The following is a 57,671-nucleotide window of genomic DNA, read 5'->3' on the forward strand; positions in this document are numbered from 1 at the left end:
GCCTACTTTCTTTTCGGGGAAAAGAAAGTAGGTCGCTCCGGGGGAGCGAAAGCCTTTGACTTTGACTTTGACTTTGAAGTTGACGTTAAGAAGTTGAATTTGACTTTGAAGTTGACTTTGAATTTAAGCCTTTGACTTTGAAGTCAAACCTTTGAATAAAAAAACCCAAAAATCAAAAAACCCCCCTCTCCGCCAGATTGCGGTACAGCGCCCGCACACCGAAGGCCCAAGGCGCAATCTCCGTACTCAACCTCACTGTATTGACCAACGCGCCAAGCGCGGGCGCCGAGATCGTCACCACATCACCGAGATGATGCGTGAAGCCGGCGCCCGGCGCATCGCGATCCTTGATCGGCGAGAACATGGTGCCGAGGAACAGCATGAATCCGTCCGGATACTGGTGATGCGCCCCGCAGGTCTGCGCGACCAGATCGGCCGGATCGCGGCTGATCTCTGCCATGTGGCTCACGCCTTCCAGCACGAAGCCGTCGTCGGCGCCTTCCACCCGCAGCGACACGTTGGCGTGGCGCACGCTGTCCAGCGTGAAATGCCCATCGAACAGCCGCACGAACGGGCCGATCGCGCATGAGCCGTTGTTGTCCTTGCACTTGCCGAGCAGCAGCGCGGAGCGGCCTTCGATGTCGCGCAGGTTGACGTCGTTGCCCAGCGTGGCGCCGACCGGCTGGCCGGCGGCGTTCACCGCCAGCACGATCTCCGGTTCCGGGTTGTTCCACACCGAGGCCGGATGCAGGCCGACGTCGGCGCCGAAGCCGACCGCCGACATCGGCTGCGATTTCGAGAACACTTCGGCGTCGGGGCCGATGCCGACTTCCATGTACTGCGACCACGCGCCGCGCCGCTCGAGTTCGGCCTTGAGCCGCCGCGCGGCTTCGGAGCCGGGCTTGATCTTCGACAGGTCCGCGCCGATCAGCGCGGCGATGGTCTCGCGCACGTCCCGGGCGCGCGCGGGGTCGCCGCCGGCCTGTTCCTCGATCACGCGCTCGATCAGGCTGACCGCGAAGGTCACGCCGCACGCCTTGATGGCCTGCACGTCGCACGGCGCCAGCAGCCGCGTCGCGTTGCCGGCGGCGCCGGGCGCGCTGGCGGCCAGCAGCGCCGCGGCCGGGCCGAGCGCCTCGCCGGGCGCGTGGCGCACGATGTCCGCCGCGTCGGCGCGGTCGAACAGGTCGGCCGTGGTCGGCACGGCGGCGGTGATGTCGAACGCTTCGCCGCCGCGCACGGCGACCACGCAGGGGCCTTCGTGAGCGCCGGCGCGGCGCCAGACGCGCCCGGCCAGCAGCGCCTGATCGAGGTCGTCGGGCAGGCAGCGCAGTGTGTCGGCGGGGCTCATGACAGGGCCGCGCGCGGGCGCGGTGCGAAGGTCCTGGGCAGGCCGGCGCGCGCGATGGCGCCGGTGAACGGCTCGCCGGGCAGCCACGCGGCCAGCGTCTCGCGCATTTCGCGCAGCGCGTCGAGGTCGATGCCGGTGTGCAGGCCCTCGGACTCGAGCAGGAACACGGTGTCCTCGGTATTGATGTTGCCGGTCGCGTTGGGCGCGAACGGGCAGCCGCCGAGGCCGCCGAGCGAGGCGTCGAAGCAGCGCACGCCGGCGTCGAGCGCGGCGATCACGTTGGCCAGCCCCAGCCCGCGCGTGTCGTGGAAGTGGCAGGCCAGCGGCACCTCGCCGGCCAGCGCGCGCACCTTGCGCATCAGCGCGCGCACCTGGCCCGGATGCGCGTAGCCGACCGTGTCGGCGATGGTGATTTCCTCGGCGCCGGCTTCCAGCAGCGTCTCCACCAGCGCCAGCACGGTGCCTTCGTCCACCTCGCCGGCGATGGTGCAGCCGAACGCGGTGGCCACGCCGGCGCCCAGCACCACGTGCCGGCCGCTTTCGTCGCGCGCGGCCACGATGCGGGCGAAGTCCTCGGCGGACTCGGCCGTGGTGCGCCGGACGTTCTTCAGGTTGTGCGCGTTGCTGGCCGACAGCACGTAGTGGACCTTGGGCAGGCCGGCCTCGAACGCGCGCTGCGCGCCCTTCAGGTTGGGCACCAGCGCGGCGGCGTGCAGGCCGGGGATTGCCAGCGCGCCGCGCGCCACCTCGCCGGCGTCGGCGAACTGCGGCACCACCTGCGGCGGCACGAACGAAGTCACCTCGATCTCGGTGCAGCCCGCGGCCACCATGCGCGCGCACCATGCGAGCTTCTGCGCCGGCGTGAGGATGGTGCGCACCATCTGCAACCCGTCGCGCAGGCCCACCTCGCGGACCTGCGCCGTGTCGTTTGTCGTCATGACTGTCTTCTCTGTCCCGTTACCGTGATTGCGATTGACCTGCTATACCGCGGCGCTGGCCGGCGCGGCGTCGTCCGCGGCCCGCGCGCCGCCATCGGCCGGCGCGGCCAACGGCGCGGAGGAGGTGCGCGGGGCGAACACGATCGCGGCGATGGCGCCCAGCACCATCAGCAGCGAGATCGCGCCGAGGCCGCCGGCCATGCTGTTGGTCAGGGTCTTGATCGAGCCGATGATCATCGGGCTGACGAAGCCGCCCAGCAGCCCCACGCAGTTGATGACGGCGATGCCGCCGGCCGCGCCGCTGCCGCGGATGTAGTCGGTGGAGATGGCCCAGATCAGCGGGTTCGGCGCCAGGATGCCGGCCGTGGCCACCGACAGCGCCACCAGCGACAGCACCAGGTTGCCGTTGATGAGGCCGGCCGCGAACAGCCCCGCCGCGCCGCACAGCATGGCGAGGGCGCAGTGCCAGCGCCGCTCCATGGTGTGGTCGGAGTGGCGGTTCAGCGCGATCAGCGCCACCCAGCTCACGAAGTAGGGGATCGCCGAATAGCAGCCGATCTCCAGCGGGCTGGACACGCCCGAGCTCTTGATCAGCGTGGGCAGCCAGAAGCCGATGGCGAACACGCCGGCGATCTGCGTGAACCAGACGAAGCCCATCACGTACACGCGGAAATCGGTGAGCGCGCGCCCGAAGGTGTGCTCGCTGTGGGTCTCGCTCACCGCCGAGCTGCGGTGCAGGTCGCGGGACACCAGAGCCTTCTCGCCGTCGCTGAGCCAGCGCGCCTCCTGCGGGCCGTTGTCGAGGTAGAAGATGGCGAGGATGCCCAGCACCGTGGCCGGCAGCCCCTCGACGATGAACATCCACTGCCAGCCCTGCATGCCGTGCGCGCCGTCGAAGTGCGTCATCAGCCAGCCCGACAGCGGCCCGCCCAGCAGCCCGGCGATGCCGGTCGCGCAGGTGAAGATGGCGATCACCTTGGCGCGCCGCTCCACCGGGTACCAGCGCGTCAGGTAGAAGATCACGCCCGGATAGAGCCCGGCCTCGGCCAGCCCGAGCAGGAAGCGGATGGTGTAGAGGTGCGCGGGCAGCGTGACGAAGGCCGTGGCGGCGGCGATCAGGCCCCACAGGATCATGATGCGCGAGAAGGTGCGCTTGACGCCGATGCGCGCCAGCAGCAGGTTGCTGGGCACTTCCATGAGCACGTAGCCGACGAAGAAGATGCCGGCGCCGATGCTGTAGGTCAGGTCGCTGAAGCCGACGTCCTGCTTCATGTCGAGCTGCGCGATGCCGATGTTGATGCGGTCGAGAAAGGCGAACACGTAGCACAGGAACAGGAACGGGATCAGCCTGAGCGTGATCTTCCTGTAGGTGCTCTGAGCCTGCGGGTCGCCGAGGCTGGCGCTGTTGTGGTTCATCGTTGTCTCCTCCGGTCGGTGCCGGCTGTTGCTTGATGATGCTCCGGCGGCGCCCGGTGGCGCCGCCGTGGGCCGGCCGGTCATGGCCGGCCGGTGTTTCCTGCCTTGCGCGTCAGCACCCCCTGAACGCCGGCTGGCGCTTCTCGTTGTAGGCGCTGATGCCTTCCAGGCGGTCCGCGGTCGGGATCAGGCGGTTGTACGCCTCGATCTCGACGAACAGCCCGGTGTGCAGGTCGCTCTGCATGCCGAGGTCGATCGCCTTCTTGGCCTGCGTGACCGACAGCGGCGCGCTGGTGCAGATGTCGCGCGCCGCGTCGATGGCGTCGGCCAGCACGCGGTCCGGCTCGCTGAGGTGGTTGACCACGCCCCACGCCAGCGCCTGCTCCGCGCTGAAGCGCGCGCCGCGGAAGATCAGTTCCTTGGCGCGCCGCGTGCCGATGGTACGCGGCAATTGCTGGGTGCCGCCGCCGCCCGGCATGATGCCGCGCTTGACCTCGGTGAAGCCGAACACGGCGGTCTTCGACGCGTAGGCGAAGTCGCAGGCCAGCAGCAGCTCCAGCCCGCCCGCCACCGCCGAGCCGTTGGCCGCGCAGATCAGCGGCAGCGGGCAACTGGTGATGGCGCGGTTCATGCGCTCGAACAGGTAGTGCTGCGCGCCGAACTGCGCGTCGGTCATGCCTTCGCGCTGCTTGAGGTCGGCGCCGCCGCAGAACGCGCGTTCGCCGGCGCCGGTCAGGATGGCGCAGCGGTACAGCGACGGGTCGGCCTCGAGCGCGCCGAACACGCGCAGCAGCTCGTGCCCCATCGGCGTGCTGATGGCGTTGGAAACCTGGGGCCGGTTGAGCTGGATCACGAGTATCTGTGCGTCGATCTCTTCGAGCCGCAGGGTGTCCAGCGGCGCGGGGCCGAGGTGCGATGCGATTTTCATGGTGTCTCCTGTTGCAGGTGCGCGGGCACGTGCGTGCCCGCCAGCAGATGATTGTGTTCGCCGAGCTTCGGCGTGCGTCCGGTGGCGGCCGGGCGCTGGCCGCCGAACGAGACCGGCAGGCCGACCACGGTGGCGGCGCCGTCGTCGGTGGTGCGCAGCAGGTCCAGCGCCTCGGTCTGCGCGTGCGCGACCACCTGGTCGAGGGTCTGGATCGGCCCGCACGGGATGCCGGCGGCGTCGAGCGCGGCCAGCCAGTGCGCGCTGCCGGCGCGCGCGAACGCCTCGTGCAGCAGCGCGATCAGCTCGGCGCGGTGGCTCACGCGCGCGCCGTTGGTGGCGAAGCGCGGGTCGTCGGCCAGCGCGTTGGTGCCGAGCACCTCGCACAGCCGGCGGAACAGGCGGTCGTTGCCGGCCGCCACCATGATGGTGCCGTCGGCGCAGGCGAACGCCTGGTGCGGCACGATGGCCGCGGTGCCCGAGCCCCAGCGCCCGGGCAGCACGCCCGAGGCGAGGTAGTCGGCGATCTGGATGCCGCCCCAGGCGATCGCGGTCTCGTACAGCGACACCGAGACGATCTCGCCCGCGCCGCTGGCCTGGCGCCGGAACAGCGCCGCGAGCACGCCGATGGCGGCCCACAGCCCGGTGCCCATGTCGTTGACCGACACCGGGATGCGGCTCAGCGGCTCGCCGGGGCCGCCCATGAAGCTCATCAGCCCGGCCACGGCCTGCACCAGCGGGTCGTAGCCCGGCTTGTCGCGCCACGGCCCGCTGCTGCCGAACGCGCCCAGGTTGCAGTACACCAGCGAGGGCTTGTCGCGCAGCATGGCCTCGGCGCCCAGCCCGTATTTCTCGGTGCCGCCGGCCTTGAGGTTCTGCAGCACGACGTCGGCGCGCTCGCGGATCAGCTCGCGCAGCCGCGCGGCCTGCTCCGGGTCCGACAGCGACATCGCGATGCTGGCCTTGCCGTGGTTGACGGCGTGGAACAGCGCCGCGGCGCCGTCGACGAACGGCGGGCCCCAGTCGCGCGCGTAGTCGCCACCCTGCGCGCTTTCGATCTTGATGACCTCGGCGCCGAGCGCGCCGAGGATCATGCCGGCATAGGGCGCGGCCAGGCTGTGGCCGATCTCGACCACGCACACGCCCGCCAGCGGCAGCGGCCGGTCCATGTCCGCCGCGGCGCTCATTGGTCCGCCACCGCCAGCGCGGCGTCTGCGCCGGTTTCCTCGGCGGGCGCGCCGGCGCCTGCGCCGGTGTTGACGCGGTAGAACTCGCGCGCGGCCTGCGCGCTGACGTAGCCGTCGGCCACGTCGGCCAGCACGCGCTCGCGCTCGCGCTCGAGCGGGTCGCCGTAGCCGCCGCTGCCGGCCGGCTGCACCACCACGCGGTCGCCGCGGTAGACCACGGTCTGGCCGCCCTTGGCCGGCACCTTGTGCTCGCTGCCGTCGGCGCGGCGCACGGTGCACTGGAAGCGCGTGCCGGGCAGGCCGCCGAAATGGCCCTCGGGCGCCGAGCGGCCGCGCTCGCCGGACACCGTGAAGGTGGCCTCGTCGTAGGCCACGCGGTAGACGCGCCGCGAGGTCAGCCCGCCGCGCCGGCGGCCCGCGCCGCCGCTGTCGGTCACCAGCGACCATTCCTCCACCGTCAGCGGCGAGGTGCGCTCGATCATCTCGACCGACTGGCTGCCCGCGTTGCCGACGTAGACGCGGATGCCGCTCACGCCGTCCTTGCCGGCGCGCGCGCCCATGCCGCCGGCGTGCACGTCATGCATGGTGACGAAGGGCTGGCCGGTCTGCCGCACGCGCTGCGCGTCGGTGTCGCGCCCGCTGAAGATGCCGGCGCACGACGCGCAGTTGCTCTGCCCGGTGATGCGCTCGGGTACCGCCGGCGCCAGCGCCTTGAGCAGCAGGTCGATCACGCGCGGCGAGGTCTCGGTGTTGCCCGACACCACCGAGGCCGGGTACTCGCAGTTCAGCACGCTGCCCGGCGGCGCGATGATGGTCACGGGCCGGTAGCAGCCCTGGTTGATGGGGATGCTCAGGTCGGTCAGCGCCTTGACCGTGAACCACGTGCTGTTGCAGGTGACGGACAGCGGGCAGTTGATGCCGCCGCGCACCTGCGCGCCGGTGCCGCTGTAGTCGAAGGTGATGTGGTCGTCCTCGACCGTGATCCTGACCTTGAGCAGCGGGCGCTCCTGCTTCCAGCCCGGCGCCTCGATCGGGTCGAGGTATTCCTCGGCCTCGTACACGCCGTTGGGGATGCGGGCGATCTCCGCGCGGATCAGCTTCTCCGAATGGTCCAGGCTCTGGCGCATCACGTCGCGCAGCGCCTCGGCGCCGTACTTGCCGACCAGGTCGGCGATGCGGCGGTCGCCGACGAAGGTGCCCGCGTACTGGGCCTGGATGTCGAGGATCAGCTCGTGCGCGTTGCGGCTGTTGCGCGTGAGGATCTCGAGCATGTCGCGCACCGGCTCGTCGTTGCGGTACAGCAGCACCGGCGGGATGCGGATGCCCTCGGCGAACACGTCCCAGGTGGTGACGGTGTAGCTGCCCGGGGTCTGGCCGCCGATGTCGGTCCAGTGGCCGCGCGTCATCACGAAGGCGACGATCTTGCCGTCGACGAACACCGGGCGCGTGAACTGCACGTCGGGCTGGTGGTTGCCGCCGCCGACGTAGGCGTCGTTGCTGACGATCACGTCGCCGGGGCGCAGGTTGTCGCGGCCGATGGTCTCGACCGACACGCGCGTCGAGATGACCGCCGAGCCCAGCATGGTGGGGATGTCGTTGCCCTGGGCGACGAGCTGCATGTCGGCGTCGAAGATGGCCGCCGAGGAATCGCCGCTGGCGTGCATCAGCGGGCTGCCCGCGGTGCGCATCATGGCGATCTTCATCTCCCGCGCGATGGCGAAGAGACTGCTGCGGATGATTTCGTAGGTAACAATATCCATGAGTCAGGCTGCCAGTTCGATCACAAGATTGAGGTCCGAGTCCACGCGCGCCGTGTGCGACGCCTTGAGCACCGCGCAACTGCTGTGCTCCTCGATCACGGCCGGACCCTCGATGCACGCGCCGACCGGGATCTCGTTGCGCGCGAACACCGGCAGCGTGCGCACGCCGCCGTCGAAATACACGTCGCGCGTGCGCACCGCGCGGGCCTCGCCGAGGCCGTCGGGCTGCGTCACGCCGCCGCGCCAGCCGGTCGCGGTGATCAGTTGCAGGCGCAGGTTGGCCACCACCACGGGCTTGTCCTTGCTGATGAAATTCCACTGCCGCTGGTGCGCCGCCTCGAACTCGCGCGCCAGGCTCTCGCACAGGCCCGCTTCGCCGTCCTGCACGGCCACGGTGATGACGTCGGGCTGGCCGGCGTAGCGGCAGTCGGCCAGGCGCACCGCGCGCACGTCGCGCGGATCCACGCCGTGGCGGCGCAGCTCGTCGGTGCCGATGGCGAGCAGGTCGTCGAGCTCGCCGGACAGGCGCGCGTCGTCGCACTGCGCGAGGTCGCACTCGACCGGGCTCTGGTAGTCGTACTGCTGGTCGGCCACGGTCATGCCGAAGGCGCTGAACAGGCCCGGCAGCGGCGGGATCACCACGCGGCGGATGCCCATCTCCTGCGCCAGGTCGACCGCGTGCACGGGGCCCGCGCCGCCGTAGCAGATGTAGGAGAACTCGCGGGGATCGTAGCCGCGCTCCACGGTCATGATGCGGATCGCCTGCGCCATCAGCGCGTTGGCCACCGAGCGCACCGCCTGCGCGGCCTCGGGCACGCTCATGCCGAGCGGGCGGGCGATGACCTCCTCGACCACGCGCCAGGCCGCCTTGGCGTCGAGCTGGAATTCGCCGCCGAGGAAGTTGTCGGGGTCGATGTAGCCGAGCACCAGGTTGCAGTCGGTCACGGTGGCGTGCTTGCCGCCGCGGCCGTAGCAGGCCGGGCCGGGATCGGCGCCGGCGCTGGCCGGCCCGATGCGCACGCCGCCGCCGGCGTCGATCCACACGATCGAGCCGCCGCCCGCGCCGACCGAGTCGATGTCGATGCTGGGCGAGCGCACGGTGTAGGTGTGCAGCAGGCTCTTGTTGCGGATCTCGGGGCGGAATTCGCGGATCAGCGACACGTCGAAGGTAGTGCCGCCCATGTCGCCGAGGATGGCGTTGCGCAGCTCGCTCTTCTCGCAGTTGCGGATCGCCGCGCTGACGCCGCCGGCCGGGCCGGACTCGAGCAGCACGATGGGCCGGTCGGCCACCATCGCCGGGCTGGCCAGGCCGCCGTTGGACTGCATGAAGAGGAACTTGCCGGCGAAGCCCAGCTCCGCCAGCGCATCGGTCAGGCGGCCGATGTAGCGCCCGCACACCGGGCCCAGCATGGCGTTGATCACGGTCGAACTGGCGCGCTCGTACTCCATCGCCTCCGGGTTGACCTCGTGCGAGGCGCTGATGAAGCGGCCCGGCAGCAGCCGGCGCAGCGTGTCGACCACGGCGCGCTCGTGGGCCGGGTTGACGTGCGCGTGCAGCAGGCACACCGCCACCGCCTCGACGTCCGAGGCGCGGATGCGCTCGGCGATCTCCACCAGCTCGTCGTGGTCCAGCGGCGTCTCGACCTCGCCGTCGTAGCGCAGGCGCTCGGTGACTTCGAGGCGCCAGCGGCGCTCGACCAGCGCGCGCGGGTTGTCGAACAGCAGATCGTAGAGGTCGGCGCGGTCATGGCGCGACACGCGCCGCAGCTCCAGGATGTCGCGGAAGCCGCGCGTAGTGACCAGCGCGGTTTTCGCGCCGGTGCCCTCGACCACCATGTTGGTCGCCATCGTGGTGCCATGGCCGAGGAAGGAGACGTCGGCGCTGGCCGTGCCCGAGATCTCCAGGATCTTGCGAAACCCCTCCACGGTGCCGACCACGCGGTCCTTCGGCGTGGTCGGCACCTTGGTCGACCAGATGCGGCCGGTGTCGTCGTCCACCATCACCACGTCGGTGAAGGTGCCGCCGACGTCGATTCCAATTCTTCTCACTTTGCCTATCTCCATTTGCTGGCATCTCGATGCGGAACTCGCGGCTCCCGTCGCAGTCAGTCGGGGAACCGTTCGCGCTGCGGTGCAGCATCGCCGCATGCTGTCGCGCCGTCCGGCCAGCGGCCACGTGTTGGGCTATGATCGGCCGCTGGATCGCTGCCGCGCGCCGCGCTTTCGCGCCGGCGGCTGCCGATGCTGCAATGTAGAAGGCACGGGCAGCGTGCAGATAATGAAAACTTCCGATCACGTGAGACAGTGGAGTTATATCGGTGATAACCAGTATCGATGCGATCCTGAGGAGACTGCGCGGCAATCACATCGCGCTGCTGATCGCGCTCGACGACCACGGCTCGCTGCGCAAGGCGGCCAACCAGGTGTCGCTGTCGCAGCCGGCCACCACCAAGTCGCTGCGCGAGATCGAGGCGATGTTCGGCGCCGACCTGTTCGCGCGCTCGCCGCGCGGCATCGTCGCCAATGAGATGGGCCGCTGCGTGATCCGCCACGCGCGCGTGATGCGCGCCGAGGTCGGCGCGCTGCGCGACGAGCTCGCCGCGATCATGCGCGGCGGCGGCGGCACGCTGGCCGTGGGCGCGGTGATGGGATCGGTGCCGGTGTGGCTCACGCCGATGCTCAAGACCCTGCGCGAGGTGCAGCCCGATATTTCGGTGGAAGTGTGGGAAGACAACAGCGCGCGGCTGCTGTCGATGCTCGACCAGCGCCTGCTCGACCTGGTGATCGGCCGCCCCAGCGTCAGCGTGCATCCCGACGCCTACGACTTCGTGCCGCTCGATACCGAGGAAGTGTGCTTCGTGGTGGACGGCGCTGACCCGCTCGCGCGCGATCCGTCCATCACGCTGGCCGACATCGCCGCCAATCCGTGGATCGTGCCGCAGGCCACGCTGCCGATGCGCTCGCTGCTGGAGCAGCTGTTCGAGGACGGCGGCCTGCCGTTCCCGCGCTACGCGATCGAGACCTCATCGACGTTCGCCACGCTGTCGCTGCTGCGCTCGGGCGCGGGCACGGTCGGCCTGATGCCGCTCAAGGTGGCGGAGTATTTCGCGGAGTACGGCCTGATCGCCATCCTCGCCATCCCGGTCGAGCGGCGCGGCCCGCCCTACGGCATCGCGACGCGGCGCGGTTCCACGTTGATGCAGCCGGTGCAGAAGTTCATCGACTTGTGTCTGGAGCGCGGTGCGGTGCGGTGAGGCGCGCCTTCACCACACCCCAAAAAACACCCCCGCCTGCTTATGGACGTTGGTCTTCGCCGCGACCTCCTCGCTGGTGACGGTGGTGCGCGGCTTGAGCGTGCAGAACCACGCGAGCAGATGCGTGCGCATGGCGGAGCGCACGGGCTCGAAGCCGGCGTCGGCGCCGAGGTCGAAGAACTCGTCGGGATCGTTTTCGAGGTCGAACAACTGCGGGCGGAAGCCTTGCCAGTGCACGTATTTCCAGCGCGCGTCGCGCACCATCCAGGCGCGGCATTCGCCGGGGTGCCGGCCCAGCGCCACGCGCGCGCCGCGGTAGGCGTAGTCGAGTTCGGAGACGACGAAGCCGCGCCACGCGCCGCGGCCGTCGCCTGCGCGCGCCTGCGTGAGGTCGAGCAGCGAGCGGCCTTCGACGCGGTGGTCGGCGGGCGGCAGGCCGAGCGCGTCGAGCACGGTGGGCACCACGTCGACGGCGCTGACCATGCGCGCGTCGGCGCTGCCGCGCGTGGCGTCGGCGGCGGGCGCGGGGTCGTAGACGATCAGCGGGATCTTCTGCACGGTGTCGTAGAACTGCTCTTTCTCGCCGAGCCAGTGGTCGCCGAGGAAGTCGCCGTGGTCGGCGGTGAACACGATCAGCGTGTCCTGCCAGCGGCCCAGGCGCTCGAGCTGTTCCCATAGTTCGCCGAGGCGGTCGTCGATCTGCTGCACGAGGCCCTGGTAGGTCGGGCGCACGGTGTCGGAGACTTCGCGGCGCATGAAGTTGGCGCATTCTTCCTGCGTGCGGTAGGCGTCGAGCACCGGGTGCGGGTTCTCCAGTTCGGCGTCGTGGCGCCTGAGCGGCAGGCAGTCGTCGAGCGTGTAGGCGGCGTGATAGGGCGCGGGCGCCATGTAGGGCCAGTGTGGCTTGACCAGCGACAGGTGCAGCACCCACGGGTCGTCGCCGCGCGCGGCGATGTATTGCATGGCCTGCCCGACCGTGTACGCGGTTTCCGAATGCGGCTCGGCCACGCGCGCGGGCAGCCCGGCGTTGCGCATGTGCCAGCCGGAGACGATCTCGCCGCGCGCGTTCTCGGCGCTGATGACGTAGTCGGTCCACGGGTCGGCGCTGTCGTAGCCTTGCCGGCGCAGCCACCCGGCATAGGCGCCGCGCGGCTCGGCGTGGTGGCCGTCGTGGCGGTCGACCTCGACGAAGTGGCCGCTGCGCAGCAGCGTTTCCAGCTCGCTGCCGCCGTCGAGATGCAGGCGCCTGAGGTTGGCGTTGTCTGGCATGACGTGGGTCTTGCCGGCCAGCGCGAGCGCGCGGGCGCTGTCCTTGAGGTATTCGCCGAGCGTGACTTCGCCGAGCGACAGCGGCACGCGGTTCCAGGTGGCGCCGTGGCTGCTCGGGTAGCGTCCGGTGTAGAAGCTCATGCGGCTCGGTCCGCAGACGCCGGAGGTGACGAAGGCGCTGGTGAAGCGCACGCCGCGCGCGGCGAGGGCGTCGATATTGCGCGTGCGCAGCGTGGGATGGCCGTAGCAGCCCAGGTGGTCCTGGCGCAGCTGGTCGCACATGATGAAGAGCGTGTTGCGGGCGGTCATGGCAGCTTGAGGTCGGTTGGCGTGGGCGCTATGTGTATCGATGCGACGAATAACATGGGATCGAAACGTCCTGATGTTTTTCAGTCGCCCGTATAACCGGAGCTTTTCACCACCGGGCCCCAGCGGCTGGCGTCGGCCGCCAGCACCTTGGCGAACTGCGCGGCGCTGCCGCTCTGCGGCTCCAGCCCCAGCCTGAGGAAGCGCTCGCGCAGGTCGGGCGACCGCAGCGCCTGGACGATGGCCGCGTTGAGGCGGTCGAGCGTGGCCTGCGGCGTGCCGGCCGGCGCCAGGAAGCCGTAGCGGCCCACGCCTTCGATGTCCTTGTAGCCGAGCTCGGTAAACGTCGGCACGTCGGGCAGGGCGGCCGAGCGCTGCGTGCCGGAGCTGGCCAGCACGCGGATCTTGCCGGCGCGGTGCATCTCGGCCAGGTCGGCCAGCGTGTCGACCGAGGCCGGCACCTGGGCGCCGACCAGCGCGTTCATCAGCGGCGCCGAGCCGTTGAACGGCACGTGCAGCATCTCCACGCCGACCTGCTTGCCGAACAGCAGGCCGAAGAAGTGCGGGATGCTGCCGAGCGCGGGCGAGGCGTAGGAGTTGTTCTTGGCCGGGCTGGCCTTGAGCCAGTCGATGTATTCCCTGAGCGATTTCGCCGGCGTGCCGGGCCCGGCGGCCAGCGCGAGCTGGAAGTTGGCGATCTGCGCCACCGGCGCGAAGTCGCGCCGGAGGTCGTAGTTGAGCTTGCGGTAGACCAGCGGGGCGATGGTCATGACCGCCGAGTTGGCCACCACCAGCGTGTTGCCGTCGGCGGGCAGGCCGCGCGCGTAGTCCATCACCAGCCGGCCGCCGGCGCCGGGCTTGTTCTCGACCACCACGGTCTGCCCGAGCGTCTCGCGCAGCTTGTCGCCCACGAGGCGCGCGGCGAGGTCGGCGGTGCCGCCGGCGGGATAGCCCACCAGGATGCGCAGCGGGCGCTCGCCCTGGGCGAGTGCCGGGGCGGCCGGCGCGATGGCCAGCAGGGCGGCCGCGGCGGCAAGGGCGGGAACGAGGGAGGGAACGAGGGCGCGCAGCAGTCTGGCGAGGGTCACGGAGTCTCCTGTGGGGTCGGCGGCGGGCGCGGCGGGAGCAGCCCCGGGGCCGGCCAATTGATCGGTATGGCCGCGGCGCGCCAACGAAGGATTGCGCACATCGATCCGCGCCCGGCATGCCTTGCCCCGGCGCCGCCGGACCGTACCCGGCGCCGGCGCGGATGCCCCGCGGCGTGCCGGTTTCTGTGTGCCACGGACGCTAACACCGGCCCATATAATTGACAAAATCAACCAATTTTGCGGGTGCGGCATGAAGCAGGCCACGGACGATGGCGAAACGGGCGGCGCAGGCCGGCGCGGCGCGGACCCGGCCGACGGCGCGGACAACGGCGCGGACGATTGCACGGACAGCCCGGATAGCCGAGCCGACCACCCCGCCGACCCCGCCGACCCCGCCGACCCCGGCCACATCCTGCAGCATCCGGCCCGCCTCGCCGATTTCCTCAACTACCGTCTCTACCACCTGAGCCGCGTGGCGCTCAATGCCAGCGGGCTGCACCTGCGCGCCGCCGCCGGGGTGAGCCGGCGCGAGTGGCGCATGCTGGCCTTCCTCGGCGAGCAGCCCGGCACCCGCCTGACCGAGCTGGCGCGCAGCGCCGGGCTGGACAAGGTGCTGGCCAGCCGCGCCGTGCACGCGCTGATGGCGCGCGGGCTGGTGCGGCGCGACACGCGCGCGCAGGACCGGCGCGCGGCGGCCTTCGCGCTGACGGACGAGGGCGAGGCGGTCTACCGGCGGGCCTTCGATCAGGCGCGGGCGTTCAATGCCCGCCTGGCCGGGTGCCTGTCGGCGGACGAGGCGCGCGTGCTGGCGGACTGCCTGGCGCGCCTGCACGCCGAGGCGGAAGTCCTGCTGGCGCAGGCCGGGACGCTGCCGAGCAGCGTACCCATGCCTGCGCCGGCGCCGCCGGATTGGTGGCGCCGGACGTGAGGCGCCTGGCGGCGTCCCTTGCGCCGCCGCCGTTCAGCCCAGCTTGTCCAGCAGGCTGTACCACGCCACTCCCGCCGCTATATAGAAGCGCTGCAGGCCGTGCAGCGGGATCGGCGTCACCGGCGTGACCGGATAGGGGAACGGGTCCGGCTTGCCGGCGATGCGCGCCGCCATGTGCTTGCCCAGGCTGGTGCACAGCGCCACGCCCCGGCCGTTGCAGCCCAGCGCCACGGTCACGCCGGGCGCGGGCTCGTGCACGTGCGGCATGAAGTCGCGCGTGATGGCGATGCGTCCGCCCCAGCGGTACGCGTATTCGAGCGGGCCGAGCTGCGGGAACAGCAGCGCGAGCGAGCGCTCCAGGTGGGCGAAGTCCTGCGGGCCGCGCGGGTCGGCGAAGAAGCCGCGCCCGCCCATCAGCAGGCGGCCCTGCGCGTCCCGGCGGAAATACAGCAGCAGCCGTTGCGAGGTCGAGGCGGTTTCGCCGCGTGCCAGGATGTCCTGCGCTTCGGCGCCGCGCAGCGGGCGCGTGGCGACGATGAAGCTATTGGCCGACAGCACCGTCTGCGCCAGGCTGGGCCACAGCGCGCCGGTGTAGCCATTGGTGGCGATCACCACCTGCGCGGCGCTCACCTGCGCGCCGGTGGAGGTGGTCGCCACCCACTGCGTGCCTTGCCGCTCCAGCGCCGTGACCTGGGTGCCGCCGTGCACCGCGGCGCCGGCTTCTTGGGCCGCCCTGACCAGTCCGCGCGTGTACGCCAGCGGCTGCACCGCGCCCGCCCGCCCGTCCAGCCAGCCGCCGGCGAAGGCCTGCGTGCCCACGCGCCGGGCGACCTCGGCGCGCTCGAGCATCTCCACCGGCACGCCGCGGCGCGCCCATTGCGCGGCGCGCGCATGCATGGCCGGCAGCGCCGCCGACGAATAGGACAGCTGCAGCCAGCCGCTGCGCACCGGCTGGCAGTCGATGCGGTGGCGCGCGATCAGGTCGAACACCAGGTCGGCCGAGCGCGAGACCGCGTCGATGAGCGGCTCGGCCCGCGCGGCGCCGAGCATGCGCACCAGTTCGTCGGGATCGTACTTGAGGGTGGGATTGACCTGGCCGCCATTGCGCCCGGACGCGCCCCAGCCGGGCTCGCTGGCTTCGAGCACGCACACGCGCGCGCCGTGCCCGGCGAGGTGCAGCGCGGTGGACAGGCCGGTGAAGCCGGCCCCGACCACGAGCACGTCGGTGGCGAGCGATTCGCGCAGCGGCGGGGTTGCCGGCGCGGGCGGCGCGGTCGCGGCCCACAGCGAAGGCGGCAGGGGCGCGGCAACCCCGGCGCCGCCGCCGGTCAGCGTGGCCGCGCTCATGTTGCCGCTCCCGTGGTGGCCGCCGTGGCCGCCGTGGCCGTGACGGCCGCGGCGGGCTTGTGCAGCACGCGGCGCAGGAAGTCCTGCGTGCGCGGCTGGCGCGGCGCGCCCAGCACCTGCTCGGCGGTGCCTTCTTCGACGATGGTGCCGCTGTGCAGGAAGCACACGCGGTCGGCCACCTCGCGCGCGAAGCCCATTTCATGCGTGACCACGATCATGGTCATGCCTTCGCGCGCGAGATCGCGCATGACCTCGAGCACGTCGCCGACCAGTTCCGGGTCGAGCGCCGAGGTGGGTTCGTCGAACAGCATGGCTTCGGGCTTCATCGCCAGCGCGCGGGCGATCGCCACGCGCTGCTGCTGCCCGCCCGAGAGCTGGGCCGGCCAGGCGTGCGCCTTGGCGGCCAGGCCGACCTTCTCCAGCAGCGCCAGCGCCTCGCCGCGCGCCTTGTCGCGGCTTTCGCCCTGCACGTACACGGGTCCTTCCATCACGTTCTCCAGCACGCTGCGGTGGGGAAACAGGTTGAAGCGCTGGAACACCATGCCCATGCGGCTGCGCAGGTGGTGGATGCCCTTGCCGGCACGCTCGACGCGCTCGCCGAAGGCGAGGATCTCGCCGCCGTCATAGGACTCCAGGCCGTTGATGCAGCGCAGGACGGTCGACTTGCCCGAGCCCGACGGCCCGATCAGGCAGACCACCTGGCCGCGGTCGACGTGCAGGCCGACGCCGCGCAGCACGTGGTGGTCGCCGTAGTGCTTGTGCAGATCGTGGATGTGGATCATGTCTTCTTTCTCCCCGCGCCGAGGCGCCGCTCCAGCCGGCGCAGGCAGAACACCAGCGGCAGGCTCATCAGCAGGTACAGCAGGGCGACCAGCGTGTACACGGTCATGTTCTGGAACGTCGACGAGGCGATCAGCTGCCCCGCGCGCGTCATTTCCGCCACCGTGATGGTGGACACCAGCGACGAATCCTTGAGCATCATCACCAGCGTGTTGCCATAGGGCGGCAGCGCGATGCGGAAGGCCTGCGGCAGGATCACGCGGCGCATCACCAGCGCGGGGCGCATGCCCATCGCCTGGGCGGCTTCGCGCTGGCCCGGGTCGACCGCTTCGATGCCGGCGCGGAAGTTCTCCGCCTGGTAGGCCGAGTAGGCGATGCCGAGCCCGATCACGCCGGCCTGGAACGCCGTCAGGTGGATGCCGATGTCGGGCAGCACGAAGTAGATGTAGAACAGCTGCACGATGATGGGCAGGCCGCGGATCACGTTGATCACCGTCGCCGCGCCCCATGACAGCGCGCGCACCGGCGACAGCTTCAGCAGCGCCAGGGCCAGCCCGATGGCGCTGCTGAGCAGGAAGGCCAGCACCGTCACCTGCACGGTCACGATGGCCCCCTGCAGCAGGATCGGCAGGAAATCGCGCGCCTGCTGGAAGAAGTTGGCGGCTTCCATCGCGGCTCACATGCCCCATTTCTGCACGATGCCCGCCAGCGTGCCGTCGGCCTTGATCCGGGCGATGGCCTTGTTGATGCGGGCCAGCATCTCCGCGTCGCCCTTGCGCACCACCAGGCACACGTCGCCCACGTTGACCGGCTTGTAGCCGGCGGCCAGCTTCACGCCCTGGAAGGCGTTCTGGCGCAGCTGGTACGCGATGATGGGCTGGTCGCCGAGGCCGGCCTTGATGCGGCCCAGCGCCAGGTCGCGCGTCATGTCGGCGACCGAGTCGTAGCTGCGCACCTCCTTGAAGATGCCCTTCTTGTTGAGCATGTCCAGGAACACCGTGCCGACCTGGGCGCCCACCACCTCGCCCTTGAGTTCGTCGAGCGAGGCGTAGGGCTTGTTGTCGTCGCTCTTGACGATCAGCCCTTCGCCGTAGGAGTAGACCGGGTCGCTGAAGTCCACCACCTGCTGGCGCGCCGGCGTCTTGAGCATGGCGGCCGAGATGATGTCGATCTTGCCGGTGGTCAGCGACGGCACCAGCGCGGCGAAGCCGGTCTGCTGCACGTTGACGCCGAAGCCCGCCGCCTTGCCGACCGCGGTGACGGTGTCGATCATCATGCCCTGGATGGTGTTGGTCTTGACGTCCAGGAAGGTGAACGGCACCCCGGTGGCGGTGGCGCCCACGTTGTAGGCCGGCGGCGTGCCCTGGGCGCGGGCGGCCGGGAGGACGGAGAAAATGGTGCCGGCGGCGCACAGGATCAGTGCAGTGCGGCGCGAGATCGAAAAACGGGACATACGGACACTCCTGGCAGATGGGACAAAAAGGTGCCCAGGCGGGGGCAGCTCACGGCTTCATGCAACGAACATGCCAATTTTCAATTTTCATTGATCAAAAATTAATTGGTGTTAACAAGTAATTGCGCTTTAAGAATCGATATGCGATTCTTCGGCCTGATTCGTTACTGTCACCGCCATGCCCGCCTCCCCCCTGCCGTCCCCCGAAGCCGATGCAACGCCCAGCCTCCTGTTCAACCAGTCGCTGGAAAAAGGGCTGGCCGTGCTGCGCGCGTTCAGCGCCGAGCGCCGCACCATGACCATCGCCGACGTGGCCGAGGCCGCCGGCATCAACAAGAGTTCGGCCCAGCGCATGGTCTTCACGCTCGAGCAGCTGGGCTACCTGCGCCGGCATCCGCAGACGCGGCGCTACCAGCTCGCGCCGCGCGTGATGGAGATCGGCTTCAACTACCTGGCGGCCAATCCGCTGATCGAGGTGGCCAACCCCTTCCTGTCGGAGCTGACCAAGGTCACGACCGAGACCTCGTGCCTGACCGAGCCCGACCTGCTCGACATGGTCTACATCGCGCGGTTCGTCAGCGCGCATTTCGTGCCGGTGCACATGCCGATCGGCAGCCGCATCCCGATGTACTGCACGGCCTCGGGCCGCGCCTACCTGAGCGCGCTGCCGGAGGACGACGCGCTCGCCGCGATCGGGCGCGCGCAGCGGATCGCGCATACCGTCCATACCCGCACGCAGGTGGACGACATCCTGGCCGTGCTGCGCGAGGCGCGCCAGCGCGGCTACGCGGTCAACTGCGAGGAGCTGTTCCTGGGCGACATGACCATCGCCGCGCCGGTGATCGGCGGCAACGGGCGTCCGCTGGGCGCGGTGCACGTGGTCGCGCCCACCAGCCGCTGGACGCGCGAGGAAGCCGAGCGCAAGCTCGCGCCGCCGCTGCTGCAATGCGCGCGCGCCGTGAGCAGTTCGGTGCGCGCGCTGGGCTAGCGCGCCGCCGCGCGGGGCTGGCCGCCGGTCCCGGCCGCCGCCCTGCGCCGGCCATGCGCGATGCCGGGCCGGCGTACCCATGCCTGCGCCCGCCGCCGGCATGGCGGCGGCGCGGGGGCTCCTGGCGGGATGGCGGCCGCGCCCGGGCGCCGCGCAAGGCTTACACTCGAGACGTGGAGTCAGCGTGTGTCTTGCCGGGAGCCTGCCATGCCGCTTTTTCGCCGTCTTTCCCCCTTGCTGGCATCCGCCGCGGCGGCTGCCGTTCTGGCTTTCTCGCTCAGCGTCTGCGCCGCCCCGGCGGCCCGGGCCGCGCCGCGGCCGCCGGCCCCAGCGCAGGCGCTCACGCAGCAGGCGGTGGCCGCCTACGACGCCGGCGCCTTCGACGCCGCGCTGCGCGACTTCGCCAGGGCGGCCCAGCAGGGCAACCGGCTGGCGCAGTTCAACTACGCCATGATGCTGCTGCGCGGCGAGGGCACGCCGGTGCGCCAGCAGGAGGCGCTGACGTGGCTGCGCCGCGCGGCCGACAACGACATGACCCACGCCCAGTTCACCTTCGGCGAGCTGTACGAGCACGGCGACCTGGTGCCGCGCTCGCTCGAAGCGGCCAACACGTGGTACCGCCGCGCCGCCGAGGGCGGCCACGTGCAGGCCCAGGTGGCGCTGGCCACCAACTATTTCACCGGGCGCGGCGTGGCGCGCGACTACGGCCAGGCCTTCGCGTGGTACAGCCGCGCGGCCGCCGCCGGCGACGGCGACGCGCAGTACATCGTCGCCAGCTACTACGAGCGCGGCGAGCCCGGCGTGGTGGAGAAGGACATCGAGCAGGCCAAGATCTGGTACGCGCGCTCGGCCTCGCACGGCGATCCCGGCGCGCTGGCCAAGCTGCGCTCGCTGCTCGAGGAGGGGCTCAAGGCCAGGCAGCAGGCCGGCGGCATGTAATGACGGCGTAGTCTGGCTATGCTCGCATGGCGGCATGCCACGCCGGCGGCGGCCGGCGGTGGCGTATTCCGGCCGCCGCGCCCGGTTCCCGGGCGGCGGGGCGGTACAACTCTTGCTTACGAGAAACGGCACAAATACTGCGCCAATGGGAGGCCTTTGTGGCAACGCACGTCGCACTGAATCACGTCACCCACTACCGGTATGACCGGCCGGTGAAGCTCTCGCCGCAGGTGGTCAGGCTCCGGCCCGCACCGCACTGCCGCACCCCGATCCTTTCCTATTCACTGCGCATCGAGCCCGAGCAGCATTTCATCAACTGGCAGCAGGACCCGTTCTCCAACTACCTGGCCCGGCTGGTCATCCCCGAGCCGACGCGCGAGTTCAAGATCACCGTCGACCTGGTGGTCGAGATGGCGGTCTACAACCCGTTCGACTTCTTCCTCGAGCCCTACGCCGAGGCCTTCCCGTTCCGCTACGACGCGGGCCTGGCGCACGAGCTGGCGCCCTACCTGGTCAAGGGCGAGGCGACGCCGCGCTTCGCCGCCTTCGTCGACAGCATCCCGCGCGCGCCCCAGCGCACCATCGATTTCCTGGTGGGCCTGAACCAGCGCCTGCAGCACGACATCCGCTACCTGATCCGCATGGAGCCGGGCGTGCAGACGCCGGAGCAGACGCTGGCGTCGGGCGCCGGCTCCTGCCGCGACTCGGGCTGGCTGCTGGTGCAGACGCTGCGCCACCTCGGGCTGGCGGCGCGCTTCGTGTCCGGCTACCTGCTGCAGCTCACGCCCGACGTGAAGGCGCTCGACGGCCCCAGCGGCGCCGAGGCCGACTTCACCGACCTGCACGCCTGGTGCGAGGTCTACCTGCCCGGCGCGGGCTGGATCGGGCTCGATCCCACCTCCGGCCTGCTGGCCGGCGAGGGCCACATCCCGGTGGCGTGCACGCCCGAGCCCGGCAGCGCCGCGCCGGTCAGCGGCGCGGTGGACGAGAGCGAGGTGGAGTTCCACCACGAGATGTCGATCACGCGCGTCTACGAGTCGCCGCGCGTGACCAAGCCCTATACCGAGGCACAGTGGCAGGCGGTGGCCGGCGTGGGCGCCGAGGTCGACCGCCGGCTCGAGGCGCAGGACGTGCGCCTGACGATGGGCGGCGAGCCCACCTTCGTGGCGGTCAGGGACCGCGACGGCGCCGAATGGAACACCGACGCGCTCGGGCCGACCAAGCGCGGTTATGCCACCGAACTGGTGCACAAGCTGCGCGACCGCTACGGCAAGGGCGGTTTCCTGCACTTCGGCCAGGGCAAATGGTATCCGGGCGAGCAGCTGCCGCGCTGGGCGCTGTCGATCTGCTGGCGCGCCGACGGCCAGCCGTGCTGGCAGGACCCGTCGCTGTTCGCCGACGAGCGCGAGCCGGGCAACTACAGCGACGCCGACGCGCGCCGCTTCCTCGACCGCCTCGCCGGCACGCTCGGCCTCGACTCCGCCTTCGTGCAGCCGGGTTATGAAGATGCCTGGTACTACCTGTGGCGCGAGCGGCGCCTGCCGGTCAACGTCGATCCGCTGGAGTCGCGCCTGGACGACGAGATGGAGCGCATGCGCCTGCGCCGCGTGTTCGGCGCGGGGCTGGCGCAGGTGACGGGCTACGTGCTGCCGCTGCGCCGCGCCGGCGAGGAGGATGCGCCGGCCCTGCACGGCCAGCGCTGGATCAGCGGCCCGTGGTTCTTCCGCGACGACCGCATGTACCTGTTGCCCGGCGATTCGCCGATGGGCTACCGCCTGCCGCTCGACGCGCTGCCCTGGGTCAGCGAAGCCGACTACCCGTGGCAGTTCGACCAGGACCCGTTCGCGCAGCGCGCGCCGCTGCCCACCGGCGCGCAGTTGCGCGCGCAGTGGCCCGGGCCGGGGTCGACGGGCGCGGAAGGGGCGGGCGGCGCGGTTGGCGGCGCAGCTGGCGGGACAACTGGCGGGACAACTGGCGGAGCCGCCGCCGACGGCACGCCCGGCCGGCACGCCGCCGCGATCCGCGCCGGCACCGCCGCCTTCAGCGCGCGCGGCGGCGCCGCGCCGGCCGGCACGGGCGCCTTCGCCCACGGCGCGGCGGACCTGGCGCGCGTGCCCGCGCGCGGCGAGTCCGCGGGCTGGATCACGCGCACCGCGCTGTGCGTGGAGGTGCGCCATCCCAGCCGCGCGGCCGGCCCCAAGGCCGAGCTGGCGGCCGCCGGCGACAAGCGCGGCATGCTCTACGTCTTCATGCCGCCGCTGACGGTGCTGGAGGACTACCTGGAACTGCTGGCCGCGGTCGAGTCCACCGCCGCCGCGCTGGGCGTGAAGATCGTGCTCGAAGGCTATCCGCCGCCGCGCGACGCGCGCCTGAAGCTGCTGCAGGTCACGCCCGACCCCGGCGTGATCGAGGTCAACATCCATCCCGCCGCCAACTGGGACGAGCTGGTCGACCATACCGAATACCTCTACCAGGCCGCGCACGAGACCTACCTGAGCAGCGAGAAGTTCATGGTCGACGGCCGCCACACCGGCACCGGCGGCGGCAACCACTTCGTGCTGGGCGGCGCCACGCCGGCCGACAGCCCGTTCCTGCGCCGCCCGGACGTGCTGGCCAGCCTGATCGCGTACTGGCACAACCATCCCTCGCTGTCCTACCTGTTCTCGGGCCTGTTCATCGGCCCGACCAGCCAGGCGCCGCGCGTGGACGAGGCGCGCAACGACCAGCTCTACGAGCTGGAGATCGCCTTCGCCGAGCTGCAGCACCAGCTCGACCGCCTGGGCAGCACGCAGGGCGGCATCGGCGGCGGCGCCTACATGCCGCCGTGGCTGGTGGACCGCACGCTGCGCAACATCCTGATCGACGTCACCGGCAACACGCACCGCAGCGAGTTCTGCATCGACAAGCTCTACTCGCCCGACGGCCCCACCGGGCGCCTGGGCCTGCTGGAGCTGCGCGCGTTCGAGATGCCGCCGCACGCGCGCATGAGCCTGGTGCAGCAGCTGCTGCTGCGCGCGCTGGTGGCGCGCTTCTGGCGCCAGCCGTACCGCACGCGCCTGACGCGCTGGGGCACCGAGCTGCACGACCGCTTCCTGCTCGGCACCTTCGTGCAGATGGATTTCGACGACGTGCTCAGCGAGATGCGCGAGGCCGGCTTCGCCTTCGACAACGCCTGGTTCGCCCCGCACTTCGAGTTCCGCTTCCCGCGCGTGGGCGAGCTGTCCGCCGGCGGGCTGCACCTGACGCTGCGCAGCGCGCTCGAGCCCTGGCACGTGATGGGCGAGGAAGGCAGCGCCGGCGGCACGGTGCGCTACGTGGATTCGTCGCTCGAGCGCCTCGAGGTGCGCGTGCTGGGCATGAACGAGAGCCGCCACGTGGTCACGGTCAACGGCCGCGCGGTGCCGCTGCAGCCCACCGGGCGGGCCGGCGAGTACGTGGCCGGGGTGCGCTACCGCGCCTGGGCGCCGCCGTCTGCGCTCCACCCCACCATCGGCGTGCACGCACCGTTGACATTCGACGTAGTGGACAGCTGGATGGGGCGCAGCATCGGCGGATGCCGGTATCATGTCTCGCATCCGGGCGGGCGCAACTACGAAACCTTCCCGGTCAATGCCTACGAGGCCGAGAGCCGGCGGCTGGCGCGCTTCTTCACGCTCGGCCACACGCCGGGCGCGATGCGCGTCGAGACGCCGGCGCGCAGCCTCGAGTTTCCGTTCACGCTGGACCTGCGGCAACGCTGATCCGCCTTGCCGCCGAGCTTCGCCCCGTGCCTTTGCAGCCCTCACTGCCCTTCGACGAATCCGCGCCCGCCGCCGAGGCGGCCATGCGCCGCGCGCGCGCGGTGCCGCCCGGGCACCTGGACGAGCTCGGCGCGGGCGCGGGCGGGCTGCGCGAGCCGTGGGCGGGCTTCTTCCAGGTGCTGGGCGAGGACGGCATCGGCGCGCTCGGCCAGCAGGCCGCCGCGATGGCGCGCCAGATCCGCGACAACGGCGTGACCTACAACGTCTATGCCGACAACGGCGGCGCGCGCGCCTGGGCGCTGGACCTGCTGCCGTTCATGGTGGCCGAGGAAGACTGGCTGCAGATCGAGCGCGGCGTGATCCAGCGCGCCACCCTGGCCAACGCCGTGGTGGCCGACATCTACGGCCCGCAGACGCTGCTGGCCAAGGGCCTGCTGCCGGCCGGGCTGGTCTTCGGCCATCCCGGCTACCTGCGCCCGCTCAAGGGCTACCAGCCGCCGGACGGCAATTTCCTGCACATCGTCGCGGTCGACCTCGCGCACACCGCCGAGGGCGGCTGGACCGTGATGGCGCACCGCACCGAGACGCCTTCCGGCATGGGCTACGCGCTGGAGAACCGGCTCATCATCTCCAGCCTGTTCGCCGACGCCTTCCGCGAACTGCGCGTGCGGCGCCTGCCGGCCGCCTTCGCGCAACTGGTGGCCACGCTGGCGCAACTGCCCGCGGGCCGCCTGTCCGGCCCGGCCGGCATGCCCGGTGCGCCGCCGCCGCGCGCGGCCGACGCCAGCGCCGCCGCCGCGGCCGCCGGCAAGCACATCGTGCTGCTGACCCCCGGCCCCTACAACGAGACCTATTTCGAGCACACCTTCCTGGCGCGCTACCTCGGCATCACGCTGGTCGAGGGCAAGGACCTGACGGTGCGCAACGACGTGGTCTACCTCAAGACGCTGGCCGGGCTGGAGCGCGTGGACGTGATCCTGCGCCGGCTCGACGACGCCTACTGCGACCCGGTCGAGCTGCGCCAGGACTCCACGCTGGGCGTGCCCGGGCTGCTGCAGGCGATGCGCGCGGGCAACGTGCTGGTCTCCAACGTGCCCGGCTCGGGTTTCCTGGAGACGCCCGCCATCCACGGCTTCCTGCCGGCCATCGCGCGCGAGCTGCTGGGCGAGCCGCTGCTGCTGCCCGGCGTGCCGAGCTGGTGGTGCGGCGAGGACTCGGCGCGCGCGCAGGCGCTCGACCAGCTCGGCGAGGCCTTCCTGATGCCGACCTACCCGCGCGGCATGGCGCAGCCGTGGGAAGGGCCGCGCCTGGGCATGGAGCGCGGCCTGCAGCGGCTGGCCGACTGGCGCGAGCGCATCGGGCAGGTGCCCGACCTGTTCACCATCCAGGCCGACCTGCCGCTGTCGCACGCGCCGCGCTGGGAAGGCCCGCAGATCGGCTCGCGCGCGGCCATGCTGCGCGTCTACGCGATCGCCGACGGGCGCGGCGGCTGGCAGGTCATGCCGGGCGGCTTCACGCGGCTGGCCGGCGAGGGCCAGCCGGCGGTGTCGATGCAACTGGGCGGCTCCAGCGTCGATACCTGGGTGCTGTCGAGCCAGCCGCCGCACGGGCCGGCGCTGGCGGCCTCGACCACGCTGGGCGGGGCCGGGCCGGGGCCGGTCGCCAAGCCGCTGGCGGTGTCGAGCCGCGCCGCCGAGAACCTGTTCTGGGCCGGACGCTACGCCGAGCGCGCCGAGAACAACGTGCGCCTGTGCCGGCTGGTGCTGGGCTCGATCGAAAGCAGCGACGAGCGCGACGACAGCGTGCTCGACGTGATCGGCGAGCTGACGCAGGCCTGCGGCCTGCTGCCGCCCGGCGCGCCGCAGCCGCGCGCCTCGCTGCGCGTGTTCGAGCGCAGCCTGGTGGCGGCGCTGGCCGAGAGCGCCGGCTGGACCAGCGTGGGCCAGAACCTGGCCAGCCACGTGCACGCCGCCACCGAGATCCGCAACCGCCTGTCCAACGACCACTGGCGCACCATCCTGGCCGCGCGCAACGATTTCGGCGACGCGATGGCGGCGGCCTGCACCGGTGCGTCCGGCAGCGGCGACTGCGGCTACTACGACCGCCCGCGCGTGCTGGCCGCGCTCGACCACCTCGGCATGCAGCTCGCCGCCATCAGCGGCGCCCAGGGCGACCGCATGATGCGCGACGAAGCCTGGCGCCTGCTGTTCATCGGCCGCCATATCGAGCGCGTGGGCACGCTGTCGACCTTCCTCGAAGTCTTCACGCGGCATGGCGCGCTCATGCACCGCAGCGGCTTCGACCTGCTGCTGCACCTGTTCGACAGCACGCTCACCTTCCGCGCGCTCTATCCGGGGCGCACCGACATGCCCGCACTCATCGAGCAGATCGTGATCGAACCCACCAACCCGCGCGGGCTCTACGGCCTGCTGGCGCGGCTGCGCGTCAAGCTCGGCCAGATCACGCCGCCGGCCAGCCCGGCCGGCGGCGGCCGCGCGCCGCTGCCGCAATGGCTGCCCGCGGTGGAGACGCTGCCGGGCTGGGAAGCACTATGCGAGCGCGACGGGCGCGGCCAATACGCCAATCTGGTGCAATTGTGCGACCGCCTGGGCGGCCTGATGGCGCAGCTCTCCGACGAGATCAGCGCGCGCTACTTCAGCCATGCCGGCGTGGCCGGCGTGCGGGTGCGGCCATGAGCGCGCCGGCGACGGGGCTGGCGGGCGGCGCGGCGGAGCGTCCCGTGGACGAGGCCGGGGCCGGAATCGGAGCCGGGGCCAAGATCGGGACCGAAGCCGACAACGACGCGGTGGCCGGCCCGGCGGGCGCGGCGGCCATCGCCGCGGTGCCTGCCCCGGCGCCCGCCGCGGCCTTGCTCACGGTCCACCACAAGACCACCTACGCCTACTCCGCGCCGGTGGAGAACGCCCAGCAGCGCGCCGTGGTGTGGCCGGTGGCCTGCCCGTGGCAGACCGTGCTGTCGCACAGCGCGTGGGTCGACCCCGAGCCGTCGCACCAGCATGCCGGCACCGACGCCTTCGGCAACCACGTGCTGTATTTCACCATCGACGTGCCGCACGACTTCATGCAGCTGTGCTGCGAGAGCACGGTGCGCGTGATGCCGCGCTGGGACGCGCTCGATCCCGCCGCCAGCATGCCGTGGGAAGACGCCGTGGCGGCGCTGCGCTTTCGCGCCGGCCAGCCGTTCCGGGCGCAGAGCGAGTTCTGCTTCGCCTCGCCCAACGTGGCGCTGCACCCGGACCTCAAGGCCTACGCGCTGGCCAGCTTCGGGCCCGGCGTGCCGGTGGTGGCCGGCGCCATCGACCTGATGCACCGCATCCACGCCGACTTCGAATACGAGACCGACGCCACCGAGGTGGACACCCCCGCGCTGAAGGCGTTCGCGCTGCGCAGCGGCGTGTGCCAGGACTTCGCCCAGGTCATGATCGGCTGCCTGCGCTCGCTCGGCCTGGCCGCGCGCTACGTCAGCGGCTACCTGCGCACCGAGCCGCCGCCGGGCCAGCCGCGCCTGATCGGCGCCGACGCCTCGCACGCGTGGCTGTCGGTGTACTGCCCGCTGGCCGGCTGGGTCGACCTCGACCCGACCAACGACGTGCTGGCCGACACCGGCCACGTGACGCTGGCGTTCGGGCGCGACTACAGCGACGTCTCGCTGCTGCGCGGCGTCATCGTGGGCGGCGGCGCGCATACCGTCGAGGTGGAGGTAAGCGTGCTGCCGCTGGCGTAGCCGGCGCGCGCTGCGCCGGCGGCACGGCTGGCAAGCCAATTGCTTGCGCATTGCAGGGGTTGCCGAAAAAGAAGGGGAATCAATATGCTGAGCCGCACCGCCGACCACCTGTTCTGGATGGCCCGCTACACCGAGCGCGCCGAGAACACCGCGCGCATGCTCGACGTCAACCACCAGACCGCGCTGCTGCCGCAGTCGCGCGACGCATCCCGGCAGGGCTGGCTGGCCATGCTCGACGCGACCGAGCTCACCCCGGTCTTCGCCGAGCACCACGGCACCGTGGTGCACGAGGAAGTGCTCGACTTCATGGTGCGCGACCTGAGCCATCCGGCCTCGATCATGTCCTGCCTGCGCGCCGCCCGCGAAAACGCCCGCGCCGTGCGCGGCGCGCTGACCACGCCGCTGTGGGAAACCATCAACACCACCTGGCTCGACGTGCAGCAGATGATCGCCGACGGCATCCTGCGGCACGATCCCGCGCAGTTCTTCGAGTGGGTCAAGTTCCGCTCCCACCTCACGCGCGGCGTGGAAGCCGGCACCATGCTCAAGGACGAGGCCTACTGCTTCATGCGCCTGGGCACCTTCCTGGAGCGCGCCGACAACACCGCGCGGCTGCTCGACGTCAAGTTCCAGTCCACCGACCTCGACCGCCAGCAGGACGACTTCTACCAGTGGGCCGCGGTGCTGCGCTCGGTCTCCGGGTTCGAGATGTACCGCAAGGTCTACCGCGCGGCGGTCACGCCCGAGCGCGTGGCCGAACTGCTGATCGTGCATCCCGACATGCCGCGCTCGCTCGCGGCCAGCCTGCGGGAGGTGGTGGCGCTGCTGGCGCAGGTGCGCAATGGGGCTTCAGCGGAGACTGAGCGGCGTGCGGGGAAGCTGCATGCCGAGCTCAAGTTTGCGCGGATCGAGGATATTTTTTCTGTGGGGATTCATGGGTGGCTGGGGGATTTTTTGCGGAGGGTGCATGAGGTGGGGAGTGGGGTTAGTCATAGTTTTTTGATGCGGGGGTAGTAGGGTTTTGTGCTTCGGCTTCAACGTCAACTTCTGAATGTCAACTTCTGAACGTCAAAGTCAACATCAAAGTCAAAGGCTTTCGCTCCCCCGGAGCGACCTACTTTCTTTTCCCCGAAAAGAAAGTAGGCAAAGAAAGCGGGCTGCCTGGCCGGCAGGGGCAGAGCCGAACAGGGTTGCTGGTTGTTGGTGGTTTCGTGGTGGGGGTGGTGGTTCTGCAGGGGTTCTGCCGGTACCGGTTTTGGTGGCCACGTTCTCTCGGGTGGTGTTCGATTCGTGGTGGCGCTGCATGATGGCGGAGGTCCAGGCCCTTCGGGCTGCTGCCGCGACCGGGGCAGATGGGTGCGTCATAGGGACGGGGCTGGTTTCGTGGTGGGCGTGGTGGCCCCCATTCGATCTCAGTGCCAAATGGTTTTGACTTGAGAGGCAATCCGGTTCCAGCAACCCCGCGCACCCGCGCTGGGTCCACCACGCCCACCACGAAACCAGTGCCGATGCTATGTCGTGGCCGCCCGAGTCGGTAACGGCAGATGCCCGAACCAGCAGTGCGCCCGCCATCATAGGTCTGACCCCGCAACCCATACCGCCAGCCAGATCGTGGCCAGTCGCACCGGTAACGGCAGGATGCCAGCAGAACCACCGCCCCCACCACGAAACCACCAACAACCAGCAACCCTGTTCGGCTCTGCCCCTGCCGGCCAGGCAGCCCGCTTTCTTTGCCTACTTTCTTTTCGGGGAAAAGAAAGTAGGTCGCTCCGGGGGAGCGAAAGCCTTTGACTTTGAAGTTGACTTTGAAGTTAAGGCCTTTAAAGCCGTTGACTTTGAAGTCAAGCAGTGGTGGCCTTTGAAGCCAAGCCGTAGCTTTCGACTTAGAACCCCAACCCCACCCCTCACCCCAACTTCTTCCTCAACAACTCATTGACCTGCGCCGGGTTCCCCTTCCCCTTGGTGGCCTTCATGGCCTGCCCGACCAGGGCATTGAACGCCTTCTCCTTGCCGGCCCGGAATTCCTCCACCGACTTGGCGTTGGCGGCCAGCACGTCGTCGATGATCTTTTCCAGCTCGCCGGAGTCGGACATCTGCTTGAGGCCCTTGGCGGCGATGATGGCGTCGGCGTCGCTGCCTTCTTCGCCGGCCCACATGGCGGGGAAGACGTCTTTCTTGGCGGTGTTGTTGGAGACCGTGCCGTCGGCGATGCGCACCAGCAGCCTGGCCAGTTGGGCGGGTTTGACCGGGGCGGCGTCGAGCGCGATGCCTTCGCGGTTGAGCAGCGAGGACACGTCGCCCATCAGCCAGTTGGCGGCGGGCTTGGCGTTGGCGGCGCCGGCTTCGGCGACCACGGCTTCGAAGTAGCTGGCGAGCGGCTTGGAGGCGGTCAGCACGCTGGCGTCGTAGGCGGACAGGCCGTATTGCGACACCAGGCGCGCCTGCATGGCGGCGGGCAGTTCGGGCAGGGCGGCTTTCACGCGCTCGATCCAGGCAGCGTCGATGTCCAGCGGCAGCAGGTCGGGGTCGGGGAAGTAGCGGTAGTCGTGCGCGTCTTCCTTGGTGCGCATGGCGCGCGTCTCGCCGGTGTCGGGGTCGAACAGCACGGTGGCCTGCTGGATCTCGCGGCCGTCCTCGATCTCGGCGATCTGCCACTGCACTTCATACTCGATGGCCTGCTGCAGGAAGCGGAACGAGTTGAGGTTCTTGATCTCGCGGCGCGTGCCGAGCTTGGGGCTGCCGTACGGGCGCACCGAGACGTTGGCGTCGCAGCGGAAGCTGCCTTCCTGCATGTTGCCGTCGCAGATGCCCAGCCACGTCACCAGCGCGTGCAGGGCGCGGGCATAGGCCACGGCTTCGGCGGCGCTGCGCATGTCGGGCTCGGTGACGATTTCCAGCAGCGGCGTGCCGGCGCGGTTCAGGTCGATGCCGGTCATGCCGGCGAAGTCTTCGTGCAGCGACTTGCCGGCGTCTTCCTCGAGGTGGGCGCGCGTGAGCTGCACGGTCTTCTCGTAGGTCTCGCCCTTCTTGCCTTCGACCTGGATGCTGATGCTGCCGCCCTGCACCACCGGGATCTCGTACTGGCTGATCTGGTAGCCCTTGGGCAGGTCGGGGTAGAAGTAGTTCTTGCGCGCGAAGATGCTGCGCGGCGCGATGGTGGCGCCGATGGCCAGGCCGAACTGGATGGCGCGCTCGACCGCGCCGCGGTTGAGCACCGGCAGCACGCCGGGCAGCGCCAGGTCGACCGGCGAGGCCTGCGTGTTCGGCGCCGCGCCGAAGGCGGTGGAGCTGCCGGAGAAAATCTTGGAGGCCGTCGACAGCTGCGTGTGCGTCTCGAGGCCGATCACCACTTCCCATTGCATGGCGGTATTCCTGTTCGTATTCGTCGTGTACGTCGTATTCGGTGCGTGTTGCTGCGTGCTGCTGCGTGCTGTTGCGTATTCCGTCGCGCCGCTAGCGCGTCTGCGCGCAGCCGCCGGTGCCGGGCTCGAACATCACCGGCCAGGCTTCCTCGTAGATGCCGGGCGAGCAGCGCTGCTGGCAGTTGGCGTGCGCCAGCGTGACGCGGCGCGGATCTTGCCAGACCATCAGCTTGCAGGCGCTGCCGTCGTTGGCGCGCAGCTCGATGTGCGGCTTCTTCTGCGTCTGGCGGAACTCGGCCAGGTTGAAGCTGCACGAGCCGCGCTTGCCTACCCACAGCTTCCACGACAACTGCTGCACGGTGTTGTCCGCCACGCGCAGCTGCGCGTCCTCGCGGAAGCCGTCTTCCTCGGTGCGGCGGCAGTCGCCGGCGAGGTCGATGTCGCGGCTGGCGATGGGCGTGGGCCGGCCGAAGCGCGGCAGCGGGATGCACGCCGCCAGCGCGGCGGCCAGCGCCACGCCCGCGGCGATGCGGACCAGCCAGCGCCGCGCGCTCATGCCTGCGCGGGCCGGCGCAGATGCCAGTCCGTGGCCTGCTGGAACGCGTGCGCGGTCTGCAGCAGCTCGGCTTCGCCGAAGTAGTTGCCGATCAGCTGCAGGCCGACCGGCATGCCGCCTTCGCCCAGGCCGCACGGCACGCTCATGCCGGGCAGGCCGGCCAGGCTGGTCGACAGCGTGAAGATGTCGGCCAGGTACATCTGCACCGGGTCGGCGCTCTTCTCGCCGAGCTTCCACGCCACCGTGGGCGCCACCGGGCCCATGATCACGTCGCAGCGCGCGAACGCGCGCTGGAAGTCCTCGGCGATGATGCGGCGGATCTTCTGCGCCTGCAGGTAGTAGGCGTCGTAGTAGCCGTGCGACAGCACGTAGGCGCCCACCAGGATGCGGCGCTTGACCTCGGGGCCGAAGCCTTCGGCGCGGCTCTTCTTGTACATGTCCATCAGGTCGCGGTATTCGGCCGCGCGGTGGCCGTAGCGCACGCCGTCGAAGCGCGACAGGTTGGACGAGGCCTCGGCCGGCGCGATCACGTAGTACACCGGGATCGACAGCTCGGTCTTGGGCAGCGACACCTCGACCAGCGTGGCGCCCAGCTTCTCGTACTCGGCCAGCGCGGCGCGCACGGCCTGTTCCACGTCGGCCGACAGGCCGGCGCCGAAGTATTCCTTCGGCAGGCCGATGCGCAGGCCCGACAGCGGCCGCGCGGCGCCGGCGCCGGCGCGCGGCTGGCCCAGCAGGCGGGTGAAGTCCTCGTCCACGCCGCCCTGGGCCGGCGCCAGGCTGGTGGAGTCGCGCTCGTCGAAGCCGGCCATCGCGCCGAGCAGCAGCGCGCAGTCCTCGGCGGTGTGCGCCATCGGGCCGCCCTGGTCGAGCGACGAGGCGAACGCGATCATGCCGTAGCGCGACACGCGGCCGTAGGTGGGCTTGATGCCGGTGATGCCGGAGAACGAGGCCGGCTGGCGGATCGAGCCGCCGGTGTCGGTGCCGGTGGCGGCCGGCGCCAGGCCGGCGGCCACGGCCGCGGCCGAGCCGCCCGAGGAGCCGCCCGGCACGCGCGCCGGGTCCCACGGGTTCCTGACCGGGCCGAAGTGCGAGTTCTCGTTGGACGAGCCCATCGCGAACTCGTCCATGTTGGTCTTGCCCAGCGTGACCATGCCGGCGGCGGCGAGGCGCTCGACCACGGTGGCGTCGAACGGGCTTTCGTAATCGGCCAGCATGCGCGAGCCGGCGGTGGCGCGCCAGCCGCGCGTGACGAACACGTCCTTGTGGGCGACCGGCACGCCGGTCAGCGGGCCGGCCTCGCCGCGCGCGCGGCGCGCGTCGGCCGCGCGCGCCTGCGTCAGCGTGAGTTCGGGGTTGACGTCGACGAAGGCGTTGAGCGCGGCGGCCCGCTCGATGCGGCCCAGGTAGTCGCGCGCCAGCTCCTCGGCGGAGACGGTGCGGGCCGCCAGCGCGTCGGCGAGCTGGCGCAGGGAGGTCACTGAAGTTGCGGAAAAGGACATGTCGGTCGTATGGCTTGGCAGGGTGGCTGCCGGCGCGCGGCGCAGGGGCGGCGCGACGCAGCGGCGGGTTCGGTGGCCGGGCGGCGGGCGCCCGCCCGCTTATTCGATGACCTTGGGCACCAGGTACAGGCCGCCTTCGGTGGCCGGCGCGGGGCGCTGGTAGTCGTCGCGCCGGTCGGTCTCGGTCACGGCGTCGTCGCGCAGGCGCTGCGACATCTCGCGCACCGCCGACAGCGGGTGCGCCAGCGGCTCCATGCCGGTGGTGTCGACCGCCTGCATCTGTTCGACCAGCGAGAAGAATTGATTGAGCTGCACCAGCGTGTGCCCTGCTTCGTCATCGTTGATCTCGATGCGGGCAAGGTGGGCGATGCGCTTGACGTCGGATAGGTCGAGAGCCATGGCTAGGGTTCGGTGTCGATGCGGAAAACGGCGAAATCGGCTGCGAGATCGGGGAAGCGGGTCCGGGCGCGGAGGCGGCAGCGGGAGGCAAGGCAGGCGCCGCCTGGGCGGGCGGGGCGAGTGCTGCCGGGTGCGCCCCGGAATCGTCAAAGTTACACGTTTTTTCGAGGCAGAAGCCCCCGAAACAGGGGGAATTATAAGGTATCATTGCGCGTTGCCATTCCCTGGCAGCGCCTTCGTCACATTGGTGCGGAACCGCGTTCGCCGGCGCTTTTTCGGTAACGTCCGCGGCAAGGTCCACGGCAACGCGCGTGGCAGCGTCGGCGGCAATGCCCGCGGCGGCGCCCGCGGCACGGCCCGCCGCCCACCATCGCCTTCCGCGCGGCCACCCCGGCCGCCCGGCCGCGGCACGCAGGCGGCGGACGGCGCGCGGGCAGGGAGGCAGGCGAGGGCCCTCTGATTAGGCCGCCCCGGCCGCAATTTTTTGTAATTGTGGCGCGGTTCCACCGAACTTTCGAGCGTGGCCTAATCAAAGGTTCCCGTAGAGGCTGTGCCGCCCGGGGGCGGTCCGGCCTCGGCTGGCGGTTCCGCCGTGGCCGCCGCGCATCCCCTGGATGGCGCGGCGCCGGCGTGGCGCCTGGCTCACCGCACGGTGGGGGGCCTTGAATACTACCCGTCGCAATGAATTTCGTGGCTGGCCCGATTGCGGTGCCGGCCGCTTCGCATACCTCGCGAACCACCAGAAAACAGGATTCCTGATGTTCGGATTTCTCCGCAGCTATTTCTCCAACGATCTCGCGATCGACCTCGGCACCGCCAACACCCTGATCTACATGCGCGACAAGGGCATCGTCCTGGACGAGCCCTCGGTGGTGGCGATCCGCCAGGAAGGCGGTCCCAACGCCAAGAAGACGATCCAGGCGGTGGGCAAGGAAGCCAAGCAGATGCTGGGCAAGGTGCCGGGCAACATCGAAGCGATCCGCCCGATGAAGGACGGCGTGATCGCCGACTTCACCGTGACCGAGCAGATGCTCAAGCAGTTCATCAAGATGGTCCACGACTCCAAGCTGCTGCGCCCGAGCCCGCGCATCATCATCTGCGTGCCGTGCGGCTCGACCCAGGTCGAGCGCCGCGCCATCCGCGAATCGGCGCTGGGCGCCGGCGCCAGCCAGGTGTACCTGATCGAGGAGCCGATGTCGGCGGCGATCGGCGCCGGCCTGCCGGTGTCGGAGCCGTCGGGCTCGATGGTGGTGGACATCGGCGGCGGCACCACCGAGGTGGGCATCATCTCGCTGGGCGGCATGGTCTACAAGGGTTCGGTGCGCGTGGGCGGCGACAAGTTCGACGAGGCCATCGTCAACTACATCCGCCGCAACTACGGCATGCTGATCGGCGAGCAGACCGCCGAGGCCATCAAGAAGGAAATCGGCTCGGCCTTCCCGGGCTCCGAGGTGCGCGAGATGGAAGTCAAGGGCCGCAACCTGTCCGAGGGCATCCCGCGCGCGTTCACGGTGTCGTCCAACGAAATCCTCGAGGCGCTGACCGACCCGCTCAACCAGATCGTCTCGGCGGTCAAGATCGCGCTGGAGCAGACCCCGCCGGAACTGGGCGCGGACATCGCCGAGCGCGGCATGATGCTGACCGGCGGCGGCGCGCTGCTGCGCGACCTGGACCGCCTGCTGGCCGAGGAAACCGGCCTGCCGGTGCTGGTGGCCGAGGACCCGCTGACCTGCGTGGTGCGCGGCTCGGGCATGGCGCTCGAGCGCATGGACAAGCTCGGCAGCATCTTCTCCTACGAATAACCAGTCGGCGAGAGGACATCGCTCGTGGCGCGACGCGGCCTGCCGGATCGCCTGGTCGGGGCCGCGCCGCGCCGTGGCGCCGCCTTGGCCACTGTCCCGGCCGCCGCCGCGGCCGCTCGCCTGGCCGCCTGCGCGGCCGCCTTCCCGACCCGGCCCGGCCCAGGGCACCCCGCGCCAGCGCGCCTTTCCCGCCACCCCGGCCATGCCGGCGGGCGCGGCGGGCGGGCGGCGGCGCGCGCCCGGGGCCGGCAGACCTCCACGCCAGCGCACGGGTAAATGGATTACACTCCGCCGCCGCTCTTCAAGCAGGGCACTTCCGCCGTCGCGCGCCTCGTCTTCTATGTGACGATCGCGCTGGTGCTGCTCGTCGTCGACGCGCGCTTCGACGCGCTACGCGTGGTGCGCCAGGTCGCCGCCACCGTGCTGATGCCGGTCGAGCGGACCGTGCTGGTGCCGCGCGACGCGCTGCGCGCCGTGTTCGACTACGCCCAGTCGTCGGCCGCGCTCGCCAGCGAGAACCGCGAGCTGCGCCGCCGCGCCGTGACCGAGGCCGAGGGCTCGGTGCGCCAGTCCCAGCTCGAGTCCGAGAACAACCAGCTGCGCAAGCTGCTCGGCCTGCAGCAGCAGTCGGCCACGCCGGTGACGGCGGCCGAGATCCTCTACGACGCGCGCGACCCCTACAGCCAGCGCATCGTGATCGACCGCGGCAGCCAGCACGGCCTGCGCGCCGGTTATCCGGTGATCGACGAGCGCGGCGTGATCGGCCAGGTCACGCGGGTCTCGCCGTTCCAGTCCGAAGTCACGCTGCTGACCGACAAGGAACAGGCGATTCCCGTGCAGGTGGTGCGCAACGGGCTGCGCAGCGTGGCCTTCGGCGGCGCCCGCGCCGGCCTGCTCGACCTGCGCTTCATGGCCGCCTCGGCCGACCTGCAGCAGGGCGACCTGCTGGTGACTTCGGGCCTGGACGGCACCTATCCGCCGGGCCTGCCGGTGGCGAAGATCGTGCAGATCGAGCGCAAGGCCGACACCGCCTTCTCGCGCGTGTACTGCGAGCCGGTGGCCGGGGTGCGCTCGCACCGCCAGTTGCTGGTGATCCGCTACGAGGCGCAGCTGCCGCCGCGCGACACCATCGACGGCCCGCGCGACGCCCGCGAAAGCAAGGGCGGCAGGCCCGACCGGGCCGACCGCCCGGGCGTCAGGGACGCCGAGCGGGGCGGCGACCGGCCGGCCGAGAAACCTGCCGAGAAGGCCACTGAAAAGGCCACCGACAAGGCCGCCGCGAAACCGGCCGGCAAGCCCGCGGCCAAGGAGGCCACGCAGTGACCAATCCCCAATACCTGCTGCGCCCGGTCAACCCGGCGTTCATCGCGCTGAGCTTCGTGCTGGCGTTCCTGTTCAACCTGATGCCGTGGGGCGCCACGCTGTGGATTCCCGACATGGTGGCGCTGGTGCTGGTGTTCTGGAACATCCACCAGCCGCGCAAGGTGGGCATGGGCGTGGCGTTCGCGCTGGGCCTGCTGATGGACGTGCACGACGCGCGCCTGCTCGGCGAGCACGCCATCGCGTACACGCTGCTGGCCTATTTCGCCATCACCATCCACCGCCGCGTGCTGTGGTTCACGGTCTATACCCAGGCGCTGCACGTGGTGCCGCTGCTGTTCGTGGCGCACGCGGTGCCGGTGGTGATCCGCCTGGCGATGGGCGCGCCGCTGCCGGGCTGGCAACTGCTGCTGGCGCCCGGCATCGAGGCGCTGCTGTGGCCGCTGGCCACCAGCATGCTGCTGGCGCCGCAGCGGCGCAGCGCCGACGTGGACGAGACGCGGCCCATCTAGATCGGGCGCCGCGCCGCGCGCTGGCCGATGCAATGGCTTGACCCTCAACGAGTTCCGCCGCGCCCCTCGCGGGTGCGCGGCACACCGCAAGGCTGACGCAGTACCATGACCGAAATCCGCAATGTCGAACAGGAGCTCGGCCGCTTCCGCATCCGCGTGGCGGCCGCGGGCCTGTTCGCCGTGATCTGCTTCGGCCTGCTGTTCACGCGCTTTCTCTGGCTGCAGTGGTACAAGCACGACCAGTACTCGGCCAAGGCCGAGGACAACCGCATCTCGGTGGCGCCGATCGAGCCCAACCGCGGCATCATCATGGACCGCAACGGCGTGGTGCTGGCGCGCAACTATTCGGCCTACACGCTGGAAATCACGCCGTCCAAGCTGTCCGACACGCTCGACAACACCATCGAGGCGCTCAGCCAGGTGGTCGACATCCAGCCGCGCGACCGGCGCCGCTTCAAGCGGCTGATGGAGGAGTCGCGCAGCTTCGAGAGCCTGCCGATCCGCAGCCAGCTCAGCGACGAGGAAGTGGCGCGCTTTTCCGCGCAGCGCTTCCGCTTTCCCGGCGTGGACGTGCGCGCGCGGCTGTTCCGCCAGTACCCGATGGGCGAGTCCGCCTCGCACGTGATCGGCTACATCGGCCGCATCTCGCAGCGCGACCAGGAGCGCATCGAGGCGATGGACGAGGCCAACGACGCCGAGGGCGCCAAGTACGACCCGCGCAAGGACGCCGACAACTACAAGGGCTCCAACTACATCGGCAAGATCGGCATCGAGCAGAGCTACGAGACCGAGCTGCACGGCCTGACCGGCTTCGAGGAAGTGGAGGTGAGCGCGGGCGGGCGGCCGATCCGCACGCTCTCCACCTCGCCGTCCACGCCCGGCAACAACCTGATCCTGTCGCTCGACATCCGCCTGCAGCAGCTCGCCGAGGCGCTGTTCGGCGACCGGCGCGGCGCGCTGGTGGCGATCGAGCCGGCCACCGGCGACATCCTGGCCTTCGTCTCCAAGCCGACCTTCGACCCCAACCTGTTCGTCGAGGGCATCGACAGCAACACCTGGAACGAGCTCAACGGCTCGCCCGACAAGCCGCTGCTGAACCGCCCGCTGCGCGGCACCTACCCGCCCGGCTCGACCTACAAGCCGTTCATGGCGCTGGCCGCGCTCACCACCGGCAAGCGCACCGCGGCCTGGGGCTTCCACGACCCGGGCTCGTTCACGCTGGGCAACCACACCTTCCGCGACGACAAGCCGGGCGGCCACGGCTGGGTCGACATGCAGGCCTCCATCGTGCAGTCCTGCGACACCTATTACTACATGCTGGCGCGCGACATGGGCGTCAACGCCATCCACGATTTCATGAAGCCGCTCGGCTTCGGCCAGATCACCGGCATCGACATCGAGGGCGAGAGCCGCGGCATCCTGCCGTCCACCGACTGGAAGCGCCGCGCCTACCGCAAGCCCGAGCAGCAGAAGTGGTACGACGGCGAGACCATCTCGCTGGGCATCGGCCAGGGCTACAACAGCTTCACCATCCTGCAGCTGGCCAACGCGGTGTCGATCCTGGTCAACAACGGCACCGCGATGAAGCCCCACCTGGTCAAGGCGGTGGAGGATTCGGTGACGCGCGACCGCGCGCTCACGGTGCCCAAGGAAAGCTACCGGCTCTCGTTCAAGCAGGCCGACGTCGACGTGATCAAGCGCGCGATGGTCGGCGTGACGCATTCGGGCACGGCCGCGCGCGCGTTCGCCGGCGCCGCCTACGAATCCGCCGGCAAGACCGGCACCGCGCAGACCTTCACGATCGGCAAGAACGAGAAGTACAACCACCACGCGCTCGACGAGCGCAAGCGCGACCACGCGCTGTACACCGCCTTCGCCCCGGCCGACAACCCGAAGATCGCGCTGGCGATGATCGTGGAGAACGCCGGCTTCGGCGGCGCCGTGGCCGCGCCGATCGCGCGCAAGGTGATGGACTACTACCTGGTGGGCAAGTGGCCCGAGGAACTGGCGGCCATCGCCCCGCCGGCCGCCGAGCGCGCCGGCGGCAAGCCGCCCGTGGACACGCCCAGCGTGTTCACCACGGGCCACACCGCCAGCATCGCCAGCGCCACCGTGATGGGCGCCAGCGAGGCGGCCGCCACCAGCGCCAGCGCCGTCGCGGTGGCGGCTGTCGCCGGTGCGGCCGGCGCGGCCGGCGCGGCCAGCACGCCGGTGGCGCGCGCGCCGGGCGCCTCCGCCGCCGTGGCGGCGCCGCTGATCGACCCGGCCGCGATCCCGCCCGCCTCGGCGGTGCAGACGCTGGACGAGCGCATGGCGCAGGCGCTCGGCCACAGCCGCCCGGCGCCGGCGCCGGCCCAGGCCGCGCCGGCGGCACCGGCCGCCACCGCCCCGAAACCCCGCGCCAGGCCCGTCGCCGCCCCCGGCGCGGGCGGCGCCAACGCTACCCGCTGAAGGAGACGCGCATGGACAAACGCCGCGTCCTGTCATTCATCAAGACCGCGCTGACCGGCTTCGACAAGCCGCTCGCGCTGATCGTGTTCCTGCTGTTCGCCACCGGCATCGTGGCGCTCTACTCGGCCGCCATCGACATGCCCGGCCGGGTCGAGGACCAGTTGCGCAACATCCTGCTCTCCTACGCGGTGATGTGGGTGATCGCCTACCTGCCCACGCAGACGCTGATGCGGGTGGCGGTGCCGCTCTACACGGTGGGCGTGGCGCTGCTGATCGGCGTGGCCATGTTCGGCCTGATCCGCAAGGGCGCGCGGCGCTGGCTCAACGTGGGCATGGTGATCCAGCCGTCCGAGATCATGAAGATCGCCATGCCGCTGATGCTGGCGTGGTACTTCCAGAAGCGCGAGGGCTCGGTGCGCTGGTACGACTTCGTGGTGGCGCTGCTGCTGCTCGGCGTGCCGGTGGGCCTGATCGCCAAGCAGCCCGACCTCGGCACCGGCCTGCTGGTGCTGGCCGCCGGTGTGTACGTGATCTACTTCGCCGGGCTGTCGTGGAAGATCATCCTGCCGCTGCTGGTGGCGCTGGTGGTGGCGGTCGGCCTGCTGATCACGTTCGAGAACGACATGTGCGCGCCCGGCGTGAACTGGCCGGTGCTGCACGACTACCAGCAGCACCGCATCTGCACGCTGCTGGACCCGACCACCGATCCGCTCGGCAAGGGCTTCCACACCATCCAGTCGATCATCGCCATCGGCTCGGGCGGGGTGTTCGGCAAGGGCTGGCTCAAGGGCACGCAGACTCACCTGGAGTTCATCCCGGAGAAGCACACCGACTTCATCTTCGCGGTGTTCTCGGAGGAGTTCGGCCTGGTCGGCAACGCCGTGCTGCTGGTGCTCTACCTGCTGCTGATCTTCCGCGGGCTGTACATCGCCGCCAACGCGCCGACGCTGTTCTCGCGGCTGCTGGCGGGCTCGATCACGCTGATCTTCTTCACCTACGCCTTCGTCAACATGGGCATGGTGAGCGGCATCCTGCCCGTGGTGGGCGTGCCGCTGCCGCTGATGAGCTACGGCGGCACCGCGCTGGTGACGCTGGGGATGGGCATCGGCATCCTGATGAGCATCTCGCGGCAGAAGCGCCTGATCCAGACCTGACGCGGGGGCGGGCCGCCCGGCCTCGCGCCTTCGCGCCGGCGGCGCGCCGCCTTTCGCGCCACCTCCCGCACCACCTCCCGCACCCGCCGCACGCCCGCCCGTTCCCCGCGGCAGGCGACTCCCACGGGGCGCGCCGCCATCCGCCGCGCCGCCATGTCTCCGGCGGGCCGGCAAGCCACCCGAATGCGGGGCATGCCGCAAACTCCACGCCCGGCGCGGCCCGGGCCGCCGTCCGCCGCGCGCGGATTCCGCCTCGCCGCGGCCGGATGTGACGGGATCGATATTTCTCCGTCCATGCTCTGATCTGCGTCAAAAACATCGCACTTATGAAGTGCGCCCGCACAACGATGATCCGGGTCCAGGTGGCGCATCGCATTCATGTGGTGCACCACGCTTCTGACGGAAGATCGTGCCGGGGACCCGCCGAAACCGCCGGATATGCGCCGCGGCGCGCGCGCGCGCCAATCGCCGCCGGGATTTGCGTGGCACACCACGTATTGGCACGCCTTTTGCGTTGAGATTCCTTCGACGAAGCACGGTGTCGCCATTTCCCCGCAAACAACGCTATCCGGACTTATGGACCTAACCCTGTCGATCGCCGAGTACGGCCATCATCCCGCAGCACGGCGGGTATCGACCCTGGCGGCTTCGTCGTCGGGTTTCCCGCGCTATGCCGACGTGGTGCGGCGCGCGCAGTCGTGCGCGTTCGACTGCGTGTTCTTCACGTCCGCCGCATCCGCCGAAGGCGCGCCCGCCGCGCTGGCGCCCGACACCACGCCGCTGCTCGGCTCCCTGATCGCGCAGGTGCCGCGCATCGGCCTTGGCGCCGCAGTGGCGCTCGCGCACACCGAGCCGTTCCACACCGCCCGCGCGTTCTCGGTGCTCGACGGCCTGTCGGCCGGGCGCACCGCGCTGCTGTGCGACCTGCGCTGGCGCGAGGGTGGCGACGCCGCCTTCGCCCATGCGCCGCCGCTCTCGCGCGACGCGCACTACGCGCGCGCGGGCGAATATCTGGAGGTCCTCGCCAAGCTGTGGGATAGCTGGGAGGACGGCGCGGTGCTGGCCGACAAGGAAGCCGGCCTGTTTGCCGATTCGGCCCGCATCCACCCGATCCATCACGCCGGCGCGTACTTCGGCGTGCGCGGTCCGCTGACCGCGGTGCGGCCGGTGCAGGGCCATCCCGTCATGGCGTTCGACGATGCGTCCGCGCCCGGCCTTGCGCTGGCGGCCCGGTTCGGCGACGTGTTCCTGGCCGATTGCGCTTCGCCGGAAGCGCTCGTGTCGCTGCGCGGCGACCTGCGCGCGCTGGCGCGGCGGCAGGGCCGGCCCGACGGCGCGCCGCGCGTGCTGGCCACGCTGTCCGTGGTGCTGGCCGATTCCGACGAGGCCGCGGCGCAGCGCATGGCGCATCTCGACGCGCTGGCGCAGCCGACGGCGCCGGCCATGCCCGGCTACCGCTTCGCGGGCAGCGCCGCGCGCCTGCGCGAACTGATGGATTCGTGGTACGCGGCGGGCATCTGCGACGGCTTCCACATCGCGCCGGCGGTGCTGCCCGACGATCTGGAGCGCTTCGCCAGCGAGGTCGCTCCCTGCCTCGCGGGGCGCCCGCCGGCGGATGCCGCGCAGCCGGCCGCCACGCTGCGCGACCGCCTCGCCCTCGCGCGCCCTTCCAACCGCTTTTCCGAGGTCTCCGTTCATGGCTAGGCAACTGCACCTGGGTCTGTTCATCTATCCCGGCGGCCACCACATCGCCGGCTGGCGCCATCCGTCGACGCCCGCCGCGGGCGTGACCGGGCTCGACTTCTACCGCACCGCGGCGCAGCTCGCCGAGCGCGGCAAGTTCGACCTGTTCTTCGTCGGCGACACGCTGTTTACCCGCGAGAAGGACGGCCGCTTCTTCGGCCGCCAGGCGGTGTCGAATCTCGATCCGGTCTCGCTGCTGTCCACGCTGTCGTCGGTCACGGACAAGCTGGGGCTGGTCGGCACGCTGTCGACGACGTACCACGAGCCGTTCGCCATCGCCGGCAAGTTCGCCACGCTCGACCACCTGAGCGCGGGACGCGCCGGCTGGAACGTCGTCACCACGTGGGAGGACCGCGCCTCGCTGAACTTCAGCCGGCAGCAGGCCATGCCCAAGGCCGACCGCTACGTGCGCGGCCGCGAGTTCGTCGACGTGTGCACCGCGCTGTGGGACAGCCGCGGCGATTCGCCGGCCGCGCCGGCCCGCCCGATCGACCATCGCGGCGAGAGCTTCACCGTGGCCGGCGCGCTGCCGGTGCCGCGCCCGGTGCAGGGCTGGCCGGTGCTGGTGCAGGCGGGCGGCTCGCCGCCGGGCCTGGAGTTCGCCGCGCTGGTGGCCGAGGCGGTGTTCACCGCGCAGACCGACCTGGCCCAGGCGCGCGAATTCCGCCTGTCCACGCATGCGCGCATGGCGCGCTACGGCCGGCGCCCGGACGAGGTCGTGATCATGCCCGGGCTGTCGCCGCTGATCGGCGCGACCGAGGCGGAGGCGCTGCGCCTGGAGCGCGAGCTGGCCGATCTCGTGCATCCCGAGGTGGGGGTGTGGATGCTGAGCGAAAACCTCGGCTTCCCGCTGTACGACCGCCAGCCCGACGAACTGCTGCCGGTCGAGGCGATCCGCGCGGTGAAGAAGCCGACCGCCAACGCCGACATGCTGCTCACCACCGCCGCGCGCCAGAAGCTCACCATCGCCGACAGCGCGCGGCTGATCGCCCGCTCGCGCGCCCACCACGGCTTCGTGGGCACGCCGGAGCAGCTGGCCGACCTGATGGAGCGCTGGCTGCGCGAAGGCGCCTGCGACGGCTTCAACATCATGCCGCCGTATTTCCCCGAGCAGCTCACGGTGTTCGTGGAGCAGGTCGTGCCGGAGCTGCAGCGGCGCGGCGTGTTCCGCGAGGACTACGAAGGGTCGACGCTGCGCGAGCACCTCGGCCTGGACCGTCCGTCGCCAGGGCGCTTCCAGCGCATGCTGGCGCACGTGCCCGCATAACCGTCCGTCCCCGGCGCCTGGCCGGCAATGTATCGGCCAGGTGCCGACGAGGCCGCGCCGCAGGCGGCCGGCCTCGTCCCCGCAAGTCCATGTTCTCCCAGCCCCGGAGCCACTGGCATGACGATAGTCCCCCCGCCCGCACCTGACCGGATGCCGGCATGAGCGCGAGCATCCGCATGATGAGGCCGCGCGCCGCGGCCGCGCCGCAGGGCGCGACCGACACGAACCAAGCCGCCGGAGCCGACGCGCCGCGCGCGTGGCAGGCCGCCGCGGCGCCGATCCTGAGCATCCGCGACCTGTCGGTCGCGTTCGGCGCCGGCGCCGCCGCCGTTCCCGCGCTGCGCGGCGTCAGCCTCGAGCTGCACGCGGGCCGCTGCCTCGGCATCGTGGGCGAGTCCGGCAGCGGCAAGAGCGTGACCTCGCTCGCCGTCATGGGCCTGCTGCCGCAGCCGGCCGCACGCATCACCGCCGGGCGCATCGAGTTCGAAGGGCAGGACCTGCTGGCCATGTCCGCCGCGCAGCGGCGGCTGCGGCGCGGCCGCGCGATCGCGATGATCTTCCAGGACCCGATGTCGTCGCTGAACCCGGCCTTCACCATCGGCGACCAGATCGCCGAGTCGATCACCGCCCACGAAGCGGTCGACAGGCGCGAGGCCCGCCGCCGCGCCGTCGAGCTGCTCCGGCAGGTCCACATTCCGTCCGCCGAGCGGCGCTTCGACGACTATCCGCACCGCCTGTCGGGCGGCATGCGCCAGCGCGTGATGATCGCGATGGCGCTGGCCTGCAACCCGCGGCTGCTGATCGCCGACGAGCCCACCACGGCGCTCGACGTCACCGTGCAGGCGCAGATCGTCGAGCTGCTGCACGAGATCCGGCAGGAGCGCGGCACCGCCATCGTGCTGATCTCGCACAACCTCGGGCTGGTGGCCGGGCTGGCCGACGACATCGCGGTCATGTACGCCGGGCGCGTCGTGGAGCACGGCCCGGCGCACCGCGTGATGGCGCATCCCGAGCACCCGTACACGGTCGGCCTGCTGGGCGCGGTGCCGCGCGCCGAGCCGGGCGACCAGCCGCTGGTCGCCATCGGCGGCAGCGTGCCCGACCTGCGCACGCTCGGCGCGGGCTGCGCGTTCCGCCCGCGCTGCCCGTTCGCGCTGCCCGACTGCGACACCGCGGCGCCCGCGCCGCGGCAACTGTTCCCCGGCCATCGCGCGGCCTGCCACGCGGCGCCGCTCGGAGACACGCCATGAATCCTGCCGCGCCGGATGCAATGACCACCACGGCCACCATGCCCGCCACGCCCGCCGCCGAGGCGCCCCTGCTGCGCGTGCGCGGCCTGAAGAAGCACTACAACGCGGGCGGCCTGTTCGGCCGGCGCGGCCGCGTCGCCGCGGTCGACGGCGTCTCGTTCGACATCGCCGCCGGCGAGACGCTGGGCCTGGTCGGCGAGAGCGGCTGCGGCAAGTCCACCGTCAGCCGGCTCATCCTGCGCCTCATGGATGCCAGCGCCGGCTCGGTGGCATTCCGCGGCACGGACCTGACCCGGCTCGGCCGCGCCGAGATGCACAACCACCGGCGCGACATCCAGCTGGTGTTCCAGGACCCGTTCAGCTCGCTCAATCCCAGCATGACCGTGCGCGAACTCGTGGGCGAGCCGCTGGTGGTGCACCGCGTCGACCTGCGCTCGGGCATCGAGCGGCGCGTGGCGGAGCTGCTGGCGATGGTCGGCCTGAACGCCTCGCACATGGACCGCTATCCCCACGAATTCTCGGGCGGCCAGCGCCAGCGCATCGGCATCGCCCGCGCGCTCGCGCTGGAGCCGCAGCTGATCGTGTGCGACGAGCCGGTCTCGGCGCTCGACGTGTCGGTCCAGGCGCAGGTGCTCAACCTGCTGCGCGCGCTGCAGCGGCAGACCGACGTCGGCATGCTGTTCATCTCGCACGACCTGATGGCGGTGCGCCACGTCGCCCACCGCGTGGCGGTGATGTACCTCGGCCGGCTGGTCGAGACGGCGCCCACCGGCGCGCTGTTCGGCGCGCCGCGCCACCCGTACACGCGCGCGCTGCTGGATGCCGTGCCGGCGCTGGAAGCCGGCCAGCGCCCGCGCATGGTGCTCGGCGGCGACCTGCCCAGCCCGCTCGATCCGCCGCCGGGCTGCAGCTTCCATCCCCGCTGCGCGTTCGCGACCGAGCTGTGCCGGCGCAGCGCGCCCGAGCTGGCGGCGGACGAGTCCGGCCACGGCTGCGCCTGCCATCACTGGCGCGAGCTGCCGCCGTGGCAGGGGCTGAGCCCGTCGCTGACGCAGCCGCCGGCGCCGCGGCTCGCGCGCCTGCTCGAGCGGTTCCGCCAGCCCGTCACGCCTGCCACGCCCGCCACGCCCGTGATGCCCGCCACGCCCGCCTGACCCGCCACCTCACCCGTCACCGCCCCCATCCAACCCGCCACCCCCGACATCCCATGCGCAAGCTCCCGTCTCTTCTCTTCCTCACGCTCGCCGCCTGCCTGGCGGGCCACGCCGCCGCCCAGGGCGTGCTGCGGATCGGCCTGAACGAGGACCCGGACACGCTCGACCCCACGCTCAACCGCCTCGCCACCGGCCGCCAGCCGCTGACCGCGCTGTGCGACAAGCTGTTCGACGTCAAGACCGACCTGACGCTCACGCCGCAGCTCGCCGCCGGCTACGAGATCGCCAAGGACGGCCTGTCCGTCACGCTCAAGCTGCGCCCCGGCGTGAAGTTCCACGACGGCGAGCCCCTCGACGCGCAGGCCGTGCGCTACAACATCGGCCGCCACATGCAGTTGCCGGGCTCGCTGCGCCGCACCGAGCTGAGCATGGTCGACCACGTCGACGTGGTCGACGCGGCCACCGTGCGCTTCGTGCTCAAGGCGCCGCAGGCCAACCTGCTGCTGTTCGGCCTGGCCGAGCGCGCCGGCATGATGGTCGCGCCGCAGGCCGCGCAGCGCCTGGGCGACCGCTTCGGCTCGCAGCCGGTGTGCGCCGGCGAATACCGCTTCGTCGAGCGCGTGCCGCAGGGCCGCATCGTGGTGGAGAAGTTCACCGATTACTGGGACGCCGCCCAGACCAAGGGCGATCCGGACCGCATCGAATACCTGCCCATCAGCGATTCCACCGTGCGGCTGTCGTCGCTGCGCTCGGGGCAGATCCAGATCGCCGAGCGGCTCACGCCGGCCGACCTGCCGCAGCTCGCCGGCGACGCGCGCGCGAAGATCGTGTCGGCGTCCGACCTCGGCTACCACTACATCCGCTACAACAGCGGCAACGGCGCGCGCGCCGCCACCTTCCGCGACGTGCGCGTGCGGCGCGCGGTGGACCTGGCGATCGACCGCAGGGTCCTGGTCAAGGCGCTCTTCAACGACCAGTACCTGGCCGGCAACCAGTTCGTCAATCCGAACAGCCGCTACTACGACAAGGCCCATCCGGTGCCCGCGCGCGACGTCGCCGCGGCGCGCCGGCTGCTGCAGGAGGCCGGCGTGCCGCGCCTGGCGTTCTCGCTGCTGGTGCCGCCCGAGCGCGAGCGCCAGGAGGCCGCGCAGATGATCCAGGCGATGCTGGCGGAGGCCGGCATCACCATGAAGATCGAGACCCAGGAAGACGCGGTCATGCTGCAGAACGCCCGCCGCGGCGACTTCGACGCGATCTTCAACTTCTGGAGCGGGCGCCCGCATCCGGACGGCAACATCTACGCGCACATCGCCTGCAGCGGGCCGCAGAACGACTCGAAGTTCTGCGACCCCGAGCTCGACAAGGTCATGGTGCAGGCCCGCGAGGCGACCAGCGACGGCGAGCGCGAGCGCCTCTACCGCCAGGTCAACGCGATACTGGCCACCGACTATCCGGTGTCGGTGCTGTGGCATCGCCGCACCTTCACCGGGCTGAGCACCAAGGTGTCGGGCTTCGTTCCGCACCCGGACAGCACCATCCGGGTCAAGGGCATCCGGCTCCAGCCCTAGGAACGCACGGCCATGAGATTCCTCCTGTTCATCGGCCGCCGCATCGCGCTGGCGCTGCCGACCGTGCTGATCCTGTCGACGCTGATCTTCCTGCTGCAGCGCATGCTGCCCGGCGACCCCGCGCTCGCGCTCGCCGGCGGCGAGGCGGTGGACGCGCGGATGCTCGACGAGATCCGCCACAAGTACGGCCTGGACCTGCCGGTCTACGTCCAGTACGGACGCTGGCTGGCCGGCGCGCTGCACGGCTACCTCGGCGTGTCCATGCGCAACGACATCGGCGTGAGCGAGCTGCTGGCCGGCAAGCTCGGCATCACGCTGCAGCTGGCGCTGGCGTCGATGGCGATCGCGCTGGCCATCGGCATTCCGCTGGGCATCGTCGCCGCCACGCGCAAGGGCCGGCTCGGCGACGCGGTGGCCAGCGGCCTCGCGCTGACCGGCATCTCGATCCCGCATTTCTGGCTCGGCATCCTGCTGGTGCTGGCGTTCTCGGTGCACCTGAACTGGTTTCCCGCGTCCGGCTACGTGCCGTTCCGCGAGGACCCGGTGCGCAGCGTGATGGGCTTCGTGCTGCCGTCGATCGTGCTGGGCACCGGCATCGCCGGCGTGCTGATGCGCCACATGCGCAGCGCCATGCTGGACGCGCTGCAGGCCGACTACGTCCGCACCGCGCGCGCCAAGGGGCTGAGCGAATGGCGCGTGGTGCTGCGCCACGCGCTGCGCAATGCGCTGATGCCGGTGGTGACGCTGGGCGCGATCGAGTTCGGGCAACTGCTGGCCGGCGCCGTGCTGACCGAGCAGGTGTTCTCGATCCCCGGCTTCGGCAAGCTGCTGGTGGACAGCGTGCTCAACCGCGACTACCAGGTGGTGCAGGGGCTGGTGCTGGTGTCCTCGGTCATGTTCATCGCCGCGAGCCTGCTCGCCGACGTCCTGTATTTCGTCATCAACCCGCGCCTGAGGACCTGACGATGCCGACCATCGCCCCGCAACTGCCGCGCCCGGCCGCGGCCCGCCGGAAAAGTCGCCCGCAGAGCCGCCCGCAGAGCCGCCTACGCTCGGCCGGCCGGCGCCTGCTGCGCAGGCCGTCGAGCGTGCTGGCCGGCGCCGCCATCCTGCTGTTCGTGCTGGCCGCCGTGCTGGCGCCGTTCCTGGCGCCCTACGATCCGCTGCAATCCGATTTCCTGATGATCCGCAAGGCGCCCTCCGCGCTGCACCTGCTCGGCACCGACGAGGTCGGGCGCGACGTGCTGTCGCGGCTGATCTGGGGCGCGCGCGCGTCGCTGCTGGCGGGTTTCCTGCCGGTGCTGGTGGCGTGCGCCGTGAGCGTGCCGCTGGGCGTGGCGTGCGGCTACGCGGGCGGCTGGCTCGACATGCTCGTGATGCGCGTGACCGACGCGATGCTGGCGGTGCCGTTCCTGATCGTGGCCATCGCGCTGGCCGCCTTCCTCGGGCCGGACCTGCGCAATTCGATCCTCGCCATCGGCGTGGCGGCGCTGCCCACGTTCCTGCGCCTGGCGCGCGCCGCGGCCATGACGATCCGCGCCGAGGACTACGTGGAGGCCGCGCGTGCCGTGGGCGCCTCGCCGCTGCGCATCGCGCTGCGCCACATCCTGCCCAACATGCTGCCGCCGCTGTTCGTGCAGGCCAGCATCACCGCCGCCGCGGCCGTCATCGCCGAGGCCTCGCTGTCGTTCCTCGGCCTCGGGCAGCAGCCGCCCGCGCCGTCGTGGGGCAGCACGCTCAACGCGGCCCAGCAGTACATGACCACGGCGCCGTGGATGGCGATCGCGCCGGGCGCCATGATTTTCGTGCTCGTCATCTCGCTGAACGTCTTCGGAGACGGGCTGCGCGACGCGCTGGACACCCGGCGCCGATGACTTCCAGATCCCCCTTACCAGAACGGAGAACCGAAATGCAGGCAACAGTCTGGACGCAGCCCGTCGCCACCCCGCAGGCGTGGCGCCGTGCCGACCTGATCGACAGCGAGAGCTGGCAGTGGTGGCTGAGCGGCGCGGAACAGGACGAGATCGCCGCGGCGCTGCGCCACGCGCAGGCCGGCGGCGTGCCGATGCTGCACTGGCAGCAGCGCGACTTCCCGCTCGGCGCGCTGCGCGAGCGGCTCGCCGCCCTCGCCGCCGAGGTGCGCGACGGCATGGGCATCGTGCTGCTGCGCGGCCTGGACATCGCCGGCTTCAGCGACGAAGAGGTCTGCATGATCTACTGGGGGATCGGCCTGTACCTGGGCGAGCCGCTCGGCCAGAACCCGAAGGGCGACCTGCTCGGCCACGTGTTCGACCAGGGCCGCGAATACGGCCGCATCGACGTGCGCGGCTACGAGACCAGCGCCTACCTGCCGTTCCACACCGACCGCGCCGACCTGCTCGGCCTGATGTGCCTGCGCCAGGGCCTGTCGGGCGGGCGCAGCAGCTACGTCAGCGCGCTGTCGATCTACAACATCATCCTCGCCGAGCACCCGGAATACCTGGGCCTGCTCTACAACGGCTTCTACTACATCCGCCGCGAGGAGGCCCTCACCGGCAAGGGCGTGTCGGCGCTGCCGCTGCCCGTGTTCGGCCACGAGAACGGCGTGATCCGCTGCCGCTACATCCGCAACCAGATCAACGCCGGCGCCGAGAAGCGCGGCGTGCCGCTGACGCCGCTGGAGCGCGAGGCGCTCGACTTCTTCGATGCGCTGACGCAGCGCGAGGACCTGCGCGTCGACTTCACGATGGCGCCGGGCGACATCGCCTTCTGCAACAACCTGACCATGCTGCATTCCCGCACCGGCTTCGTCAACGGACCGGAGCGGCACCAGCAGCGCCACATGCTGCGGCTGTGGCTGCGTTTCCACCAGCCGTGGCCCATCTCCAGCCTGTTCGGCGAGGACGGCAACTACGTCCTGCACGAACGCGGCGCCGTGGTCTCGACACAGACCTGAGCGCGCGGCCGTCGTCCGACGGCGCAGACCGCTTCCCCGGCGCCGCGGGCGCCCGCGCCTGACCTCGCGGGCGTTCGCGGCGGCGGGGCGGGCGGTCCCGGGCACGTACCAGAAAGCATTGCCAGCCAGCTCGTGGCGCCATCGCGCGGCCACGGCGGGGAGCGCTCGCGCCTGCGCGGCGGTTCGCCACGTGCTGTCTGCCGGCGGCGCTTTCTGTTCGTCACGGGCAATCGCCGTGTCCGTCTCCTGGCCTGCCGCCCGCGGCGGGCCGGGACGCACACGGCCGGCGCCCGGTTTCGTTTGCTTCATTTGTTGTTCGCATCACGGGCATGGCGCCGCACGGAGAGGCATGCGTGCCCGTCCTTTTCGTACCACCTTACCTTCAGGAAATGAGCCATGAAAAAAACGATACTGATTGCCGCCGCCACCACGCTGGGCGGCCTGTCCGGGGCGCATGCGCAGACCAGCTCGGTCACGCTCTACGGCATCGTCGATGCCGGCCTGACCTACAACTCCAACGCCAAGGGCTCCAAGCAGTACCTGCTGACCAGCGGCAACGCCTCGGGCTCGCGCTGGGGGCTGCGCGGCACCGAGGATCTCGGCGGCGGCACGCAGGCGTTCTTCCGCCTGGAAAGCGGCTTCAGCTCGATCAACGGCACCAGCGGGCAGGGCGGCACGCTGTTCGGGCGCGGCGCCTACGTCGGCCTGTCCTCCACCCGCGCGGGCGCGGTCTCGCTCGGCCGCCAGGCGACCACGCAGTACGACTTCATCAGCCCGTTCACGTCCGGCGGCACGTGGGCCGCGTCCGGCATCGGCTACGGCACCCACGTGGGCGACGTCGACGCGCTGGACAACTTCAACCGCATCAACAGCGCGATCAAGTACCTGAGCCCGACCTTCGGCGGCATGCGTTTCGGCGCGAACTACAGCTTCGGCGGCGCGCCCGGCAGCGTCTCGCAGAACCAGACCTGGTCGTTCGGCGCGGACTATGCCTCCGGGCCGTTCTCGCTGGCCGCGGCGTACAACCAGGTCGACCGCCCCAACTTCTCGTTCTTCGGCAACAAGGCCAGCGACAGCGCGGTGAACAACAACATCACCAACGCCGCCATCTCCGGTTACGCGTCGGCCAAGACCCAGCAGATCTTCGCCGCCGCGGCGGCCTACGAGCGCGGCCCGGCCAGGCTCGCCGTGACCTACACCAACACGCGCTTTCGCAACCTGGGCGAGGTGGCGGTCGCCAACCTGAGCGCCGCGCAGAGCCGCTTCCGCGGCACGGCCGTGTTCGACATCGTCGAAGGCAACTTCACGTACCAGCTCACGCCGGCGCTGCAACTGGGCGTGGCCTACACCTACACGCACAACAGCAATGCCGACAACCTGGACAGCGCGGTGTACCACCAGGTCAATCTCGGCGCGGACTATTTCCTGTCCAAGCGCACCGACCTGTTCGCCAACGCGTTCTACCAGCACGCCGGCGGGACCGACGCGTCGGGCGGCCGCGCGGTGGCGGCGATCACCGGCGCCACGGCGTCGACCAGCAACCACCAGCTGATCGGCCTGATCGGCATGCGCCACCGCTTCTAGCACCGGCGGCGCGCGGCGGCGCGGCAGCGGCCGCCGCGTGCCCGTTACCGTGCGCCGGCGTGCCGGCGACGTCATGTGGTGCACCTCCTATGCCTGATCGGAGTGCAGCGTGCCCTGCGACAAGGCACCGGCATCGTGCGGCGCGCGCGGTGCCGGCGCCGCGCCCGGGCGCGGCTGGCGCCTCGGCGCGCGCTCTGGCGCAAGGCAATTGCGTGGTACACCATATTTTTATCAGGAAGCGCGCGATACGGCTTTTCCGCCGGAAATTGGCATATCAATTGCTTTGATCCATCCGCCTGTCCTCATCGTTTTCATTGCGCCCGGCGCCCCCGCCGCTTGCATCGCTCGTCAGCGCTTTCCCCGCTGAAGCCACTCAACAACAACCGGACCCGCTATCTCGATGTCGAACCAAACCACGGACAACCACGGCACCCCCGCCCACGGCGCCACGCGCCGCCAGGTGCTGCGCGCCGGCGCGGCCGCCACTGCCGCGCTCGCCATGCCGGCGATCGTGCGCGCCCAGCCGAAGGTGCTCTACGTCAACTCGCAGGGCGGCTCCTGGGAAGCCGCCGCGCGCAAGAACCTCTTCGACCCGTTTACCAGGAAGACCGGGATCGAGATCAAGAGCGCGCCCGGCGCGTCGTTCGCCAAGCTCGCGCTGCAGGCCCGCACCGGCGTCTACGAGTTCGACATCCAGACCGTCGGCGCGCCCAACGTGGTGCAGGCGATGAAGCAGAACCTGCTCGAGCCGATCAACTACGGCATCTTCGGGCGCGACACGGTGCCCGCCGGCCAGATCCTCGATCACGGCGTCGGCAACCACGCCTACTCCACCAACATCTGCTTCAACACCACCCGCTACGCGCCCGGCTCGATCAAGACCTGGCAGGATTTCTGGAACGTCGGCAAGTTTCCCGGCCCGCGCTCGCTGGGCCGCGAGCTGTCGCAGACCATCGTGTTCGCGCTGCTGGCCGACGGCGTGCCGCGCGACAAGCTCTACCCGATCGACCTCGACCGCGCCTTCCGCAGCCTCGACAAGATCAAGCAGAGCACGCGCGTGTGGTGGACCACCGGCCCGCAGATCCGCGAGCTGCTCGGCGACGGCGAGGTGAACATGGCCTCGGTCTGGCATGCCCACGGCGTGGCCCTGCGCAAGACCGGCGCGCCGGTGGAGATCGTGTGGAACGAGTTCACCATGGACCGCACCTACTGGATCGTGTCGCGCGGCACGCCGCGCGCCGAATTCGCCTGGGAGTTCCTCAAGTTCGCGCTCGAGCCGAAGAACAACGCGGGCTTCTGCGTCGACGGCGCCTACGGCCCGCTCAACCCGGCCGCCTTCAAGTACGTCACGCCCGAGCAGGCCAGGAACATGCCGACCAATCCCGCCTACGCCAGCGGCGCGATCGAGTTCGACGCGCGCGGCATGGGCGACCTCATGACGCAGGCCGAGCGGCGCTTCCAGCGCTGGCTCCAGCAATAACCATGAGCGCCAACGCCCTCGAGCGTCCCAGCACGGCGAATGCCATCGTCGCGCTGGGTGTCGCCATCTTCATTCTCGCGCCCCTGCTGATCGTGGTGCCGATGTCGTTCAGCTCGGCGCATTCGTTCGAGTTCCCGCCGCCGAGCTACTGGCTCGGGCACTACCGCGCCTACTTCACCGCGGACTGGCTGCGGCCCACGCTGAACAGCTTCCTGATCGCGGTGGCGTCGAGCATCGTCACGCTGCTGGTGGCCACGCCCGCGGCGTTCGCCGTGTGCCGGCGCGAGTTCGGCGCGCGGCGCGCGCTGCAGATCATCCTGCTGCTGCCGATGCTGGTGCCCAGCATCATCATGGCGATCAGCTACTACTCGGTGTTCGGCGTGGTGGGCCTGAACCAGACCTACCTCGGGGTGATCCTCGCCCATACCTGCATCTCGATCCCGGTGGTGCTGACCGCGATGTCGGCGTCGCTGCGCAACCTGGACCGCAACCTGGAGCGCGCCGCGGCGATCTGCGGCGCGACGCAGGCGCAGACCTTCATGCTGGTGACGTTCCCGCTGCTGCGCCCGGCGTTCCTGATCGCGGCATTCTTCGCCTTCATCCATTCGTTCGACGAAGCGACGATCGCGCTGTTCATCTCCAGCCGCGAGGTCTCGACCCTGCCCAGGCGCATGTTCTCGAGCATCAACCTGGACGCCGATCCGGTGATCGCCGTCGCTTCCACCTTCATGATCGCCATCGCACTGACCGTGATGGTGGTGCTGACGTTCCTGTCACGACGCCGCCAGGCGGCGGAGGCCAGCCGATGACCACACCCAACGCCCAACAAGTCTCCGCCGTCGCCCCGGTGTCCGCGCGCGCGCGCAGCGGGGCCGCCGCGCGCGCGCGGCGCCTGCCGCGCGGCATCCCGACGTGGCTGCTGCTGCTGCCCGCGCTGGCCTACCTGCTCGCCACGTTCGGCGTGCCGCTGGCCAACACGTTCTGGACCAGCATCTCCGATCCGGAACTCAGCCTGGAGAACTACCGCCACATCTTCACCGACCCGATCTACCTGACGGTCTACCTGCGCACCGTGCTGGTGGCGCTGTCCGTCACCGTGCTGTGCCTGCTGCTCGGGTATCCGCTGGCGCACTACATGGCGCGCAAGGGCGGGCTGGTGGCGGCCTCGCTGCTGGCCGTCACCGGGCTGTGCTTCTGGATCAGCTTCCTGGTCAGGACCTTCGCGTGGACCGTGATCCTGGGCAACCGCGGGCCGTACACCGAGGTGGCCAGGTGGCTGGGCTTCGACCCGCCGCCGGTGCTGCTGTTCACCACGGCGGCGTCGCTGATCGCCATGACGCACATCCTGCTGCCCTACATGGTGCTCACGCTCTACGTGGTGATGTCCAAGCTCGACGTCAACCTGATCCGCGCCGCGCACAGCCTGGGCGCGAGCCGGCGGCAGACGTTCTGGAGCGTGGTCGCGCCGCTGTCGCTGCCGGGCGTCGTCAGCGGCTCGCTGCTGGTGTTCATCTTCTGCATCGGCTTCTACGTCACGCCGACGCTGCTGGGCTCGCCGCACGACATGATGATCGCCAGCCTGATCTCCAACGAGGTCGAGACGCTGCTCGATTTCGGCACGGCGTCGGCGCTGTCGATGGTGCTGCTCGCCGCCATCATGGCGATGCTGGCGCTCTACGACCGGCTGGTCGGCCTCGAGCGGATCACGGAATGAGGCGCACGGTGGATCATTCGGCAGACAGGGCGCAGCCCGACCTGACCCCGCTGCTGGCGCCGCGCAGCATCGCCATCGTCGGCGCGTCCGACCGGCCCGGCCCGTCGCAGCGGATCTTCGCCTCGCTGCGGGCGCTCGGCTTCGCCGGCGAGATCCACGCCGTCAACCCGGGCCGCAGCGAGGCCCTGGGCCGCGACTGCGCGCCTTCGCTGGCGGCGCTGGCCGCGCGCGGCAAGGTGCCCGACGTGGCGGTGCTGTGCGTCGCGCCCGAACGCGTGGCGGCGGCCGTGCTCGACGCCGCCGGGGCCGGCGTGAGGGGTGTGGTGTCCTACGCCAGCGGCGTCGGCCGCACCGCGCACGACGGGCGCGCTTCGCTCGACGTCATCGTGGAGGCCTGCGCGCGCGCCGGCATCGCGTTCTGCGGCCCGGACTGCATGGGCATACTCAACCCGGCCACGCGCTCGACCCTGTACCTGGGCGAGCTGCTCGACGCGGCGGCGGTCGGCGGCGACGTCGGCCTCATCACGCAGAGCGGGTCGATGGCGATCGGCCTGCTGACCGACGTGCGCCGCTTCGGCTACAGCCACGTCATCTCCACCGGCGCCGAGGCGGTGCTCACCGCCGCCGACTATCTCGCCGCGCTGGCCGACGATCCGGCCACGCGGGTCATCGCGCTGTTCCTCGAGGCCGTGCGCGACATGGACCGCTTCCTGGCGGCGCTCGACCACGCCCGCGCGCGCGGCAAGCCGGTGGTGGTGCTCAAGGTCGGCAAGACCGCGCAGAGCCGCGCCGCGGCGCTGGGGCACACCGGCGGCATCGCCGGCGACGCGCGCGTGTTCTCGGCACTGCTGGCCCGCCACGGCTGCATCGAGGCGGCCACGCTCGAGGAGCTGACCGAGACCATCGTCTGCCTGCGCGCGGCCAGGCTGCCGGCGGCGCCGGGCATCGGCATCGTCAGCCCGTCGGGCGGGCACGTGGAGTACGCGCTCGACACCGCCGCGCGCGCCGGCGTCGCGCTGCCGCCGATGCCGCCGGCGAGCCTCGCGCCACTGGCAGAGGTCATCGGGCCGGTGTCCGGGCCGGGCAATCCGGTCGATGCGTGGGGCAACGGCGATTTCGAAACCAACCTGCGCGCCGGGCTGGCGGCGTTCGCGGCGTCGCCCGACCACGGTGCCGTGGCGCTGGTCACGGACACCCTGGACGGCCAGCCGACGCGCCCGACCCGCTACGTCGACGCGCTGCTCGACATCGCCGCGACCGCCGACAAGCCGTTCTACCTGCTCAGCTCGCGCGCCGGCCTGTTCCGGCGCGAATATGCCGAGCGGCTCGCCGCGCACGGCGCGGCGCAATTGAGCGGCATCGAGCCCGCGCTGCGCGCGATCGGCCACGCGGCCGCGTGGCGCGCGGCGGTGGCGCGCCCGGCGCGCGCGCCGGCGGCCGTGCCCGGCATGTCCGGCATGTCCGGCGCGCCCGACGTGTTCGGCCAGTTGCCGCGCGGCGAAGGCTGGCTCAACGAAGCGCGCGCCAAGGCGTTCCTGCGCGCCTGCGGCCTGCCCACGCCGCGCGGCGCGCTGGCGGGCGCCGGCGACGCGCCGGCCGCCATCGCCGGCGAGATCGGCTTTCCGGTCGCGCTCAAGGTCATCGACGACCGCATCCCGCACCGCACGCCCTACGGCCTGCTGCAGCTCGACCTCGCCGATGCCGGCGCGGTTGAGCGCGCCGCCGCGCTGATGCGCGACCGGCTGGCGCGGCACTTCCCGCAATGCGTCGACGCGCCGCTGCTGGTCGAAGGCATGACCGCGGCCGGCATCGACCTGTTCGTGGCGGCCAGCACCGATCCCGAATGCGGCCCGATGCTGGTGATCGGCCTGGGCGGCTTCCTGCTGGAGGTGGTGCGCGACGTCGTCGCCGTGCCGCTGCCGCCGCGCGCAGGCGAGGTGGCCGCGCGGCTGGCCGACAGCGCCATCGGCCGCTTCCTGGCGAGCCGTTCCGGCGACCTGTTCGGCGGCGTCGCCGCGCTCGCGCGCCTGGCCGAGACCATCGGCGACCTCTACGTGGCGGCGGCCGGGCGGCTGTCGCTGATCGAACTCAACCCCGTGCGGCTGGTGGCCGGGGCTGACCAACCCGTGATTCTCGACGCGCTGATCGCAACCGGCGCGCCCCGCTCATGACCGATACCCTCCTTGCCGAAACGCGGGGGCCGCTGCTCGTCCTCACGCTTAACAAGCCCCACAAGCTCAACGCGCTCGACGCGGGCATGCTGGCCGAGATGGCGGCGCGGGTCCGCGCCGCGGACCTGGACCGGTCCGTCGCGGCCATCGTCATCCGCGGCACCGGGCGCGCGTTTTCCACCGGCTTCGACATGACCGCGGGCGGCGCCGCGGGCGAGGCCGGCGCGCGGCTGCGCGCCAACCTGGAGAGCTTCCTGGCCGTGTGGCACGCGCGCAAGCCGGTGGTGGCGGCGGTGGACGGCTACGCGCTGGGCGCCGGCTGCATCCTCGCCA

The 57,671-nt window shown here is 71.0% G+C and carries 44 protein-coding genes (1 of these 44 running past the window's edge); 27 read left to right on the plus strand and 17 right to left on the minus strand.

Annotation, left to right across the window (positions count from 1 at the left end; all coding sequences use genetic code 11):
- Nucleotides 1-172: 172 nt before the first annotated feature.
- The 7 genes from AC3WXD_RS28605 to AC3WXD_RS28635 all read right to left on the minus strand — a co-directional run bounded on the left by AC3WXD_RS28605 (nucleotide 173) and on the right by AC3WXD_RS28635 (nucleotide 9,626).
- Entirely contained in the window at nucleotides 173-1,351 is a 1,179-nt protein-coding gene (locus AC3WXD_RS28605) for a fumarylacetoacetate hydrolase family protein (protein ID WP_492325161.1), read from the minus strand.
- A complete protein-coding gene (locus AC3WXD_RS28610; RefSeq protein WP_020205653.1) occupies nucleotides 1,348-2,289 on the minus strand; it encodes a hydroxymethylglutaryl-CoA lyase in 942 nt (313 codons plus the stop codon). The genes AC3WXD_RS28605 and AC3WXD_RS28610 overlap by 4 nt, the downstream gene beginning before the upstream one ends.
- Nucleotides 2,290-2,331: 42 nt before the next feature.
- On the minus strand, nucleotides 2,332-3,705 hold the full coding sequence (locus tag AC3WXD_RS28615) for an MFS transporter (protein WP_059416121.1): 1,374 nt from the start codon (nucleotides 3,703-3,705) through the stop codon (nucleotides 2,332-2,334).
- Between the two features lie 112 nt (nucleotides 3,706-3,817).
- Complete coding sequence (locus AC3WXD_RS28620) at nucleotides 3,818-4,633, minus strand: enoyl-CoA hydratase-related protein (RefSeq protein WP_492325162.1); 816 nt, start codon at nucleotides 4,631-4,633, stop codon at nucleotides 3,818-3,820.
- Nucleotides 4,630-5,817, minus strand: a complete 1,188-nt coding sequence (locus tag AC3WXD_RS28625) for a CaiB/BaiF CoA transferase family protein (RefSeq protein ID WP_492325163.1) — start codon at nucleotides 5,815-5,817, stop codon at nucleotides 4,630-4,632. Before AC3WXD_RS28625 ends, AC3WXD_RS28620 begins: the two co-directional genes overlap by 4 nt.
- The gene (locus AC3WXD_RS28630; RefSeq protein WP_020205657.1) at nucleotides 5,814-7,577 is read right to left on the minus strand and encodes a hydantoinase B/oxoprolinase family protein; all 1,764 of its coding nucleotides are present in this window, start codon (nucleotides 7,575-7,577) and stop codon (nucleotides 5,814-5,816) included. The genes AC3WXD_RS28625 and AC3WXD_RS28630 overlap by 4 nt, the downstream gene beginning before the upstream one ends.
- 3 nt (nucleotides 7,578-7,580) lie before the next feature.
- Nucleotides 7,581-9,626, minus strand: coding sequence for a hydantoinase/oxoprolinase family protein (locus AC3WXD_RS28635; RefSeq protein WP_020205658.1), 2,046 nt, complete (start codon nucleotides 9,624-9,626; stop codon nucleotides 7,581-7,583).
- 269 nt (nucleotides 9,627-9,895) lie between these two features.
- On the opposite strand from AC3WXD_RS28635, the gene AC3WXD_RS28640 reads away from it, so the two are divergent.
- Nucleotides 9,896-10,831, plus strand: a complete 936-nt coding sequence (locus tag AC3WXD_RS28640; protein WP_020205659.1) for a LysR family transcriptional regulator — start codon at nucleotides 9,896-9,898, stop codon at nucleotides 10,829-10,831.
- Nucleotides 10,832-10,840: 9 nt separating this feature from the next.
- On the opposite strand, the gene AC3WXD_RS28645 is transcribed toward AC3WXD_RS28640, so the two are convergent.
- Nucleotides 10,841-12,409 carry a sulfatase-like hydrolase/transferase gene (locus AC3WXD_RS28645; protein WP_492325164.1) on the minus strand — a complete coding sequence of 523 codons (1,569 nt, stop codon included), beginning with the start codon at nucleotides 12,407-12,409 and terminating at the stop codon, nucleotides 10,841-10,843.
- Between the two features lie 80 nt (nucleotides 12,410-12,489).
- Complete coding sequence (locus tag AC3WXD_RS28650; protein ID WP_492325206.1) at nucleotides 12,490-13,425, minus strand: Bug family tripartite tricarboxylate transporter substrate binding protein; 936 nt, start codon at nucleotides 13,423-13,425, stop codon at nucleotides 12,490-12,492.
- A gap of 319 nt (nucleotides 13,426-13,744) precedes the next feature.
- Here AC3WXD_RS28650 and AC3WXD_RS28655 point away from each other — a divergent pair, with 319 nt between their 5' ends.
- Complete coding sequence (locus AC3WXD_RS28655) at nucleotides 13,745-14,422, plus strand: MarR family winged helix-turn-helix transcriptional regulator (protein ID WP_492325165.1); 678 nt, start codon at nucleotides 13,745-13,747, stop codon at nucleotides 14,420-14,422.
- 33 nt (nucleotides 14,423-14,455) lie between these two features.
- Here AC3WXD_RS28655 and AC3WXD_RS28660 read toward each other — a convergent pair whose 3' ends face one another.
- From AC3WXD_RS28660 to AC3WXD_RS28675, 4 genes are read right to left on the minus strand one after another with little or no spacing between them, the layout of a single operon-like run.
- Entirely contained in the window at nucleotides 14,456-15,769 is a 1,314-nt protein-coding gene (locus AC3WXD_RS28660) for an NAD(P)/FAD-dependent oxidoreductase (protein ID WP_492325166.1), read from the minus strand.
- On the minus strand, nucleotides 15,766-16,551 hold the full coding sequence (locus tag AC3WXD_RS28665; RefSeq protein ID WP_492325167.1) for an amino acid ABC transporter ATP-binding protein: 786 nt from the start codon (nucleotides 16,549-16,551) through the stop codon (nucleotides 15,766-15,768). Before AC3WXD_RS28665 ends, AC3WXD_RS28660 begins: the two co-directional genes overlap by 4 nt.
- Nucleotides 16,548-17,219, minus strand: coding sequence for an ectoine/hydroxyectoine ABC transporter permease subunit EhuD (ehuD, locus tag AC3WXD_RS28670; RefSeq protein ID WP_020205665.1), 672 nt, complete (start codon nucleotides 17,217-17,219; stop codon nucleotides 16,548-16,550). Before ehuD ends, AC3WXD_RS28665 begins: the two co-directional genes overlap by 4 nt.
- Before the next feature lie 6 nt (nucleotides 17,220-17,225).
- Nucleotides 17,226-18,002 (minus strand): ABC transporter substrate-binding protein, encoded by a 777-nt coding sequence (locus tag AC3WXD_RS28675; protein ID WP_020205666.1) that lies wholly within the window; start codon nucleotides 18,000-18,002, stop codon nucleotides 17,226-17,228.
- A gap of 178 nt (nucleotides 18,003-18,180) precedes the next feature.
- Between AC3WXD_RS28675 and AC3WXD_RS28680 the strand changes: the two genes are divergently transcribed.
- The 6 genes from AC3WXD_RS28680 to AC3WXD_RS28705 all read left to right on the plus strand — a co-directional run bounded on the left by AC3WXD_RS28680 (nucleotide 18,181) and on the right by AC3WXD_RS28705 (nucleotide 28,428).
- The gene (locus AC3WXD_RS28680) at nucleotides 18,181-18,990 is read left to right on the plus strand and encodes an IclR family transcriptional regulator (protein WP_020205667.1); all 810 of its coding nucleotides are present in this window, start codon (nucleotides 18,181-18,183) and stop codon (nucleotides 18,988-18,990) included.
- A 207-nt stretch (nucleotides 18,991-19,197) separates the two neighbouring features.
- Complete coding sequence (locus AC3WXD_RS28685; RefSeq protein ID WP_043367174.1) at nucleotides 19,198-19,929, plus strand: tetratricopeptide repeat protein; 732 nt, start codon at nucleotides 19,198-19,200, stop codon at nucleotides 19,927-19,929.
- Between the two features lie 158 nt (nucleotides 19,930-20,087).
- The gene (locus tag AC3WXD_RS28690; protein WP_492325168.1) at nucleotides 20,088-23,669 is read left to right on the plus strand and encodes a transglutaminase family protein; all 3,582 of its coding nucleotides are present in this window, start codon (nucleotides 20,088-20,090) and stop codon (nucleotides 23,667-23,669) included.
- Between the two features lie 26 nt (nucleotides 23,670-23,695).
- Nucleotides 23,696-26,365, plus strand: a complete 2,670-nt coding sequence (locus AC3WXD_RS28695) for a circularly permuted type 2 ATP-grasp protein (RefSeq protein ID WP_492325169.1) — start codon at nucleotides 23,696-23,698, stop codon at nucleotides 26,363-26,365.
- Entirely contained in the window at nucleotides 26,362-27,414 is a 1,053-nt protein-coding gene (locus tag AC3WXD_RS28700; RefSeq protein ID WP_492325170.1) for a transglutaminase family protein, read from the plus strand. The genes AC3WXD_RS28695 and AC3WXD_RS28700 overlap by 4 nt, the downstream gene beginning before the upstream one ends.
- An 84-nt stretch (nucleotides 27,415-27,498) precedes the next feature.
- A complete protein-coding gene (locus AC3WXD_RS28705; protein ID WP_020205673.1) occupies nucleotides 27,499-28,428 on the plus strand; it encodes an alpha-E domain-containing protein in 930 nt (309 codons plus the stop codon).
- 890 nt (nucleotides 28,429-29,318) lie between these two features.
- Here AC3WXD_RS28705 and gatB read toward each other — a convergent pair.
- The 4 genes from gatB to gatC form a co-directional block, all read right to left on the minus strand.
- Nucleotides 29,319-30,776, minus strand: coding sequence for an Asp-tRNA(Asn)/Glu-tRNA(Gln) amidotransferase subunit GatB (gatB, locus tag AC3WXD_RS28710; protein ID WP_492325171.1), 1,458 nt, complete (start codon nucleotides 30,774-30,776; stop codon nucleotides 29,319-29,321).
- A 91-nt stretch (nucleotides 30,777-30,867) separates the two neighbouring features.
- Nucleotides 30,868-31,332 (minus strand): hypothetical protein, encoded by a 465-nt coding sequence (locus AC3WXD_RS28715; protein WP_059414663.1) that lies wholly within the window; start codon nucleotides 31,330-31,332, stop codon nucleotides 30,868-30,870.
- On the minus strand, nucleotides 31,329-32,834 hold the full coding sequence (gene gatA / locus AC3WXD_RS28720; protein ID WP_492325172.1) for an Asp-tRNA(Asn)/Glu-tRNA(Gln) amidotransferase subunit GatA: 1,506 nt from the start codon (nucleotides 32,832-32,834) through the stop codon (nucleotides 31,329-31,331). The genes AC3WXD_RS28715 and gatA overlap by 4 nt, the downstream gene beginning before the upstream one ends.
- A gap of 99 nt (nucleotides 32,835-32,933) precedes the next feature.
- Nucleotides 32,934-33,233, minus strand: a complete 300-nt coding sequence (gene gatC / locus AC3WXD_RS28725; protein WP_059414666.1) for an Asp-tRNA(Asn)/Glu-tRNA(Gln) amidotransferase subunit GatC — start codon at nucleotides 33,231-33,233, stop codon at nucleotides 32,934-32,936.
- 758 nt (nucleotides 33,234-33,991) lie between these two features.
- Here gatC and AC3WXD_RS28730 point away from each other — a divergent pair.
- The 19 genes from AC3WXD_RS28730 to AC3WXD_RS28820 form a co-directional block, all read left to right on the plus strand.
- A complete protein-coding gene (locus AC3WXD_RS28730) occupies nucleotides 33,992-35,035 on the plus strand; it encodes a rod shape-determining protein (RefSeq protein WP_011296266.1) in 1,044 nt (347 codons plus the stop codon).
- 276 nt (nucleotides 35,036-35,311) lie between these two features.
- Nucleotides 35,312-36,358 carry a rod shape-determining protein MreC gene (gene mreC, locus AC3WXD_RS28735; RefSeq protein WP_492325173.1) on the plus strand — a complete coding sequence of 349 codons (1,047 nt, stop codon included), beginning with the start codon at nucleotides 35,312-35,314 and terminating at the stop codon, nucleotides 36,356-36,358.
- Nucleotides 36,355-36,867 (plus strand): rod shape-determining protein MreD, encoded by a 513-nt coding sequence (gene mreD, locus AC3WXD_RS28740; protein WP_020206848.1) that lies wholly within the window; start codon nucleotides 36,355-36,357, stop codon nucleotides 36,865-36,867. The genes mreC and mreD overlap by 4 nt, the downstream gene beginning before the upstream one ends.
- Nucleotides 36,868-36,972: 105 nt before the next feature.
- Nucleotides 36,973-39,318, plus strand: coding sequence for a penicillin-binding protein 2 (mrdA, locus tag AC3WXD_RS28745; protein WP_492325174.1), 2,346 nt, complete (start codon nucleotides 36,973-36,975; stop codon nucleotides 39,316-39,318).
- Between the two features lie 11 nt (nucleotides 39,319-39,329).
- Nucleotides 39,330-40,472, plus strand: coding sequence for a rod shape-determining protein RodA (gene rodA / locus AC3WXD_RS28750; protein ID WP_020205343.1), 1,143 nt, complete (start codon nucleotides 39,330-39,332; stop codon nucleotides 40,470-40,472).
- Nucleotides 40,473-41,048: 576 nt separating this feature from the next.
- Nucleotides 41,049-42,176: an LLM class flavin-dependent oxidoreductase gene (locus tag AC3WXD_RS28755; protein ID WP_492325175.1), complete on the plus strand. Its 1,128-nt coding sequence runs from the start codon at nucleotides 41,049-41,051 to the stop codon at nucleotides 42,174-42,176.
- Entirely contained in the window at nucleotides 42,169-43,482 is a 1,314-nt protein-coding gene (locus AC3WXD_RS28760; protein ID WP_020205345.1) for an NtaA/DmoA family FMN-dependent monooxygenase, read from the plus strand. The genes AC3WXD_RS28755 and AC3WXD_RS28760 overlap by 8 nt, the downstream gene beginning before the upstream one ends.
- A gap of 158 nt (nucleotides 43,483-43,640) precedes the next feature.
- Entirely contained in the window at nucleotides 43,641-44,732 is a 1,092-nt protein-coding gene (locus AC3WXD_RS28765) for an ABC transporter ATP-binding protein (RefSeq protein ID WP_492325176.1), read from the plus strand.
- Complete coding sequence (locus AC3WXD_RS28770) at nucleotides 44,729-45,886, plus strand: ABC transporter ATP-binding protein (RefSeq protein WP_454730713.1); 1,158 nt, start codon at nucleotides 44,729-44,731, stop codon at nucleotides 45,884-45,886. The genes AC3WXD_RS28765 and AC3WXD_RS28770 overlap by 4 nt, the downstream gene beginning before the upstream one ends.
- Nucleotides 45,887-45,939: 53 nt before the next feature.
- The gene (locus tag AC3WXD_RS28775) at nucleotides 45,940-47,454 is read left to right on the plus strand and encodes an ABC transporter substrate-binding protein (protein ID WP_059414676.1); all 1,515 of its coding nucleotides are present in this window, start codon (nucleotides 45,940-45,942) and stop codon (nucleotides 47,452-47,454) included.
- Nucleotides 47,455-47,466: 12 nt separating this feature from the next.
- Complete coding sequence (locus tag AC3WXD_RS28780; protein WP_059414678.1) at nucleotides 47,467-48,417, plus strand: ABC transporter permease; 951 nt, start codon at nucleotides 47,467-47,469, stop codon at nucleotides 48,415-48,417.
- Nucleotides 48,418-48,419: 2 nt separating this feature from the next.
- On the plus strand, nucleotides 48,420-49,328 hold the full coding sequence (locus AC3WXD_RS28785; protein WP_492325177.1) for an ABC transporter permease: 909 nt from the start codon (nucleotides 48,420-48,422) through the stop codon (nucleotides 49,326-49,328).
- 35 nt (nucleotides 49,329-49,363) lie between these two features.
- Nucleotides 49,364-50,389 (plus strand): TauD/TfdA family dioxygenase, encoded by a 1,026-nt coding sequence (locus AC3WXD_RS28790; RefSeq protein WP_020205351.1) that lies wholly within the window; start codon nucleotides 49,364-49,366, stop codon nucleotides 50,387-50,389.
- Nucleotides 50,390-50,785: 396 nt separating this feature from the next.
- The gene (locus tag AC3WXD_RS28795; RefSeq protein ID WP_454730715.1) at nucleotides 50,786-51,973 is read left to right on the plus strand and encodes a porin; all 1,188 of its coding nucleotides are present in this window, start codon (nucleotides 50,786-50,788) and stop codon (nucleotides 51,971-51,973) included.
- Nucleotides 51,974-52,373: 400 nt separating this feature from the next.
- Nucleotides 52,374-53,453: a polyamine ABC transporter substrate-binding protein gene (locus tag AC3WXD_RS28800; RefSeq protein WP_020205353.1), complete on the plus strand. Its 1,080-nt coding sequence runs from the start codon at nucleotides 52,374-52,376 to the stop codon at nucleotides 53,451-53,453.
- A gap of 2 nt (nucleotides 53,454-53,455) precedes the next feature.
- Complete coding sequence (locus AC3WXD_RS28805) at nucleotides 53,456-54,262, plus strand: ABC transporter permease (protein ID WP_492325178.1); 807 nt, start codon at nucleotides 53,456-53,458, stop codon at nucleotides 54,260-54,262.
- Entirely contained in the window at nucleotides 54,259-55,167 is a 909-nt protein-coding gene (locus AC3WXD_RS28810; RefSeq protein ID WP_059414684.1) for an ABC transporter permease, read from the plus strand. Before AC3WXD_RS28805 ends, AC3WXD_RS28810 begins: the two co-directional genes overlap by 4 nt.
- 8 nt (nucleotides 55,168-55,175) lie before the next feature.
- The gene (locus AC3WXD_RS28815) at nucleotides 55,176-57,338 is read left to right on the plus strand and encodes an acetate--CoA ligase family protein (RefSeq protein WP_492325179.1); all 2,163 of its coding nucleotides are present in this window, start codon (nucleotides 55,176-55,178) and stop codon (nucleotides 57,336-57,338) included.
- Nucleotides 57,335-57,671, plus strand: partial view of an enoyl-CoA hydratase/isomerase family protein gene (locus AC3WXD_RS28820; RefSeq protein ID WP_020205357.1) — the beginning only. Its footprint extends 455 nt past the window's final position; 337 of the gene's 792 nt are visible here — the first part of the coding sequence; it begins with the start codon at nucleotides 57,335-57,337; its stop codon lies beyond the right edge, outside the window. Before AC3WXD_RS28815 ends, AC3WXD_RS28820 begins: the two co-directional genes overlap by 4 nt.

The sequence above is a fragment of the Cupriavidus sp. FW216-B1 genome (genome assembly GCF_058789195.1).

Excerpts from the sequence above, each read along its gene's own strand:
- AC3WXD_RS28605 (WP_492325161.1), bottom strand. The coding sequence starts at position 1,351 with ATGAGCCCCGCCGACACACTGCGCTGCCTGCCCGACGACCTCGATCAG.
- AC3WXD_RS28610 (WP_020205653.1), bottom strand. The coding sequence starts at position 2,289 with ATGACGACAAACGACACGGCGCAGGTCCGCGAGGTGGGCCTGCGCGAC.
- AC3WXD_RS28615 (WP_059416121.1), bottom strand. The coding sequence starts at position 3,705 with ATGAACCACAACAGCGCCAGCCTCGGCGACCCGCAGGCTCAGAGCACC.
- AC3WXD_RS28620 (WP_492325162.1), bottom strand. The coding sequence starts at position 4,633 with ATGAAAATCGCATCGCACCTCGGCCCCGCGCCGCTGGACACCCTGCGG.
- AC3WXD_RS28625 (WP_492325163.1), bottom strand. The coding sequence starts at position 5,817 with ATGAGCGCCGCGGCGGACATGGACCGGCCGCTGCCGCTGGCGGGCGTG.
- AC3WXD_RS28630 (WP_020205657.1), bottom strand. The coding sequence starts at position 7,577 with ATGGATATTGTTACCTACGAAATCATCCGCAGCAGTCTCTTCGCCATC.
- AC3WXD_RS28645 (WP_492325164.1), bottom strand. The coding sequence starts at position 12,409 with ATGACCGCCCGCAACACGCTCTTCATCATGTGCGACCAGCTGCGCCAG.
- AC3WXD_RS28655 (WP_492325165.1), top strand. The coding sequence starts at position 13,745 with ATGAAGCAGGCCACGGACGATGGCGAAACGGGCGGCGCAGGCCGGCGC.
- AC3WXD_RS28660 (WP_492325166.1), bottom strand. The coding sequence starts at position 15,769 with ATGAGCGCGGCCACGCTGACCGGCGGCGGCGCCGGGGTTGCCGCGCCC.
- AC3WXD_RS28665 (WP_492325167.1), bottom strand. The coding sequence starts at position 16,551 with ATGATCCACATCCACGATCTGCACAAGCACTACGGCGACCACCACGTG.
- ehuD (WP_020205665.1), bottom strand. The coding sequence starts at position 17,219 with ATGGAAGCCGCCAACTTCTTCCAGCAGGCGCGCGATTTCCTGCCGATC.
- AC3WXD_RS28675 (WP_020205666.1), bottom strand. The coding sequence starts at position 18,002 with ATGTCCCGTTTTTCGATCTCGCGCCGCACTGCACTGATCCTGTGCGCC.
- AC3WXD_RS28680 (WP_020205667.1), top strand. The coding sequence starts at position 18,181 with ATGCCCGCCTCCCCCCTGCCGTCCCCCGAAGCCGATGCAACGCCCAGC.
- AC3WXD_RS28685 (WP_043367174.1), top strand. The coding sequence starts at position 19,198 with ATGCCGCTTTTTCGCCGTCTTTCCCCCTTGCTGGCATCCGCCGCGGCG.
- AC3WXD_RS28700 (WP_492325170.1), top strand. The coding sequence starts at position 26,362 with ATGAGCGCGCCGGCGACGGGGCTGGCGGGCGGCGCGGCGGAGCGTCCC.
- AC3WXD_RS28705 (WP_020205673.1), top strand. The coding sequence starts at position 27,499 with ATGCTGAGCCGCACCGCCGACCACCTGTTCTGGATGGCCCGCTACACC.
- gatB (WP_492325171.1), bottom strand. The coding sequence starts at position 30,776 with ATGCAATGGGAAGTGGTGATCGGCCTCGAGACGCACACGCAGCTGTCG.
- AC3WXD_RS28715 (WP_059414663.1), bottom strand. The coding sequence starts at position 31,332 with ATGAGCGCGCGGCGCTGGCTGGTCCGCATCGCCGCGGGCGTGGCGCTG.
- gatA (WP_492325172.1), bottom strand. The coding sequence starts at position 32,834 with ATGTCCTTTTCCGCAACTTCAGTGACCTCCCTGCGCCAGCTCGCCGAC.
- gatC (WP_059414666.1), bottom strand. The coding sequence starts at position 33,233 with ATGGCTCTCGACCTATCCGACGTCAAGCGCATCGCCCACCTTGCCCGC.
- AC3WXD_RS28730 (WP_011296266.1), top strand. The coding sequence starts at position 33,992 with ATGTTCGGATTTCTCCGCAGCTATTTCTCCAACGATCTCGCGATCGAC.
- mreC (WP_492325173.1), top strand. The coding sequence starts at position 35,312 with ATGGATTACACTCCGCCGCCGCTCTTCAAGCAGGGCACTTCCGCCGTC.
- mrdA (WP_492325174.1), top strand. The coding sequence starts at position 36,973 with ATGACCGAAATCCGCAATGTCGAACAGGAGCTCGGCCGCTTCCGCATC.
- rodA (WP_020205343.1), top strand. The coding sequence starts at position 39,330 with ATGGACAAACGCCGCGTCCTGTCATTCATCAAGACCGCGCTGACCGGC.
- AC3WXD_RS28755 (WP_492325175.1), top strand. The coding sequence starts at position 41,049 with ATGGACCTAACCCTGTCGATCGCCGAGTACGGCCATCATCCCGCAGCA.
- AC3WXD_RS28760 (WP_020205345.1), top strand. The coding sequence starts at position 42,169 with ATGGCTAGGCAACTGCACCTGGGTCTGTTCATCTATCCCGGCGGCCAC.
- AC3WXD_RS28765 (WP_492325176.1), top strand. The coding sequence starts at position 43,641 with ATGAGCGCGAGCATCCGCATGATGAGGCCGCGCGCCGCGGCCGCGCCG.
- AC3WXD_RS28770 (WP_454730713.1), top strand. The coding sequence starts at position 44,729 with ATGAATCCTGCCGCGCCGGATGCAATGACCACCACGGCCACCATGCCC.
- AC3WXD_RS28775 (WP_059414676.1), top strand. The coding sequence starts at position 45,940 with ATGCGCAAGCTCCCGTCTCTTCTCTTCCTCACGCTCGCCGCCTGCCTG.
- AC3WXD_RS28780 (WP_059414678.1), top strand. The coding sequence starts at position 47,467 with ATGAGATTCCTCCTGTTCATCGGCCGCCGCATCGCGCTGGCGCTGCCG.
- AC3WXD_RS28785 (WP_492325177.1), top strand. The coding sequence starts at position 48,420 with ATGCCGACCATCGCCCCGCAACTGCCGCGCCCGGCCGCGGCCCGCCGG.
- AC3WXD_RS28790 (WP_020205351.1), top strand. The coding sequence starts at position 49,364 with ATGCAGGCAACAGTCTGGACGCAGCCCGTCGCCACCCCGCAGGCGTGG.
- AC3WXD_RS28795 (WP_454730715.1), top strand. The coding sequence starts at position 50,786 with ATGAAAAAAACGATACTGATTGCCGCCGCCACCACGCTGGGCGGCCTG.
- AC3WXD_RS28800 (WP_020205353.1), top strand. The coding sequence starts at position 52,374 with ATGTCGAACCAAACCACGGACAACCACGGCACCCCCGCCCACGGCGCC.
- AC3WXD_RS28805 (WP_492325178.1), top strand. The coding sequence starts at position 53,456 with ATGAGCGCCAACGCCCTCGAGCGTCCCAGCACGGCGAATGCCATCGTC.
- AC3WXD_RS28810 (WP_059414684.1), top strand. The coding sequence starts at position 54,259 with ATGACCACACCCAACGCCCAACAAGTCTCCGCCGTCGCCCCGGTGTCC.